Annotated in this window: 51 protein-coding genes, 4 tRNA genes and 1 riboswitch (1 of these 56 running past the window's edge); of the genes, 8 read left to right on the top strand and 47 right to left on the bottom strand. The window is 40.1% G+C overall.

Annotated elements, in window-relative coordinates:
* The 7 genes from WJP93_RS08890 to WJP93_RS08860 form a co-directional block, all read right to left on the bottom strand.
* Positions 1-283, bottom strand: partial view of a 2-isopropylmalate synthase gene (locus WJP93_RS08890; protein WP_118616085.1) — the beginning only. Its footprint begins 1,706 nt before the window's first position; only the first 283 of its 1,989 coding nucleotides appear in the window; its start codon is at positions 281-283; its stop codon lies off the left edge, out of view.
* A gap of 219 nt (positions 284-502) precedes the next feature.
* Complete coding sequence (locus WJP93_RS08885; protein WP_337547842.1) at positions 503-2,023, bottom strand: ABC transporter substrate-binding protein; 1,521 nt, start codon at positions 2,021-2,023, stop codon at positions 503-505.
* Between the two features lie 102 nt (positions 2,024-2,125).
* A complete protein-coding gene (locus tag WJP93_RS08880; protein WP_118616089.1) occupies positions 2,126-3,052 on the bottom strand; it encodes a carbohydrate ABC transporter permease in 927 nt (308 codons plus the stop codon).
* 18 nt (positions 3,053-3,070) lie between these two features.
* Positions 3,071-3,976: an ABC transporter permease subunit gene (locus WJP93_RS08875; protein WP_308732486.1), complete on the bottom strand. Its 906-nt coding sequence runs from the start codon at positions 3,974-3,976 to the stop codon at positions 3,071-3,073.
* A gap of 296 nt (positions 3,977-4,272) precedes the next feature.
* Positions 4,273-5,292 (bottom strand): LacI family DNA-binding transcriptional regulator, encoded by a 1,020-nt coding sequence (locus tag WJP93_RS08870; protein WP_227102509.1) that lies wholly within the window; start codon positions 5,290-5,292, stop codon positions 4,273-4,275.
* A 158-nt stretch (positions 5,293-5,450) separates the two neighbouring features.
* Positions 5,451-6,086, bottom strand: a complete 636-nt coding sequence (locus WJP93_RS08865) for a metallophosphoesterase (RefSeq protein ID WP_227102510.1) — start codon at positions 6,084-6,086, stop codon at positions 5,451-5,453.
* Between the two features lie 62 nt (positions 6,087-6,148).
* A complete protein-coding gene (locus tag WJP93_RS08860) occupies positions 6,149-7,051 on the bottom strand; it encodes an AraC family transcriptional regulator (RefSeq protein WP_337547839.1) in 903 nt (300 codons plus the stop codon).
* A 128-nt stretch (positions 7,052-7,179) separates the two neighbouring features.
* Here WJP93_RS08860 and kduD point away from each other — a divergent pair, with 128 nt between their 5' ends.
* Positions 7,180-7,941, top strand: coding sequence for a 2-dehydro-3-deoxy-D-gluconate 5-dehydrogenase KduD (gene kduD / locus WJP93_RS08855; protein ID WP_227102512.1), 762 nt, complete (start codon positions 7,180-7,182; stop codon positions 7,939-7,941).
* A 9-nt stretch (positions 7,942-7,950) separates the two neighbouring features.
* Here kduD and WJP93_RS08850 read toward each other — a convergent pair whose 3' ends face one another.
* The 23 genes from WJP93_RS08850 to tnpA all read right to left on the bottom strand — a co-directional run bounded on the left by WJP93_RS08850 (position 7,951) and on the right by tnpA (position 34,341).
* Positions 7,951-9,300: an amidohydrolase gene (locus WJP93_RS08850; RefSeq protein WP_262538291.1), complete on the bottom strand. Its 1,350-nt coding sequence runs from the start codon at positions 9,298-9,300 to the stop codon at positions 7,951-7,953.
* 18 nt (positions 9,301-9,318) lie between these two features.
* Positions 9,319-10,194, bottom strand: a complete 876-nt coding sequence (locus WJP93_RS08845) for a MetQ/NlpA family ABC transporter substrate-binding protein (RefSeq protein WP_262538293.1) — start codon at positions 10,192-10,194, stop codon at positions 9,319-9,321.
* A gap of 24 nt (positions 10,195-10,218) precedes the next feature.
* Complete coding sequence (locus WJP93_RS08840; RefSeq protein ID WP_262538294.1) at positions 10,219-10,887, bottom strand: methionine ABC transporter permease; 669 nt, start codon at positions 10,885-10,887, stop codon at positions 10,219-10,221.
* A gap of 22 nt (positions 10,888-10,909) precedes the next feature.
* Positions 10,910-11,932 (bottom strand): ATP-binding cassette domain-containing protein, encoded by a 1,023-nt coding sequence (locus WJP93_RS08835; RefSeq protein WP_337547837.1) that lies wholly within the window; start codon positions 11,930-11,932, stop codon positions 10,910-10,912.
* Positions 11,933-12,238: 306 nt separating this feature from the next.
* Complete coding sequence (locus tag WJP93_RS08830; RefSeq protein WP_337547835.1) at positions 12,239-13,075, bottom strand: ABC transporter ATP-binding protein; 837 nt, start codon at positions 13,073-13,075, stop codon at positions 12,239-12,241.
* A 101-nt stretch (positions 13,076-13,176) separates the two neighbouring features.
* Complete coding sequence (locus WJP93_RS08825) at positions 13,177-14,211, bottom strand: iron ABC transporter permease (RefSeq protein ID WP_337547833.1); 1,035 nt, start codon at positions 14,209-14,211, stop codon at positions 13,177-13,179.
* Complete coding sequence (locus WJP93_RS08820) at positions 14,211-15,551, bottom strand: ABC transporter substrate-binding protein (protein ID WP_227102528.1); 1,341 nt, start codon at positions 15,549-15,551, stop codon at positions 14,211-14,213. Before WJP93_RS08820 ends, WJP93_RS08825 begins: the two co-directional genes overlap by 1 nt.
* Positions 15,552-15,736: 185 nt before the next feature.
* Positions 15,737-17,029 (bottom strand): right-handed parallel beta-helix repeat-containing protein, encoded by a 1,293-nt coding sequence (locus WJP93_RS08815; protein WP_337547831.1) that lies wholly within the window; start codon positions 17,027-17,029, stop codon positions 15,737-15,739.
* Between the two features lie 19 nt (positions 17,030-17,048).
* A complete protein-coding gene (locus tag WJP93_RS08810; protein WP_262538303.1) occupies positions 17,049-18,851 on the bottom strand; it encodes a hypothetical protein in 1,803 nt (600 codons plus the stop codon).
* On the bottom strand, positions 18,848-20,668 hold the full coding sequence (locus WJP93_RS08805) for a hypothetical protein (RefSeq protein ID WP_337547829.1): 1,821 nt from the start codon (positions 20,666-20,668) through the stop codon (positions 18,848-18,850). The genes WJP93_RS08810 and WJP93_RS08805 overlap by 4 nt, the downstream gene beginning before the upstream one ends.
* 51 nt (positions 20,669-20,719) lie before the next feature.
* Positions 20,720-22,312: a response regulator gene (locus tag WJP93_RS08800; protein ID WP_337547827.1), complete on the bottom strand. Its 1,593-nt coding sequence runs from the start codon at positions 22,310-22,312 to the stop codon at positions 20,720-20,722.
* Positions 22,313-22,341: 29 nt separating this feature from the next.
* Positions 22,342-24,072, bottom strand: a complete 1,731-nt coding sequence (locus WJP93_RS08795; RefSeq protein WP_337547825.1) for a sensor histidine kinase — start codon at positions 24,070-24,072, stop codon at positions 22,342-22,344.
* 11 nt (positions 24,073-24,083) lie between these two features.
* Positions 24,084-24,986, bottom strand: a complete 903-nt coding sequence (locus WJP93_RS08790; RefSeq protein ID WP_066558192.1) for a carbohydrate ABC transporter permease — start codon at positions 24,984-24,986, stop codon at positions 24,084-24,086.
* Between the two features lie 17 nt (positions 24,987-25,003).
* Positions 25,004-25,924, bottom strand: coding sequence for an ABC transporter permease subunit (locus WJP93_RS08785; RefSeq protein ID WP_118615156.1), 921 nt, complete (start codon positions 25,922-25,924; stop codon positions 25,004-25,006).
* A gap of 90 nt (positions 25,925-26,014) precedes the next feature.
* On the bottom strand, positions 26,015-27,664 hold the full coding sequence (locus WJP93_RS08780; protein WP_118615159.1) for an extracellular solute-binding protein: 1,650 nt from the start codon (positions 27,662-27,664) through the stop codon (positions 26,015-26,017).
* 341 nt (positions 27,665-28,005) lie between these two features.
* A complete protein-coding gene (locus WJP93_RS08775) occupies positions 28,006-28,311 on the bottom strand; it encodes an AzlD domain-containing protein (RefSeq protein WP_118615162.1) in 306 nt (101 codons plus the stop codon).
* Positions 28,301-29,032 (bottom strand): AzlC family ABC transporter permease, encoded by a 732-nt coding sequence (locus tag WJP93_RS08770; RefSeq protein ID WP_227102269.1) that lies wholly within the window; start codon positions 29,030-29,032, stop codon positions 28,301-28,303. Before WJP93_RS08770 ends, WJP93_RS08775 begins: the two co-directional genes overlap by 11 nt.
* An 8-nt stretch (positions 29,033-29,040) precedes the next feature.
* A complete protein-coding gene (locus WJP93_RS08765; RefSeq protein ID WP_337547821.1) occupies positions 29,041-30,006 on the bottom strand; it encodes a glycoside hydrolase family 43 protein in 966 nt (321 codons plus the stop codon).
* Positions 30,007-30,230: 224 nt separating this feature from the next.
* Positions 30,231-30,776 carry a biotin transporter BioY gene (locus WJP93_RS08760; protein WP_227102267.1) on the bottom strand — a complete coding sequence of 182 codons (546 nt, stop codon included), beginning with the start codon at positions 30,774-30,776 and terminating at the stop codon, positions 30,231-30,233.
* 18 nt (positions 30,777-30,794) lie between these two features.
* Entirely contained in the window at positions 30,795-31,790 is a 996-nt protein-coding gene (bioB, locus tag WJP93_RS08755; RefSeq protein ID WP_066558214.1) for a biotin synthase BioB, read from the bottom strand.
* Between the two features lie 157 nt (positions 31,791-31,947).
* Positions 31,948-33,327, bottom strand: a complete 1,380-nt coding sequence (locus WJP93_RS08750; RefSeq protein WP_308732263.1) for an aldehyde dehydrogenase — start codon at positions 33,325-33,327, stop codon at positions 31,948-31,950.
* A gap of 45 nt (positions 33,328-33,372) precedes the next feature.
* Entirely contained in the window at positions 33,373-33,639 is a 267-nt protein-coding gene (locus tag WJP93_RS08745) for a hypothetical protein (protein WP_337547819.1), read from the bottom strand.
* Between the two features lie 183 nt (positions 33,640-33,822).
* Positions 33,823-34,341, bottom strand: coding sequence for an IS200/IS605 family transposase (gene tnpA / locus WJP93_RS08740; RefSeq protein WP_337547817.1), 519 nt, complete (start codon positions 34,339-34,341; stop codon positions 33,823-33,825).
* A gap of 130 nt (positions 34,342-34,471) precedes the next feature.
* Between tnpA and WJP93_RS08735 the strand changes: the two genes are divergently transcribed.
* Positions 34,472-34,762, top strand: coding sequence for a hypothetical protein (locus WJP93_RS08735; protein ID WP_337547815.1), 291 nt, complete (start codon positions 34,472-34,474; stop codon positions 34,760-34,762).
* Positions 34,763-35,171: 409 nt separating this feature from the next.
* Here WJP93_RS08735 and WJP93_RS08730 read toward each other — a convergent pair whose 3' ends face one another.
* Positions 35,172-36,089, bottom strand: coding sequence for a radical SAM protein (locus WJP93_RS08730; protein WP_337547814.1), 918 nt, complete (start codon positions 36,087-36,089; stop codon positions 35,172-35,174).
* A gap of 142 nt (positions 36,090-36,231) precedes the next feature.
* Here WJP93_RS08730 and WJP93_RS08725 point away from each other — a divergent pair, with 142 nt between their 5' ends.
* A complete protein-coding gene (locus WJP93_RS08725; protein WP_337547813.1) occupies positions 36,232-37,713 on the top strand; it encodes a cellulase family glycosylhydrolase in 1,482 nt (493 codons plus the stop codon).
* A 16-nt stretch (positions 37,714-37,729) separates the two neighbouring features.
* Positions 37,730-37,969, top strand: coding sequence for a hypothetical protein (locus WJP93_RS08720; protein WP_308732260.1), 240 nt, complete (start codon positions 37,730-37,732; stop codon positions 37,967-37,969).
* Here WJP93_RS08720 and WJP93_RS08715 read toward each other — a convergent pair.
* Positions 37,955-38,620 carry a metallophosphoesterase gene (locus tag WJP93_RS08715; RefSeq protein WP_262538324.1) on the bottom strand — a complete coding sequence of 222 codons (666 nt, stop codon included), beginning with the start codon at positions 38,618-38,620 and terminating at the stop codon, positions 37,955-37,957. The two genes, WJP93_RS08720 and WJP93_RS08715, sit on opposite strands and share 15 nt — an antisense overlap.
* Positions 38,621-38,686: 66 nt before the next feature.
* On the bottom strand, positions 38,687-40,603 hold the full coding sequence (locus tag WJP93_RS08710; RefSeq protein ID WP_227102261.1) for a BMP family ABC transporter substrate-binding protein: 1,917 nt from the start codon (positions 40,601-40,603) through the stop codon (positions 38,687-38,689).
* Positions 40,604-40,789: 186 nt separating this feature from the next.
* Between WJP93_RS08710 and WJP93_RS08705 the strand changes: the two genes are divergently transcribed.
* The 3 genes from WJP93_RS08705 (at position 40,790) to WJP93_RS08695 (ending at position 43,576) form a co-directional block, all read left to right on the top strand.
* The gene (locus WJP93_RS08705; protein WP_227102260.1) at positions 40,790-41,974 is read left to right on the top strand and encodes an N-acetylmuramoyl-L-alanine amidase; all 1,185 of its coding nucleotides are present in this window, start codon (positions 40,790-40,792) and stop codon (positions 41,972-41,974) included.
* A 6-nt stretch (positions 41,975-41,980) separates the two neighbouring features.
* The gene (locus WJP93_RS08700) at positions 41,981-42,583 is read left to right on the top strand and encodes a 4'-phosphopantetheinyl transferase superfamily protein (protein ID WP_227102259.1); all 603 of its coding nucleotides are present in this window, start codon (positions 41,981-41,983) and stop codon (positions 42,581-42,583) included.
* A 93-nt stretch (positions 42,584-42,676) separates the two neighbouring features.
* Positions 42,677-43,576, top strand: a complete 900-nt coding sequence (locus WJP93_RS08695) for a hypothetical protein (RefSeq protein ID WP_337547807.1) — start codon at positions 42,677-42,679, stop codon at positions 43,574-43,576.
* A 73-nt stretch (positions 43,577-43,649) separates the two neighbouring features.
* Here WJP93_RS08695 and WJP93_RS08690 read toward each other — a convergent pair whose 3' ends face one another.
* On the bottom strand, positions 43,650-46,115 hold the full coding sequence (locus tag WJP93_RS08690) for a transglutaminase domain-containing protein (protein WP_337547806.1): 2,466 nt from the start codon (positions 46,113-46,115) through the stop codon (positions 43,650-43,652).
* A gap of 81 nt (positions 46,116-46,196) precedes the next feature.
* Positions 46,197-46,272, bottom strand: a riboswitch (cyclic di-GMP riboswitch).
* Between the two features lie 265 nt (positions 46,273-46,537).
* Here WJP93_RS08690 and WJP93_RS08685 point away from each other — a divergent pair.
* Entirely contained in the window at positions 46,538-47,917 is a 1,380-nt protein-coding gene (locus WJP93_RS08685; protein WP_227102256.1) for an FAD-dependent protein, read from the top strand.
* A gap of 45 nt (positions 47,918-47,962) precedes the next feature.
* On the opposite strand, the gene rsmI is transcribed toward WJP93_RS08685, so the two are convergent.
* The 13 genes from rsmI to WJP93_RS08620 form a co-directional block, all read right to left on the bottom strand.
* Positions 47,963-48,811 carry a 16S rRNA (cytidine(1402)-2'-O)-methyltransferase gene (gene rsmI, locus WJP93_RS08680; protein ID WP_227102255.1) on the bottom strand — a complete coding sequence of 283 codons (849 nt, stop codon included), beginning with the start codon at positions 48,809-48,811 and terminating at the stop codon, positions 47,963-47,965.
* Positions 48,812-48,846: 35 nt separating this feature from the next.
* Positions 48,847-49,587, bottom strand: a complete 741-nt coding sequence (locus tag WJP93_RS08675) for a tRNA1(Val) (adenine(37)-N6)-methyltransferase (RefSeq protein ID WP_227102254.1) — start codon at positions 49,585-49,587, stop codon at positions 48,847-48,849.
* The gene (locus WJP93_RS08670; RefSeq protein WP_227102253.1) at positions 49,577-50,497 is read right to left on the bottom strand and encodes a stage 0 sporulation family protein; all 921 of its coding nucleotides are present in this window, start codon (positions 50,495-50,497) and stop codon (positions 49,577-49,579) included. Before WJP93_RS08670 ends, WJP93_RS08675 begins: the two co-directional genes overlap by 11 nt.
* 18 nt (positions 50,498-50,515) lie before the next feature.
* Positions 50,516-51,517, bottom strand: a complete 1,002-nt coding sequence (locus WJP93_RS08665) for an AAA family ATPase (protein ID WP_118615222.1) — start codon at positions 51,515-51,517, stop codon at positions 50,516-50,518.
* Between the two features lie 89 nt (positions 51,518-51,606).
* Positions 51,607-52,188 carry a guanylate kinase gene (locus WJP93_RS08660; protein ID WP_227102251.1) on the bottom strand — a complete coding sequence of 194 codons (582 nt, stop codon included), beginning with the start codon at positions 52,186-52,188 and terminating at the stop codon, positions 51,607-51,609.
* A 52-nt stretch (positions 52,189-52,240) separates the two neighbouring features.
* Entirely contained in the window at positions 52,241-53,707 is a 1,467-nt protein-coding gene (locus WJP93_RS08655) for an aminotransferase class I/II-fold pyridoxal phosphate-dependent enzyme (protein WP_337547803.1), read from the bottom strand.
* Entirely contained in the window at positions 53,685-54,698 is a 1,014-nt protein-coding gene (locus tag WJP93_RS08650; protein ID WP_337547801.1) for a D-2-hydroxyacid dehydrogenase, read from the bottom strand. The genes WJP93_RS08655 and WJP93_RS08650 overlap by 23 nt, the downstream gene beginning before the upstream one ends.
* Before the next feature lie 35 nt (positions 54,699-54,733).
* On the bottom strand, positions 54,734-55,882 hold the full coding sequence (locus tag WJP93_RS08645) for an LCP family protein (protein WP_337547800.1): 1,149 nt from the start codon (positions 55,880-55,882) through the stop codon (positions 54,734-54,736).
* Positions 55,883-56,006: 124 nt separating this feature from the next.
* On the bottom strand, positions 56,007-57,101 hold the full coding sequence (mnmA, locus tag WJP93_RS08640; RefSeq protein WP_227102247.1) for a tRNA 2-thiouridine(34) synthase MnmA: 1,095 nt from the start codon (positions 57,099-57,101) through the stop codon (positions 56,007-56,009).
* A gap of 116 nt (positions 57,102-57,217) precedes the next feature.
* Positions 57,218-57,291, bottom strand: a tRNA-Met gene (locus tag WJP93_RS08635).
* A gap of 34 nt (positions 57,292-57,325) precedes the next feature.
* Positions 57,326-57,407: transfer RNA gene (locus tag WJP93_RS08630), tRNA-Tyr, on the bottom strand.
* Between the two features lie 7 nt (positions 57,408-57,414).
* Positions 57,415-57,487: transfer RNA gene (locus WJP93_RS08625), tRNA-Val, on the bottom strand.
* Positions 57,488-57,522: 35 nt separating this feature from the next.
* Positions 57,523-57,596 (bottom strand) — tRNA-Asp (locus WJP93_RS08620).
* Positions 57,597-57,671: the final 75 nt, after the last annotated feature.

The raw sequence follows: 57,671 nt of genomic DNA, 5'->3' as shown, positions 1-57,671 counted from the left end.
CCGGAATCAAATTCTGCTCAATTAAGGTACGGCAAAACTGGTACTCGGTTTCTGAAGCAGCCGGAAATCCGATTTCAATTTCCTTAAAGCCAATCTCTACCAGCATCTTAAAAAATTCAATCTTCTCATCCAGACTCATTGGCTCTACAAGCGCCTGATTTCCGTCTCTTAAGTCAACAGAGCACCAGATCGGTGCATGATCGATATCATCCTTCTTGACCCAGTCATAGGTCACGACCGGCGGCATAAAATACTGTTTTTCATACTTTTCGCTTGGATTCATATTATTATCAACCTTTCTTGCTATATTCTATTCTGTTCAAAAAAATTTTATCAATTTCATTGTCGTTTTTTATCTTAACACATTTACAATGCAAATGGTAGTGACTGTTTTAATCATTCGTATTGATCATTTTTAACCAAAAAAAGATGGGGCGCACCGTTTGGTACACCCCATCTTCTGCGAAAGAAAAAGTTTATGAGAAAAAGATTCTAGCAATAATTATTCTGCTACAGAAGAAGACTCTTCTTCAACAGACTCATCAGTAGTCTCAGAACCATTCTCTGCCTTCCATTCATCATACTGTGCCTGGAATGCTGCTAAAACGTCCTGATAACCAGCCTCATCGAGAGCTGCCTGATACTGAGCGATTGTATCTTCAATCTGATCAACGCCATAACCACCATTCTCAAGTGCGAAGCCATACTCATTAAATACATTCTGGCAAGCTGCATACTTATCAGCTACTTCATTCTTATCGAAACGGAAACCAGCTGCGCAAGAAGTATTTGCACCACCGTTGAATTCCTTATACAGTTCAGCCTTATCATCTGGCTCTGTTGTCAGTGGTGTTACGATAGTTGCAGATGCAGATTCCCACATGGAGTGGTTGTACTTACCAGCATCAGTCTGCTCTACCTTACCGTCAACATAGTTGAAATCCTCACCCTCAATACCAAAGGTGTAAAGATCTGCTAACTTACTATCAGTATACAGAAGTCCTAAGAAATCAACACAAGCCTGTGCTTCTTCTGGTGTGCTGTTTGCTGTTACTGTATAGCAGGAACCAAGTGCAGATGTGGAGTGTGCCCATCTGTCAGTGATTGGTGTCATTACAACTTCCTGATTATAACGGCTGTTTGCCTCTGCATTAACAGGAATATCTGTCCACCAGGAAATACCCCAATCCTGAGTCTGTGTTGTAGTATCAGTTGTAGTCTTTGTTACTTCGTCCTCAGAGATATATCCAGCCTCTGCCCACTTAGCCATTAAGGTACAGAACTCCTTGTACTGATCGGTCAGAACGGTATCAACTACTTCATTTGTGGAACGATCTACTGCTACCCAGTTGGACTGTGAATCAGCGGTAAAGAAATCAAAATCATTGATATAATATCTGTAGAACATAGCTGTCTTCTGTGACAGATATGGATACTTAAGTCCTTCTGCCTCAAGATCTGCTAACATCGGCTCAAGGTCAGCCAAAGTCTTAACTGAACTGATATCCCAGCCATACTTGTCGACAAGATCCTTACGGAACATTACATCATAGCCTTCTACATTATCCTTATAAACTGGTACAAAGTAGTTCTTGCCGTCATATTTAGTAGCTTCCCACTGTCCTTCATCCATAGACTCATACAGAGGTGTTCCCGGAAGCAGATCGGTAATATCATAAACTGCATTTGCAGGTACTAAATCATTTGTTCCAATGGTAGATTCCCATGAAGCTGTCCAAAGCAGGTTAATCTCATTGTTTGCAAGTGCCAGATTTGCCTTTTCGGTATATTCACCTGAACCAATATCGGTCAGTTCGATCTGAACATTGATCTTATCCTTAATATACTCATTGATAGCATCCTGAACCTTCTTTACCTGCTCAGAATCTGGATTTGCCAGATTGAAGCATGCTCTTGTAACTTTGATTGTTACTGGCTCACTATCGCTTGCAAAAGCGGTGCCTGCGAAACAACTGGTTGCCATAGCTGCTGCCATTGATACTGCAAAAAGCTTTCTTTTCATAATAAGTGTCCTCCTTAATAATGTTTGATTTTATTTGGTTTTTATTTGTTTTCATCCACATAATAGATATCTGTGGAAAATGCCCTTTACTTATTGACTTTGTCAGCCCTTTACAGAACCAACTGTAAGTCCCTTTACAAAATACTTCTGGAAGAATGGATAAATTACCATAATCGGTCCGATTACGACAATAACTGTTGCCATCGTTGCAGAGTACTGTGGAATTGTTCCTCCCATAGCTGCCTTAACAGAAGCCGGAACATTGGAGTTATTTAACAAAAACTCGATACTCTTCTGAATATTGATCAGAAGTAACTGCAATGGCTTCTTGCGATCACTTGTAATATACAAAAGTGCATTCTGCCAGTCATTCCAGTAAACAGTTGCCATCATAAATCCAACTGCTGCCATAGACGGCTTTAACAGCGGAAGTGTGATCTGGAAGAAAGTTCGATACTCACCGGCACCGTCAATCTTAGCCGCCTCCATAAGCTCACCAGGAATACTGTTTGCGATGTATGTTCGAAGAATAATAACATTCATCGTTGATACACAAAGCGGTAAAATCAGAAGTGCGATGTTATCCTTTAATCCGTACATAGATGTATAAATTATATAGCAGGATAACTGTCCGCCTGAAAACAGCATTGGAATCAGCAGGTATACAGATAAGAACTTACCAAGCATGAAATCCTTACGGCTAATTGAGTAAGCAAACATTGCCATGATCAAAAGTCCAACTAATGTTCCTACAACCGTGATAAAAATCGTTACACCATAAGAGGTTGCCAGCTGCTTGCCATATCTAAGTACGGCATTGATACCATCAAGTGACCACTTCTTCGGAATAAACGAGAAACCATTCTGTACGATTGTCTTCTCATCTGAAAATGCTGCTACAAATACAAGTACGATCGGCAGTGCACAGAACAAAGTGTACAATACCAAGAAGAATAATAATATGTACTGACCGAGTGTTTTACGCTCTCTTCTGGAAGGAGCAAGGTCAAGATCTTTTTTCTTTTTCATCTACATTTCCTCCCTTCATTAGAACAGTGCATTTTCCGGTGCAATCTTACGAACAGCACCATTTGCAAGCAGCATCATCAGCAAACCAACTACTGACTGGAAGAATGTAGTTGCTGCAACGAATCCGAAGTTCGAGTTTTTAAAGATCGCATTCAGTACATAAGAATCAATAACCTGTGTTGTAGAATACAGCTGTCCGCTGTTTCTTGTTACCTGATAGAAAAGACCTGTATCAGATCTCATGATGTTTCCTACTGAAAGAAGAAGCATAACCGTAATCATTGGAACAAGACTTGGAATCGTGATGTTCACGATCTGCTGCCAACGATTTGCACCATCAATCTCTGCTGCCTCATATAATGAGGAATCAATACCTGCAAGTACTGACATATAAAGTACTGAGCCGTAACCTACGCTGTTCCACATTTTAACGATGGTTAAAATCACCGGCCAATAACTTGCTGTTGTGTAGTAACGAACACGTGCATTAAACAGATTGTTTAAGATACCTGTATCAGTACTGATAAATGCATATACGATAAACTGTACAGCTGCATAAGAAATGAATACTGGAATAATCATAACAGTCTGCATTGTCTTTGCACACTTTTTAAATACACACTGGTCAATCGCAATTGCAAGAACTACATTTAGTACTGTTCCAAGTCCTGTGAAGATCACATAATAGAATAATGTATTCTTCGTCATCGACAGAAATGTTGACTTTGATGCAATCAGGAACTTGAAGTTGTCGAGGCCATTCCACGGGCTGCCCCAGATTCCCTTAGTGTAATCATACGACTTGAATGCCATTACAAGACCGCCCATCGGGATATAGGCAAAGAACAGCAATACAAGAAATGCTGGCAGAGCCATCACGACATGGGCTCTGTGTTTCCATGTGTTATGAAGAAAATTTTTCATCCCTTTCTCACTCCTTTTCCGTAATCTCCGTATCTTTCCCTCTCGCAAATTACTTAATCGTTTTCATACTTGAACTATACAACACTTTTAACCAAAATGCAATACCTTTTTTAAAATTTTTATATATTTTTTTCTACTTTTTCTGCCTCGTTTCGCTGTGAGTTGTGTCAGTATTGTATAAATTGTTGCTTTTGCATACAAAAAAAGAGTTCTTTCAGCAAACGCTTTCCGAACTCTTTTCGTTTTTCGAAACAAACCAGCTTGTTTTCTCAACGCTTTTCGTTTATTTCCTCTAATTATTCATTTTCGTTAAGGCAACGAACCGATGCTCCCGGCATTACTGCTCCTGCCTTTACAATCAACTCAACAAGCGCACTCTTTGGCCGTTCGATCTGATCTACAATTGCCTGTGCTGCTGCCTTTCCTATACCAGACATATCTTGTGCATATGTCGTAAGCTTTGGCTGAAACTGCTGAATCAGCGAAATTCCATCATAACCTGCCACTGAAATATCTGATGGTATGGACAATCCTGCCTCACGAATCACCGCAATTCCTCCGATTGCCGTATAATCATCTGGATACAGAATACAGGTAGGTGGATTTTTAAGTGCAAGAAGCTTCTTTGTCACCTCTGCACTTGCCTCTGCTTCAAGATATGGTGCCTCTGGCACATATTCATCCGGCACTGACAGTTCATGTTCCTCCATGGTGCGGTAAAAGCTTGCCAGTCTCACCTTGGTAACACTGTTTTGCTGACCATGTATGTACGCAATTTTTTTATGTCCCATACTGATTACATATTCCGTCAGTTCTCTAATACCCTTTATATTATCTGACACAACTGCCGGGCAATTATTAAAAACGTGGTCAATTGTTACTACCGGAATATCACTTTCTACAAGCTCAACCACTTCTTCTTTTGTAAAATCTACATTTGCAATCACAACACCGTCAACGTTGCGGTAACGGCAATGCTCCAGATATGACATTTCTCGTCCGCCTACATTCTTATTGATAAAAGTAATGTCATATCCAAGATTTTCCACCTCCGTCTTTAAGCTCTCCAAAACCGGTGCAAAATACGGATGTGTCAGACCACTATGATAGTCGTCAATAAACAAGACGCCTATATTGTGAGTCATTTTTGTTTTCAATGCACGGGCTGCCATATTCGGCAAATAGCCCATTTCATTCGCTTTCTGGCGGATCATCGCTTTTCTTTTTTCGCTGATGTCATCCAGATCGTTGAGTGCTTTGCTGACCGTTGATGCTGACACGCCGCAGGCCGCTGCAATATCTTTTAACGAAACCATCGTCACTTCACCCGCCTTTTCTCAATCGTTTAAGTATTTTCAATATAACCTCATTTTTCTTCATTGTCAATCATACAACATATTTCTTTCTCACATTTTGTTACATTTTCCCATTTATTCCTCCACTTTATTGTATAATAATTACATGTGTTCTTGTCTTAGGCTGGAAACTCTTCCGATAGATATTTTCTGCGCATCTGATCATTTTCTATCCATTCATCTAATGTAAGCGGCGCATAATCTGAAAAAACACAAAAACAGTTAATCATGCAGCACTGAATCGTTTTTTCTTTTCCTTCAAAATCAAGAAAAGATGTTTGTTTTGTTATTCGGATAAAACGATCTATAAGAAGCTCATCTCTTGTGTCATGTACATGTCCATATAACATATATGTCTTTGGCTCCCCATTCTCATTTAGCCGATACTGACCATTATAGCACATAATAGGATAATGACTCAATATAACTTTTCGCCCATTATCATGAATTTCTTTATATGGCTCTATCCATTCAAACAAATTTTTATCAAATCGACGGTATTTCAGATAGCGATCATGATTTCCTTCAATCAAATACTTCTTTCCGTTTAACTGTTTAAGTAATGAATTTGTCTGCATCGCATCACCAAATGAAAAATCACCTAGAATCACCGTCTCATCGCAGTTTCTCACTTTTTCATTCCAGCGCTGTATCATATACTCATTCATCTGCTCTGCTGATGCAAATCCTCTCTTGTCCATCTTTGTATTCAGTGCCTCATGATAAAAGTGGCAGTCTGCTATATAAAAACGCATAGTTATATCCTTTCCTAATTATATTTCATTTTTTAATACAAGCCATACACCTCAGAGCTATATTAACGTTTTCTCCCTCGGTACTGTCTGGGCGTGCATCCAAATTCTTTTAAAAAGAAACGTCCTAAATGTGACGGACTGTCAAATCCGGTCTCAAGCGCGATCTGAGTCACGCTTTTATCAGTTGATAACAGCTGACGACTAGCTTCCTCTAGGCGAAACTGAATCAGATATTCCATTGGGCTGACCTTTAAGACACGCCTAAAGCAGCGGCACAGCTCACTTTTGCTTATAGCAACCACCTGTGCTACATCTTCAAGGCTGACTTTGCATGAAAAATTTTGCTGCATATATGTCATTGCATCCTTAATTCGTGCCAAGTCTCGTTCCTCTTTTGGCTGTATCTGCCGCGCCGCGCTTATTCCCTTCTCTACGAGACTTGCCCACAAGAGACAGAGGCAGCCTTTCACCGCCATTTCATATCCAGTTTCTTTTTTTCTGTACTGCTCTGCCATTTTTCTTAAAAGCTGTGATTCTTCTTTGCTTAGTACAAGTCCGTCAGTCTTTGCCAAAAGCAGCGGTGCCACGCACTCCCTATATGCACGCGAAAGCCGATCAGATTCTGCTAATTTCCATGAACAGACAAAGGAATCAATCACATGAGTGTCTGACTCGCTATTTATCAATTCACGTCTTTTTTCATCTACTGGAACAAGGCGGTGAAGCATTCCCGTATTAATAAAAATACTCTCCCCTGGTTTTAACAAAAATTCGCTAGTTCCTACCTGCACGAGAATCGTTCCTTTTATAATGTAATCAAACTGAATCTCATCATGCCAGTGCCATGCAATTTGTCCATGCTCAAACTCTGAAAAGTCATCCCTGTAAATTCCAATTGGAAAATCGTCACTTCCGTGACGGCGAAGCTCACGAAGACTTGTATCCACTACCGTTTTTTGCTCCATGTAATTTTCGTTCCTCCTTCATTTAGCTCCGATTATGCTATTTCTTGAGCTTATTATACTATATTTTCCTTTTAAAAAGCAATATAGTAATAACAATCAAAAATACAAAAAGGAAAGGAAAAAAAGATATGATTTTAGATTTGTTTCGTTTGAATGGAAAAGTTGCTGTTGTTACTGGCGCAAACACTGGATTAGGACAGGGCTTTTGTGTAGCCTTTGCCGAAGCCGGAGCAACAGTCATCGGAGTTGCACGAAGAAGCTGCGCCGAGACTGCTGCAAAGGTGGAGGCTGTTGGCGGTACTTTCTTTGAAGTACTTACAGATCTTTCTGCACCAGATGCATCAAAGACAGTTGCAAATGCCTGCAAAAAACTGACAGGCCGCGTTGATATTCTTGTAAACAATGCTGGAATCATTCACCGCGAGGATGCCGTAAATGTCACAGAAGCAAACTGGGATCTTGTCACCAATTTAAATGAAAAGCTTGTCTTTTTCCTGTCTCAGGCCATGACGAATGAGTTCTTCATCCCACAGGGCGGTGGTAAAATTATCAATATTGCTTCTATGTTAAGCTTTCAGGGCGGCATCCGCGTTCCTTCCTACACAGCAAGCAAAAGCGCCGTGATGGGTCTCACCAAGGCGCTTGCAAATGAATGGGCTTCTCTTAATATTAATGTAAACGCAATCGCGCCGGGCTACATGGCGACAAACAACACGACTGCACTTCGTCAGGACAGTGACAGGAATGATGCTATTCTTTGCCGCATTCCGGCGGGACGCTGGGGAACCTCCGATGATTTAATGGGGGCTGCTGTTTTTCTTGCCAGCGATGCTTCATCTTACGTAAATGGTTTTACACTTGCTGTTGATGGCGGCTGGCTGGCTAGATAAGCTTCTATATTATTCTTCCTCGAAGACCGGTGCACCGCCGGTCTTTTTGCTTATCATAGATTCCATAAAGTCAATATATTCCTGTTTTGTAAATATAGGTTTGTAGTCATCCACAAGCTTTTTTGCAGCTACAGCACCGCCCTTTAACAATCTATAGGCTGTAAGTGCAAATATTTTTGCCGTAACAATATAGGCAAGTTCCTCATCATTCACATCAAAATCAACACTATGAAGACCGCTTCCTACTGCACCGCCTGTGTTAAAGGTAAATACTGGCTGAAGATGCTGTACATCTCCTACATCTGTTGAACCGCCGCTCGGTGTGCTTGTCGCATCAACTACATTCACATTATACTTGTCACCTGCTGCAAGCTTTGCCGCCTCAACCAGTTCCTCTGGTGCATCAACTGGAATTGTTGGCAGATATCCAGGCATAGTCTCAATTTCAACCTTAGCCCCCACTGCAACTGCACCTGCCAAAAATGCACGATCAGTTTTCTCTGATGCATCAAGAATTGCCTTTGTATTATTTGCTCTTACAAGTGTCTCAATAATGGCCTCATTTGGAATTACATTGACAAGATCACCGCCCTTTGTCATAATCGGATGAACTCTCACTGTATCCTTATCCTGAAATGTTTCTCTTTGATATTGAAGTGCTGTAAGACCAAGCGCTGCTGCATTTAATGCATTTACGCCAAGATGAGGACTTCCTGCTGCGTGAGCAGCCTTTCCCTTATAGCGAATCACCTTGCTTACAAAGCCATTTCCGCTGCCTTTTCTTATCACAACTTCATTTCCTATTGTTGTATGATGAGCCAGATTCAAATCAATATCATCGAAAGCACCGATTCTTATCAGCTCACATTTTCCACCGCCATAACGTATTTTTCCTTCATTCTTTAACTGATTTTTAAACTCAATTTCACCATATTCCTCTGCCGGAACTGCAAAAAATACAACCTGACCGTCTAATGATGATGCCACTTCATGATCTGCCAGTGCAATTGCTGCTCCTACCACACCGGCAAGCTGACTGTGATGACCACAGCAATGAGCTCCCTGTGTCTGTGCGTTTGCATATTTATGCTCTGGAATGCGAAGTGCATCAAGCTCTCCGATTAATGCCAGACTCACATTTTCTTTTTTGTCCTGATTCAGATAGCCCTTTACGCCAGTTACTGCAAGACCTTCCTTCGTCTCTAACCCAAGCGCCTTAAGCTCATCCGAAAACTTTGATGCAGTTCTAAATTCCTTATATCCAAGCTCTGCATGTGTGTAGATATCTCTTGCAAACGCAATCAGTTTTTCTTTATTGTCATCTATGATTTTTATGATTTTTTCTTCGATCTTATCCATAATGCAAGTCTCCCTTTTTTAATATTCCGGAATTGCCCAGAGATTCTTATATTCACTCTCGTTGTTTGCCTTAAGCCAATCTGTAAATTCATCGGACTGATATGCTGCTACAATATCCTTTGCCCACTGCGTATCCTTATCTTCATCCTTTACTACAACCTGCAGCCAGAAATTCTCGGACAAGTTTTCGCTAAACAATGCAGTCGACGGATCAATTCCTGCATTATAGACAATGCTTCCAGTGATGATACCATAATCATAATCAGAAAGTGTAGTTGCTATGATGCTGGTACTTACATCCAAAAACTCCAGATTATATGGATTTTCTGCAACGTCCTCAGAGCTTGCAGTCGCATAGTCTGTGCCTTCCTTTAATTTAATCCATCCAATATCCTGAAGCATTACAAATGCTCTTGCCATGTTTCCCTCATCCTGCGGAACTGCAACCTTCATACCATCAGCAACCTCATCAAGTGAGCTGTGTGTTTCAGAAAAAATAGATGCCGGAACTGTAGGAATTGGTGTCAGTGCCACCAAATTGGAATTATAATTTTTATTGAATGCATCCATATATGCAATGTGCTGTTCAACAGAGAAATCTACATCACCATCTGCAATCGCTTCATCTGCATACTGAAGTGTCAGCTCAGTTGCCTCAAATGTATAGCCCTGCTTTTCAAGAATTGGCATTACATGCTGCTCAAAAAGCTCTGTATATGGTCCTGTTCCTTTCGCATATGTTAATTTCTTTTTTTCTGTAACAGCTGACTCTGCTGCGCTTTCTTTTTTTGTTTCATTTGTTGTCTTTGCATCTTTTTTTCCGCAGCCTGCTGCAATTACTGCCGCTGCTGCTAATACTCCAATTGCCAATACACCTTTTTTAAACTTTTTCATAATCATTTTCTCCTTTTATCTGTCTTATTTTCTGCGAGCCTTTCCTGCGAAGAAATTTCCAAGGCTTTGTATGCACTGTGTAATAATAATAAGTACAACTACAAGTGAATACATAAGTGTAAAGTTAAAGCGGTTGTAACCATAATTAAGAACAAGCGCTCCGATACCACCGCCTCCTACATATCCTGCCATTGCACTTGCACCAATCAATCCAACAATACCAGTTGTAAGTGAAAGAATAACAGATCCAAGTGACTCAGGCAAAATAAATTTTGTAACAAGCTGCAGCGGTGTTGCCCCCATTGCCAGTGCAGCTTCTAAAATGCCATTTCCTGTATCGAGAAGGGAATTTTCAAATAAGCGTGTCAAAAGCGGTATCGCGTTTACTGTAAGAGGTACAATTGCTGCTGTTGCTCCAATTCTCGTTCCTATTAAAAACTTTGTAACTGGCATAATTGCAACCAGAAGAACAACAAATGGTGTACTTCTCACAATATTAATTATCACATTGATGATATTATAAATCACTACATTCTGATATAACCCGCCCTTTCTTGTAAAGATCAGCACGATTGCCAGAACAAATGCGACAATTGTTGCAATAATTAAAGCTATTCCAACCATGTATAATGTCTCTGCAAATGATGTTAACAGCTTATCATTTGATATTCCAAGAAATTCTTCAAGTGCCATATTTTTCTCCTTTTCGTCTTTTTTATATATAAATCTCTTTATAACCAACGCCGTGCTCTGAAAAATACTTTTGTGCTCCTTCAATTTCATTCTTTACACCAATGATCTGTACAATAATGATTCCTAAGACTCGTTCCTGTATTTCACTGATATTGGCAAATAAAATATTTGTTTCTACATCAAATTTCTTATTTACACCAGATAACACAGATTCTGTACTGTCACTGTCAAGAAACTTTAACTTCAAAAGCTTATTATTCTTTTTCTCAGAACGTATACTTTCTATCAAAAGTTCTGGAACACTGTCATTAATTACCGTTTTTACAAAATTCTTTGTGATCTCCTGCTGTGGTTCACTGAATACATCAAGCACATTTCCTTTCTCGACAACTCTTCCACTCTCCATCACAGCTACATGATGACAAATGCTTTGGATAACGTTCATCTCATGTGTGATCAGCACAATCGTAATGCCAAGTTCCTTATTGATTCTTTTTAACAGCTTAAGGATCGCTTTTGTCGTTTTGGGATCAAGTGCACTAGTTGATTCATCGCTAAGCAAAATAGATGGATCTGTTGCCAAGGCTCTTGCTATTCCTACTCTTTGCTTCTGGCCTCCAGAAAGCTTAGATGGATACACGTCTTTCTTTTCCGTAAGCTCGACATATTCTAAAACTTCCTGTACCTTCTTTTTTATCTGATCCTTCGGAACGTGATTTAAAACAAGCGGCAATGCTATATTTTCATACACTGTTTTTGTTTCAAGAAGATTAAATTGCTGAAAGATCATTCCTATTTTTTTCCTCTTTTGACGAAGCTTTGATTGTTTCAGTGCATTTATATCTTCTCCATCCACTAAAACCTTTCCTGATGTCGGAACCTCAAGTGCATTGATTGTTCGAATCAAAGTAGATTTGCCGGCTCCTGAGAAACCAATAATTCCATATATATCGCCATCCTCTATTGTCAGACTTACATTTTCAAGTGCTTTTACTTCACACTCTTTTGTTTTAAAGATTTTGCTTACGTTTTGAAACTCAATCATGAAGCCGTCTCCTCCTGCTCTTTTCTGAACAGAAAAGTTTAACATTGTTTTATGTTTATTTTCTTTTCTGTTGGTTGAAAGTATAGCAAATTCTGAAAGGAAGTGTTAATACGTTGATTTTATGTTTCGTTATAAGTGTTTCCTATAGCAAATACTTTTTACATGGTTCCACCATATAGCAAAAGCCCACGATTTTCATCGTGAGCTTTTATTTTAACTATTTATATGATACCAGGGTCAAAAGGTCAGAAAGCCGATGCAAGCTTGCTTGCAAGAGGTTTTTTGAACTCTTGACCCTGGTATCATTTATATTTCAGCGTAATAATATCGATGTCCTTTTTTTGTATCCATATGAAAAAATGATATATCATAAAGTTTCTTTAAATTTTCTTCACATAGACATTCATTTGTATTTCCTGCTGCAATTACCTGCCCGTCTTTTAGCATAATCAGACGATCACAATAAATTCCAGCCAGATTGATATCATGAAGCACCATAAGCACAGATACGCCTTCCTGTCTGTTTAATTCCGAAAGCGTCTGCATGATTTCAATCTGGTTTTTAATGTCAAGGCTTGCAATCGGTTCATCAAGAAGCATCCAAGGTGTGGTTTGTGCTACCGCGCGTGCAATCACAATCTTTTGTTTTTCGCCGCCGCTTAAGATAGCAAATTTTTTATCCTTAAGCTTATCTGCTTTTGTGAGCGAAAAAGCGCGATAAACTGCTTCTTTATCACCGATTGAGGTTCCCTCAAATCGTCCCTGATATGGTGTACGTCCTGTCATCACGATCTCCTCTGCCGTAAAGTCTGTCTCAATATCTGTCTTCTGCGGCACAAATGAGAGCAGTCTTGCAAGCTTTTTTCGCGGATAATCGTCAGCCGGCACATCACCAATTTTCATGCTTTCTTTACTCTCTGTTTTTAAAAATGCGAGTACATGACGCAGAAAGCTCGATTTCCCGGCTCCGTTTGGCCCAATAATTCCATAGATGTGACCTGGCTCAAGAGTAAGCGTGATATCTTTTAAAATTGGATGATCCATCCCCTCTGGTGTCCAGGTCAGATGATTGCTTACAATATCTACTGATTTGAGCAAATCCATTCCCGATACCGATTCTTTTTTATTTCCTTGTCGACTCACGATTGTTTTCTCCTTTTTTGATTTTACGCTGTTCACGAGGGTATTCTACGAAAGCGGCTCGCCGCTAATCTGAGTTGTAAATCATAAACGTTATAAATTTCTCACGCCAACTTCTTCTTAATTAGCAGAATCAGATATGGTGACCCGACAATTGCTGTCAGCACACCAACTGGCAGTTCTCCCGGTGCAGTCACTGTGCGCGCTAACGTATCGCAAATCATCAAGAAAAATCCGCCTCCAAGAATCGCCCCAGGCAAAATTCTTCGATAATCATCACCAAGCAAAAATCGTACAATATGAGGAATCACTAGTCCGACAAAACCAATCACACCGCTGACGGAAACACATGCGGCAACCATCACCGATACTACTAAAATCAAAATTCGGCGTATACGCGCTGTCTCGATACCAAGACTCTGTGCCGTCTCCTCACCCATCGCCATCAAATTCAGATCCTTTGACAAGACAATGCAGACACAAAGGCAAATCATTTCACAGATAGCAACATAACAAACCTTCACCCACACTGCAGATGAAAAGCTTCCCATTGTCCACAGATAGACTTGTTCGATCTTATCATGATTAAGGGACATAAGAAGTGACATCACAGCTGAAAAAAGTGTACTGATTGCCGTTCCTGTAAGAAGGATACCTATTGTATTTGCTCCCTTTTTCATGCCTCCAATCAAATATACTAGCATAATTGTTAAAATTGCACCAATAAAAGCACACACACCAATAGTTCCAATCCCCAAAACACTCACCTGTACACCAAAAAGAATAGCAATCGTTGCGCCAAGTGCGGCACCTGATGATACACCTAAAATATGCGGATCAGCAAGCGGATTTTGAAAAATCCCCTGAAACACGCCTCCCGCTGCCGAAAGTCCTGCACCAACAAGCGCGGCAAGCAAAACTCGAGGCAGGCGAACCTGCAAAATTATATAGCGCTGCATCGTGCTATACGCTGATATATCCACAAATTGGCCTATTCCTGGAATACCAGACAGCGCAAGCTTAATGCTCCCTATTATGCCAATCTCTGCAGATCCAACACTTAGGGAAATGGCAGCTCCCACAAAAAGAAGAGCTGCCATGCAAACATAAATATACAAATATGTTTTTTTCTTTTCCATTACTTTTCTAATGCTGCCTTTACGTAAGCAACCTCATCGGCCTTTGCGTTACAGTTAAATATCTGACCAAGTGTGATTACAGTCTCATCATCTTCTGCATCAACATAGATAACAGGAATATTGGCATCGTCAAACTTTGCCTTTTCCTCAGCAGAATACTCTGCATCTGCAACAACAACTGCCGGAGCCTCTAAAACAACGTCCTCAACACTTTTTTGTTCATACTCGGCATCCTCACTAACTACACCGATTTCCTTTAACAGATCGAAAACTTCCTCGCTTGCAGCGTAAACGCTCTCTGGGCAAGATTCGATATTGTACTCTACAACACCACTTTTTACATTAACCGGATACTCAGTCTCTGATGGGAAGCACTCTGGATGAAGCATCTGTGCTAACTCTACAACAGCATCTGCATTTCTCGGTCCCTGACGATCAAGCATGTTAGTATCAATAGTCTCTACAAAACCATTCTTTACTGCACTCAGCTCAGTATACGGATCTGTTGTGCAGAAACCTTCCTCATTATAAGCATTTAAGATAACATACTGCGGATCCTTCTCCAGAAGTGTCTCTGTGGAATATGACCATCCCTCCACATCTGATGCAATGTTGTCACCGCCTGCCGCTGTCAGAATACCATTTACGAAAGTATCTCCTCCAGCTGTATAATCGCCGTACTCACCGTATCCAACTACATAATAAACTGTCGGATTCTCATCAACATTTGCCAGACGATCAGAAACATAGTCCATCTTTGTTTGCATTTCATCAACGGTCTTTTCTGCTGCTTCTTCACAGTTTACAGCCTCGCCCACCAAGCTGATCATATCATAAACGCCTTCCATATCGCCCTCATCATAGAGATACAAAACAGGAACACCAGCATCATCAAGCTGCTTTACTGCATCATCTGAAAAATGAGTAGAGGCAAGAACCAGATCTGGCTCCAGGCTTAAAATTTTCTCAATATCTGCATTTGAAATACTGCCAACAGACTCAACCTCGCTGACTGCTGCCGGATAATCGCAGTAATCGGTTCTTCCGACTAATTTATCACCTGCACCGATTGCATACAGAATCTCTGTCATATTGGGTCCCATGGATACAATCTTTTCAGGCTCCTCATTAATTGTAATTTCAGTGCCGTCTGTTCCGGTTAATGTAAGCGGATAGCTAACCTCGCCAGACTCCTCAGATTCGCCTGCCTCAGATACTGCTTCTGTCGCTGATTCAGACTTAGCTTCGCTGCTTGCCTCTTTTGCTGCCAATACAGATGTACTTGACGCCACAAGTGCTCCACACATAATAATTGCCTGCATCTTCTGATACTTTCTCATAAAACTCCTAACTGCAGATTTTTCTGCATCACATATTCTTTTGCGCTCTATATTATAACGAACTATAGCATGTATTTCAAGCAAATTATTTTGACTCCCAGTTTTGACAAAACCTTATCTTATTTCATATGGCATGATTAACATATCACAAATGGAATGAAGCGGCAGCATTGACAATTACAAAACTATCTTTTTACGCCAACTAATTTGCAAAGCTTTTCCATTACGACGTCTCTCCAATTCGAATTTCTTATTTCATCCTGCAACAGTTCCCTCCACTTCTCATCATTCACAATATTATCTTCATATCGTGCTTTCTGCCACTCTGTCTCTTTAGGAACACAGAATACATTATTAGCAAAATGAAAATTTTCTCCTTCATCAAAGCAGCAAATTTGTATCGGATTTTCATTATAAAACAGATTTCCATACCATTCTGCTAAAATTCCCTGATCATATACGGCAATGCCTCTTCCATCTCTCATACTGATATTGTAGCGCAGAATGGTCTTTTCACAGTCTCTATTGTGATTAAGCTTCATACAGTCCAGCCAAAATCCACCTTCATTGTCATGCGAATAGTTATACTGAAATACTGTAGTCCCCGCAGTTCCCCAATCCGTATCAAATGCTGTTCCATCATTTTCAAACATTCTGGTTCGTGCCACTTCATTTCGCTGAATAAGCGCATCCCGTGTCGCGCAAACCCAGATACCAGCTATCAGCTGGGTATCTTCAAGTGTACCAAGTGCTCCTGCATCAAAACAAACATTACTATCAATCAGCGGTGATATGCAATTTGCCACAATAACTCCATCTGATCCAGTTCGTTCAATCCTATTTCCACGCACAACTACATGTGTATGATGAATATCATTTATAAAATCTTCCTGCTGATTTACACGTATACCACTTGTTCTAACATCGTGAATGTAGTTATTACTAATAACGATGTCATGAAGATGATCTTGAGCTGATGTACGACCTGGAAAGGTAACATACACAGCCCCATTCCAATACATGCTCTGGTATGCTGGCATTGCCCGTCGATTTTCACCGTCTACCTCAAAGATTTCACAATCTGAAATTTCGATTCCTGCTGTAATTCCCTCTGGCTTTGCACTAATGCAAATTCCCTGACGCACACGTCTTTCGCTGCTATGGTTACAAATACGAAGTCCCTTTACTTTCCAATAGCTCACTCCATCCAGTAATATTGCTGCATATGCACCATTTCCATCAATCAAAGGTGCTTCTCCGTCCCCATAAACACCCACCTGCGCAAAATTAAAACGATCTCCATCTCCATGAAGGCAAAGCATTCCCTTCCACACACATCCACATTTCAAAAGCAGTTTGTCTCCTTCTCCAAACACAATCCGATTTGCAGCTTCAAGACTTTTTAACGCTTCGTCTGGCGTAATTCCATTATTTTTATCATTTCCATTAGCAGCATCCAAATAAAATATTCTTCCCATATTTCGCATCCTCTTCTATTTACTCAATTTTCGCACCAACTTTTCTTACGATATCCATTCGAAAAGCTCCAGGCCATGCAACTAGCCAGTTTGACGCACTTCCCATTACCGATTGGCGTGACAATTCAAAACTTTCATCCTGACTTCCCTTTGGTCTTACATGGCCATCTATAATCATCGTTCCATCTGATACATGCTGGCAGCCATTTCTCCATATTGCTTTTGCCCTTTCAATCCATCTTGTCTGACCAGTTTGTTCTCCCAACTCATATAACTCTGGCACATAAGATAATGCAAATGAATCCATTCCTTCATGCACAGTCGATACAAGAGTACCACCAAATGAATCATATCCAGTTTTTCCAAGTGTTGTTTCTTTAGAAAATTTTTCGGTACAGGAATACTGCCATGTTGAAAGGTACCACGCAGCATTTTCAGCAAGTACTAGCCATTCCTCTGATTTATCTTCACGATACATACTTACTGCACCTTTTAACAGTGGAATTGCTGATTCCTTATCAATTGAGAAAATATCAAGTGCTCCTGCTGTCGTAAAGCCCTGCTCAGTCAATTCTTTTCCATACCAGCGTAGTGCTTTTTTCGCTGCCTTTAAATAGACCTGATTTTTGCTTCTTCGATAGCCTTCCACTAACGGAAGTGCAAGAAATGCTCCAACTGACCCTTCTTCAATTGCCACACTTCCGTCTTCATGCCAACACTTTGCAAATGCCCCGCTTTCTTTCTGGACACGAACCGCAAAGTCGCAAATTGCAAATGCAGCATCCAGATATAATTTTCGTTCTTCTTTTAGCTTTACAGATAAATCATATGCATCAAAAAATTCAACTCCTGCTGTTCCAAGATTACATGCCTCCAGGTAGCGCACTTGTCCTGGATCATAATAGCTGTGGACAACACCAATAGGAAGAGATGCATATTTTATCCACGAATCCAATACGGCAAATCCCATACGACGAGCTTCCATATCTTCCGGATGTTTAATTGCTTCGCATAGTAATTCATTTGCCAATAATGCATTCTGTCCACACCACCCAATTTCATATTTATTATATCTACGCTTTTCCCAGTTTTCATTTTCCCATGCCAATCCGATGTTAAATCCGCAAAAGCCATCGGCTTCTTCTGTATAAAGCGATTTTGCATAATCAATTCCGTATGACCATACCTCTGCTAATGAAAGTGGATTTTTTGATATCGCATAATTTTGTTTCCATGAAAAGTCAAGTACACGATGATATCCGGCTCTTTGCTGTGGATGCTCCTCAAAAACAATCCATACGCAAAATTCCGTTCTTGGCTCCATCTTTGTCTGGAATGCATCTGCATACCGATACAAACGAAGCTGTTTGGGTGACTCTTCTTCTGGCCATAAAATACGATGTACCATTTGCTTAGAATTTTTTTTGTAAAACAGACTACAGGATTCTCCATCATTTGCTTTTCCAATAAGTGATACACTTATTTTTTCATCCTGTGACATTGTCATCGCTGGAATAGCTGCGCGGTGCCAGCCATATACCCATGGTACTCCATTATATCGATCTCCTTCATACTCGCAAAATGTACCAAATCCATTTCCATTATAATTAATTCCTGGAATCAAATAAAATTCACTTGAATAACAAGTTTCCAATTCCATGCACATTTTCTTGACTGGCTTACACTGACGCCTCCACTCAAAAATTCCATCTTCAAGTATTGTTAATGTATCCTCTGCATCACTGCATCCTATTAACCTTGCAATCTGTATCTCACCAGAAAAAAATAATATATCCTGTCCTTTTTTCATATATCGTATCATAACCAAGCCTCCTGTTCTTCCCCATTAAGCCAATTCCAATTATCCAATTTTCTTAACACTTCCAAACGAAACGCGCACGGCCATGCAACTAGCCATTGACTTACACCAAAATAATTACCATTGTTTCCCCATCTCGTATGTAAAATTCCTTCATCACAGCTTCCTCTTGGACGCACACCAGTCTCACCGATCATCAACGTACCATCAGAAATTCCTTGAGATGCATTGTACCAGATTGCAAACGCTCTGCTCTCCCACTGTGTATTCTTAGTAAATATTGCAAGCTTTTTTAAATCCTCCACATAACACAATGCAAATGGATCAATATGATGATGCGAGGTTGAAACTGCTGTTCCACCAAATGTGTCATAACCCATCTTTCCAAGAATAGAATCACTCGGATATACAACACTCTGATGCCACTGCCATGTTGATAAATACCATGCTGCCTTCTGTGCCATTTTCAGATAGCGCTCAAATCCCGTGGCTTCATATAGCATAATTCCACCTTTCAACAAAGGTATTACTGATTCCTTGTCAATGCAACACGTATCCAATGCACCAGATGTGCCATATCCACAATTTTTAAATTCTCTAAAATAATATGAATATGCTCTCACAGCAGCTATGTTATATTTTTCTTTATGTGTTTTTTCAAAAGCCTTTACAAGTGGCAAAATAAGAAATGCGCCTGCTGTTCCTTCTAGTGTATGGACCGAACCGTCACGATTCCAGCTCATTGCAATTCCACCATCCAGTCGCTGATGTGCCATCGCAAAATCGCAGATTTCAAGAGCTGCTGTCAGATATTGCGTTCTTCTGACACCAATTCGTTCACACTGTTCATATGCTTCTATCAGTTGGCAACCTGCAGTTCCCAAATTGCAAGCATCAATTAAACTATCTTCCGGATCATATCTGGTCAAAAGCAGTCCCTCTTTACTACGTGCTTTTTGGGTCCACCAATCCAAAACGGCCAGACCTTTTTTCAATGAATCCTTATTTCCATTCATCTGATAATCATATAAAAAAGAAACCGCAAGAGATGCATTCTGACCACACCATCCGATCTCATATTTCATCTCTTCCCGTTTTACCCATTCATTTCCATCCCAACGAAAACCAATATTAAAAGCATTAATTTCACCATCATGTGTATACAGTTTTTTCGCATATTCCACAGACCAGTCCCAAATTGTCTGAGCACTTTGTTTTGGATGTAGTCTTTTTATATTTTGTTTCCAAATATATAACATCATTTTTTCATCTGCATCACACTGATCACTGAAGAAAATCCATCCCTTAAATTCACATCTTGGCTTGATTTTACCTATGTATTCTGGCATAAAACAGTCCGCCATCAAATATTGTGGACTCTCCGTTTCTGGCCAAATTAGACGATGCACTGCTTTTTTATTCTGTATAAACATGCTGCCAGATGCAGTATCTGACGAGCATACTGCCAGACTTACCCGATTGCCTTTGCTTACAGTAGCTCCTGGCACTGCTGTTCTATGATAAGCAAAACTATAAGGAATTCCATCCTTCTCAAGACCTTTGTATTCATGATCCTTTCCCCACGGATTCTGGTCATAGGAAACAGCCGGTACCACAATATGTTTTGCCTCAAAACAATCCTCCAATTCCATACACATATGATCTGTTTCTTTAGCAGTTTTACAAGTCCACTCTACTACATCACCTTCGTGAAACACAAATGAATCAAACCGATCTGTTTGCTTTTTTATCCTTGCTGCAGGCTCATTATTAACAAAAAACAAAAATTCGGTCGCTGTTTCTTTCATTTCTAACTTCATATTTCTGCCCTGCCTTTCAATTATTTTCCCACTTTTCAGTATCCATCATCCTTACTGATTTCGATATTCCTGTGGACTAATTCCCACATATTTCTTAAAATAATGAGTAAAGTATGATGCTGTTCTCATTCCTGTCATCTCAGCAATTTTCTGTATTTTTATTGTTGGGTCTTTTAATAGTTTCTTTGCTAATACAGTTCGCTGATCACTAATATAACTATTGATTGACTGTCCTGCTGTCTCTTTATAAATTCTTGACAAATAGGCTGGATTAAGTCCAACATAATCTCCTAACACAACCATTGACAAATCCTTTGATAAATTCTCTTTTATATAAGAATTTACAACATGTACAATTCGGCTTCGTGAATCCATATGCAATGATCTCCTCGCTTGGAAATACACATGAGCCATCTCATAAATTTCCTTTATTGCCTTGGAAAAATCTGCATAGATTCGAAAATTGCTCAGTTTTTGTGCATCAATCTCATCAAACGACTGGTTATCCTGTGGCAAAAAGTTAGCAATCGCATTTAACAGTTGACTGCTAAGGGTACAAAAAAGAGCATGTTCTTCTAACACAGACAGTTGACCACAATTTTCTTTTAATTCACCATATGCCTTTATGTACGCTTCCTCATTTCCAGCCGCTAAACTCTCCGACATCTGATTTGCTGCCAGTTCTGCCACATGATACCCACTATCAGTCTTTCTCCATAAAATCCCACTAAACTGATTATTTGGCATATACATTGTTACCGCATGCGTTTCCCCATCAATCTCCAGATGCCTGCAATTTAAAAGCATGTATGCCTTATCTGCTGCTTCAAGTCCAATTTTTTCTCCATAAACATACACATCAGGAATAATTCCATAGCTTTTGTCACATATATTCAAACCAATTTCTAAAAAACCGCGCAGCCTATCTGCGTCATTTTCCTCTGATTGTGCCAAAATAATGCAGTTTTCATCCGTGACAGAGCTAATAGTTCGAAATGCTCCCCTTAAACTTTCTTCCAAAATATCAATGATATTTTCAATAAACAGCCGTTGATCAGAAGAACCATTTACCCAACAAACTACAATTAAAAATTTCTCCTTAAAATCAAATTGTGTACTTCCAAATGCCAACGCATTCGTTATGGCATCTACATTTTTTGAGGTAATTTCACCATGCACGATTTTTCGTACACAGCCGCTTTTCACTAGTGGAAGCGCACTATTTAACTGTTGATTCAGCCGTACTACACGACTTTTCTCATTATAATACGCTTCTATCTTTTTATAACCTTTATCAATAGCTGCTAATATCGCTTCATCTCCTTCTACCTTAAGCACAAAAGAAACAGTATGTGCATCTACCGCCTCTTTCGCATATTCAAATTCCTCCTGACCAGTTAAAAATATCGTAAAACATTCTGGCCAATTTTCTTGAATCTTATCACGCAATTTCAGTCCATTGGTCTCTGGAAGACAAATATCTGTCATAAGCAGATCAATCCTATGTTCTCTGAAGATTTTTAAAGATTCCAATGCAGAACCAGCCTTAAATACCATAAACTGCCGATCTCGTTTTTTACTGATCATCTGATACAATGATTCTAAAATCAATGGCTCATCGTCAACAATAAGCAGATTATACATAAAAAGTACCCTACCTTTCTATCAATCTTTTATCCATTTTCTGGAACAGCAATCCTCAGTTTTACACAAAATCCGCCTTCAGTCCCATCATTTACAGTCAAGCCGCTTTCTGATCCGTATAATAGCGAAATTCTTGCCTGAACGTTCGTTAATCCGTGAATCTCTTCTTTATTTATTTCTCCCCTTTCCAAGCGTTGCTTAAGTTCAGAAAGCTGCTTCGGTGAAATTCCATCTCCATTATCCTCCACTTGAAACCATAAATATCCGTTTTCATATCCAGCTGATATGTGTATGATTCCGCCTGATGCTATATTTTTCAGGCCATGCTGATATGCATTCTCAGCCAAAGGCTGTAAAATCATAGGTGCGATTTTTATTTGCATGATTGACTCTGGTATCTCATCCATAATAATTTCAATCCTATCCTCAAAGCGAATATTCTGAATATACAGGTAATCTTTTACCTGCTCTAATTCCTGATTAAACGTCACTTCTCTGTCACTAGACTTTGTAATATACTGATAATACTTTCCAAGATGCTTCGCATACTCAGCAATCTCATCATTATCATCAAGTTGTGCCATTCTCGATATCGTAAACAAACTATTATAAAGGAAATGTGGCTGGATCTGGTACTGCAGCTGACGAAGCTGTGAAAGCTTACTCTGATACTCCGCATCCATCTTTTCTTTCATCAGCCTGTTTGTATCCATAATCATTTGATTATATTGTTCGTAAATCTGCGCAAACTCATCATTTTCATTCATGTTCAATAAAGGCGGCATTTTTTGTTTTGCCATCGCTTCCATAATTCGATTTAGTGGGTGCGCAATGATATGCGTTGCATAAGATCGGAATGCAAAATACAGTATCAGAACCAGCAGTATCATAATAACGTCCATCACAACAGTTTTCTTCAATGGATCTTGAATCACATTCTTAGGATATCCATATAAAATCCAAAGCCCTGATTTTTTACTGTAAGAGCCACTTATCATAATATCCGATTTTATTCGTAACTCATCTACATTATCATTATACTTCAATGCCTCAGTTAATTCATAGCTGATTTGATTTTCCCAATTTTCTTCCTGCGGTGTCGTTTTGTCCCGATACACAGCCACTAATCTACCATATTGATCTGCTACCGCAGCAAAACCAGTTTCATCAATTTGAATGTTCTGCTCAAGAAATGTTTTTAAACGCGAAGCAGTTATAACAGAACGAATATAATATACACACTTGTTTTCTTTTCCACTTATCGCTAATGGATAATATGTTGTTAGCAAAAGATCCCCTGAATCTGATAACAAACACTGCCTGTTATCATAAAATTCATCTACCTCATAAGACTCAAGAATCGGCGCATTTCCACTTACAACCTTATGGTGCTGTGGAAAATAAATACCAACCTTGTCAATTAGTGTGTATAAAATACGAATTTCTTTAAGCTTATCTGACAAGTTCACACAATCTGTCATGCGTTCATATGACGAGCGATAATCCCAGTACATATTTATCTTGGCAACACCCTGACTATAAAGCAGGTTGCTCTGTGCCATTTGAAGATTATCTAGCTGTCTGTCAAAGCTGTCCTTCCATTTTACTACTCTCACATCAATATCTTCCATAAGCCGTTCTTCCAGAACTGTTTTATAATATTTGTTAATGCACAGCCCAGTACACAAAAAAGCAACACATGTAATCAAGACCGCAATATTCAACTTATGAAACGCATTTCCCTTTACTGGTTTTTTCATTCATTTATTCCTTATCCCTTTACTGATCCAAGTACCATTCCTTTTACAAAATATTTCTGAAGATACGGATATGCAGCAATAATTGGAAGCGTTGAAAGGAAAATCTGCGCACATTTTACTGTACGGTCGGAGACAAGCGACATCGTCTGCCAATCCAGTGCTCCACTAGTCGTCGACTGTGTATCCACAAGAATAGTATTCAAATAACTTTGAAGTGGATACTGCTCTGGTTTATTCATATAAATAATTCCGTCAAACCATGCATTCCAGTGATACACAAGCGCAAATAGAAAAATCGTTGCAATTGATGCTTTTGACAGTGGCACATAAATTTTCATCATGATCTGCCATTGATTCGCACCATCGACAATTGCAGCTTCCTCTAACTCATCTGGAAGCGCCCTAAAGAAATTAAGCATAAGTACAACGCTAAAGACTGGAACTGCTCCAGGCAATACTAATGCCCATATAGTTCCTAAAAGATTCAGACTTTTTACAGTCATAAAATTCGGAATTAAGCCACCGTTAATTAACATTGTCAGAAAGAAAAACCATGTATACGCTGTACGGCTATGAAATCTCGAATTTTTCTTTGACAGTGGATATGCCGTCATGATACACAAAAGCACATTTAACGCTACACCCAATAGACACCTCTCCAGTGTAATACCCATTGCTCTCCAAAACGCTTCTCTTTTTGCTACGTATTCATATGATTTTAAAGTAAAATCCACTGGTAAAAACATAACTTTTCCTGCAGTAACAGCTGTATTACTACTTAACGAAATTGCCAGTACATTCACTAATGGAAGTATACATAGTAAAGCCAACAATGTCAAAACAATTCCATTAATCAGAGAAAAAAGCTTTGATCTCCATGAACTTTTGATACGATTTTTATTTTTACCTGTCATATTCATTGCTCCTCTCTCTAAAAAATACGATAATCAAAAAACTTGTACGCGATATAATAAGATACCGAAATAAAAAAGCATGATACTACTGATTTAAACATACTCATTGCCGTAGCCGGACCAAACTGTGCATCCAACATAGCAATACGATAAATAAACGTATCCAGAATATCTCCAGTCGCATATACTTGAGGACTTATTAAATTCTGTATTTGATCAAATCCTGCATTTAGCACATTTCCAAGCGAAAGTACGGTCATCAGAATTACAATCATGCGAATTCCTGGAAGCGTCACGTGCCACATTTTCTGAAGTCGCCCTGCCCCATCCATTGTTGCTGCCTCATACAAGCTCATATCAATACCAGTGATTGCCGCCAGATACACAATCGTTCCGTATCCAAAATTTTTCCATACATCTGTCCATATGATAGTTTGCTGAAAATACTTGTTACTTCCCAAGAAAAACGGTGCTTGAATTCCAAACATATTCAAAATACGTCCAATCATACCACTTGAAGGTGATAAAATATCAATTAACACCCCCGCAAAGATAACCCAAGATAAAAAATACGGAAGATAAATTGCAGTCTGAACAGATCTTCTAAATTTATTTGATTTTACTTCATTTAGCATAAGTGCAACTAGTACTGGTATTACAAGATTTAACACAATTTTCCACAGTGCGATTACAATTGTATTTCTTAACGCCGCCATTGCTCCTGGCATATTTATTAAATACGTGAAATTATCAAATCCAATCCATTTTTGATCACCAAAAAATCCTTTTGCCGGAATAAACTTCTGAAACGCAATCTTCATTCCAACCATGGGGACATAACAAAAAATAATCGTAAATATCACACCTGGGAGCAGCATTAGATGAAATGGCAGCTCTTTTCTCAAATTTGTTTTCTTTTTCTGTCTCATCTTTTCCATACAAATCCTCTTTCTGAAAAAGGGCAAGCCATCGCCTGCCCCTTCCCTCTTTATAAAATCATATAACCTAATACCATCTTTAAAAAACGATTACTGAACAGACGCATACCACTCATTTACTTCGTTAGTGATCTGCTCTCCACCAAGAGAATTGAAGTCTTCCACAAACTTATCAAATTCATCCACAGATGCCTCACCAATGATAATCTTGTTAAACATCTCATCGCGCATCTTCTCAAGTGTAGACATCTTTTCAGTCATAGTCTCTGTCGGCGCGCCTACAAAACGATTAATCAGAATTCTTCCATCTGACTGCATCTCGTCAATGGATGCGTAAGAGCTTGGTGCCGGTCCATAAATTCGCTCCCAGCCCCATACAGACTTTCCATCTTCACTTCCTGAATAATAACGCTCAAGCTTATCCCAAATAGATTTTGCTTCACCCGTAAGCTGATCTGTTGTATCATTTGCCATTGCTTCTTGAATATCTCTGTATGCATAAATGTTCTTTAATGGCATAGAGCATTGTACTGGTGATAATTTCCATACACCCTCAGCTACTGGCGGTGCATAATAAACAGAATTATCTCCTGTCTCACCCCAACATTTTTCAATAAACAAATTTGCCATTTTAATTAATGCCTCTGGATGCTCGAAATCCTTTCTAACAACAAGCCATCTCGTGGTTCCAAGATCCGCCTGAGCTGATGCCTTTTCATCTCCAGCAGTCGGAATTGGGCACGCCGACCATACTGCATCATTGTCCAGATTATAATTTGTCTGGAACTGTACGAGTGACAGCCACTGCTGACCAAATGTTAATCCACATTTTCCTGATGCTCCAGCCTCACCTGCCTTACCAGAATCCATAACACCAAACTCAGGATCAATCATACCCTTCTGATACAAATCTGCCAAAGTCGCAAGTGCTTCCTTACACTCTGGCTGTGTTGCTCCATAAACAAGCTGTCCATCTTTCTCTACCCAGATCGTTGGATATGCACCATATGCATTGAAGAATCCCTTCAATCCACCATAACCACCGCCAAATACATTTGGAGAACCTGCAACACCGATTCCATAGGTATTGTTCTCACCATCACCGTCTGGATCTTCATTTGTAAATTTATCAATAACGGTTAACAGTTCATCCATTGTCTGCGGAATTTCAAGATCAAACTTGTCTAGCCAGTCCTGACGAATCCACATCAAATCCACAGAATCAACTGATCCACCTGTCACTGGAAGACCATACATTTTTCCATCAATTGATGCTGCTAAAAACGGATCATCGCCTTCCTGTGTCAATGTTTCCTTTGTAAAATCTGCTGCATATGCTTCATATACATCCGATATATCTGCAATCAAATCTGCCTCTGCTAACTGTACCATCTGTGTTGCCGTAACCGACATAATATCTGGCAACTCACCTGTTGCAATTGTGATATTGATTTTCTGGCTATATTCATCATCACCTTTTACAATCCAATCATATACAACATTAATTCCCAACTCATCACGATAAGTATCAAGCCAAAAATTGTCCTCTAATGTCTGTCCAGGAAGATTTCCCAATGCATAGGTTTCAATTGTATCATCAGTTGCTCTCACGAAATGTACATCTAGGGTCTCTTCATATTTTCCAAACGGATCTGCCTCAGCTTCGCCTGCATATGCTGGTATTCCACTAATTGCAAAAACGACTGATACTGATAGCGCTGCTAAACTTCTACTCTTCATAAATTTCCAGTCCTCCTATTCTCATGCTTTGAATTTGGGCCCGACATCAGTTTTAATTTACTGTGCAATTCAGCATTGATTTTGATAGTTTTATTATATGTCGCACATGCACAAAAATTCAATTGTATTTTTCTGACTTTTGTTGTGTTTTTTGTATCTTTTCATTTTAAATTCGTATCATATTGTTATTATATAGTTTCTATCTCTGTTTTTATTTAGTTATTTGTTTTTATTTACTAACTATATCTTTATTGTAGATTGGCTACCCAGACTAAATTTACAACTATACATACAAAAATTCCCTCTTCACTGAACTTTCTGGTTCAATAAAGAGGGGGTTCTCAAATTAACATCTCTGCCGCAAACACAATCACGCAGCATATTACTGCCACTAGAAACATACTTACACCCTTTCTAGCAGCAATGATTCCTGCTATAAGTGCCAGTACTCCTGCAATCGGCACAGCAGTCGTTTCTACAATCGCTGGAAAAGTCATGACAGATAACGTTACATACGGTACATAGAATAAAAATGACTTTAAAAATGGATTTTCAATTTTCTTTCGGATCAGTGTAAGCGGCACCGCGCGCACGGCAAAGGATACAAGCGCAGACACCATGATATACAGATAAATATTATGCTGCATCGTTTTTATCTCCTTCCTGCGTTTCGTCCTTCACTGGAAACAATACTGCGGCTGCTCCTGCGATTACAATTGTCAAGATTATAGTTCTCATACTTGCAGACAAAGTTTTTGTAACTGGAAGCCATGTAAACAGGCCACTGAATACAAAACTAATCAAAACAACACCGCCTAAAACCTTGTTTTTCTTTGTAGGCGGAATGACAATTGCTAAAAACATGCCATACAATGCAACACTAAGCGCACTTACGGCAGAAGCCGGCAGGATATTTCCTGCAACAATTCCTATTGCCGTTGCAGATGACCATGCCGGCAGTGCGAGCGCCATTGCTCCATAAGTATAAAAAGGATTCACATTTCCAGGTCTTGCAATGGAGATTCCAAAGATCTCATCGGTAATGCCAAATCCGACTAATACACGGTGGATAAGCGGTGCATCTGGTGCAAAACGCTGACTTAATGCACAGCTCATCAAAAGATATCTTGCGTTTGTTATAAGGATGACGAGTGCCATCTCAATGTAAGGCGCACCTGCCTCTATTACAGTAAATTCTGCATACTCACCTGCTGATGCATGGTTGAGCATACTTGATAGAAAACCCTGAAACGGGGTTAGTCCTGCTTTTCTTGCCATAATTCCAAGTGAAAATGCAACTGCGAAATAGGCAAGTGCAATGGGGATGCTGTCATACATCCCCTTGCTGAATGCTCTCTTGTTACTCATTGTACTGCTTACTGCCAGCCCTTATCTGACCAGTCATGGTCTTTAATACGCTGATACTCCTCCATGGAAATTTTAAGAATGGTTCCGTGTTTAAAACCATATGGGAACGAAAATGCGGCATCACTTTTTATGAAGTTTCCACTTGCTAAACTATCTGCGACAAATGGCACATACCCTTGTCCTGCACCCGGCACGCCATAGTAATCTAAGAAAAGACACCATCTGCCATCCTCTAACTTAACAGCTGTTGCTGCCTCATATTTGCCTTCCTCGATGGTCTCCATACTCTTATCAAACGCTTCAATTCTCGTATATGGTCCAGTGATTTCATCTGAACGAAGCAACAGTATACGCGCTGGATTTTGACCACACTTAACAAACAGATAGTAGCTTCCATCTTCCTCATAAAGTGCGGAATCTATTATATCATGTTCTTTCCACTCATATAAAATTTCCGGCTTTGAAAATTCTTTAAAATCCTTTGTGCGGCTATAAAAAATTGCTTTTTCACCGTAATTATTTCTTGCATGAGAAGAAGACCAGTGCACAACATAATCTTCTGCCTTTTTATCATAAATAACATCTGGTGCCCACAAACAGCCAAACTGTTCGTCTCCAATCTTTGCAAGACGCTGCTCCGTCCAGTTTACAAGATCATCTGACTCCCATATTGCAAGGCTTTTACTTCCGTTACGACCGATCTCATCCCACGAATGATGATACTGTCCGCGCATTCCATAAGACAAGCTTAAATCTGTTGCCAGAATAACAAATTTTTCCTTTCCAGTCTGTGGATTTTTGCAGCGCACTACAGTAAAATCACGCACTCCCTTATCACCATAATAAGCCCAAAGCACTGGCGCACCGCCGTTTACCTCTTCCCAGTTAAAGCCATCCTTGCTTACGCCAAAATAGACCTGCTCTCCATCCGGCGTTGTCTTCTCTCTAAAATGTACAAATAAATATGCCTGCATCTTTTCATTATCTCCTTGTTTTCACGGGGACAGGGACAGTGGCTTTTTTACTGGGTACACTGGCCCTATTCTTATCCCCATTATTTTCCCATTTCTCCTATCATAGCACAGCAAAAATAGAAAAACAATGATGAAAAACTCCCTCGTGGCTTATTTAAAAGTCATGAGGGAGTGTACTTCACTATTTTTATTTTTTTTATTTTTAATTATCTCGATTCTACTAGTTACGCTGGAAGCAGGCTGCTTCTCTTTAATGCTATAAAAACAACCTTACCTAATGCAATTGCAATTACCATCTTGAGTAAATCAAATGGGATAAATGGCATTACACATACGCTTAATGCATAGCCTACTGTACACTGTGCCTGGATTACAAACCAAACTGTTCCAAACAGATAAGCAATTGCTGTTCCGGCTACCATACCAACAAAGCTCCAAACAATGTTTCTGTTTGTCTTTTCCAGAACAATTCCGCTGATTAAGGCAAGCAGAATAAATCCTACAAGATAACCGCCTGTCGGGCCTGCCAGCTTTGCAATACCGCCTGTGTAACCAGAAAATACAGGAAGTCCAACTACACCAAGAAGCATATAAATCAGATAGCTGATACAGCCTTTCTTTGCGCCAAGCAGGTAAACAGTCAGGTAAATTACCAGATTCGTAAAAGAGATCGGAACTGCTCCGATCGGGATGGACATTGGTCCCAAAATACACATAAGTGCCGCCATAATCGCACACATTGTCATTGTCTTGACAGATTCATTTCTCATGATTATTTATTTCCTCTCTTACTTTGCTGTTTTTTGAGTCTTCTCATACTCTGGTGTCACATTTCTTCCGATTCCCTCAAGCATTTTTTTATCGCTTCTAATTGTTGCACAGGCAACTGTTGTCAACATATTTCCTGTGATCGTTGCTGATACACCAGATTCAAATGCTAACTCTCCATCATTTGTCAAAAGAGCACGTCCAGCGCCAAGGCGAATATCTGCCGTTGGATTAATATAGCGAAACAAAGCAACAGTACGCAAAATATCAGGTTCCGAGATTCGTTCAAGATTCTCAAGTGGTGTGCCTTTAATTGGCATCAGTGAGTTTATCGGAATTGAGTCGACACCGCACTCAAAAAGACTTACCGCCATATCAATACGATCCTCCCAGGTCTCACCCATACCGATAATTCCACCTGAACAGACATACATGCCCTCTTCCTTTACCATCTTTAATGTGGCAATCTTTTGCTCATATGTATGTGTCGTGCAGATCTGCGGAAAATAACGTTTTGAAGTCTCAATATTGTGATGATAGCTTGACACACCTGCCTCATGCAGTCTGTGAAGCTGCTCTCTTGTCAGAAAACCCATTGAAGCACAAAGATCAATGCGACATTCCTTCTTCATCGTCTCATACGCGTGAATAGCCTTTTCAAACTCCTCACCTGTAAGTGCCTTTCCTGCCGTAACGATTGAAAAACGATCTACGCCTTCTCTCTCATTCATCTTACAGGCTTCTATAATCTGCTCCTCTGGTAAAAAGCCATATACCTCACAATCTGTGTGATGATGCGCCGACTGCGCACAATACTTACAGTCCTCAGGGCAGCGTCCGCTTCTTCCATTAATGATTGAACAAAGATCTACCTTATCTCCTACAAAATGCTCACGAATTTTATCCGCGCCTTTGCACAGGTCATCTAAATCACAGTCCAGAAAAAAAGACAGATCATCTTTTCTTGTCAGTCTCTTTCCTTCAATAATCTCCTCTGCCAGCTTTTGCATATCCATGTTTTTTCCTCCTCCCGGCAAATTCGAATTGATTGTACTCTTTTTTGTTTTGATTGTCAACCTATTTTTATTTTATAGTTAACATTTCTTTCATAAATAAAGCTACAGTTCACACGTCATGTTACGAAAGCCCGAAGGTACAATGGCTTTCACGTAACTATTTTAAAAATAAGCAAAGCAGCTTCCTCTTCCAATTGTGATATGGACGATATCTAATCGGCAGATCTATCCACGTTTTCTTGTCTACAATACTTTTGTAATGAGTAAAGGTGTCAAAGCCTGTTTTTCCATGATAGCTTCCCATACCACTCTCACCAAAGCCGCCAAACGGCATCTCACTTGTTGCCAGATGAATCAGCGTGTCATTTATACAGCCGCCGCCAAATCCGATTTTTTCTATTACACTTTTGGCTGCGCACTTATCCTGTGTAAAAATATAAAGTGCCAGTGGGTGTGCCATACTGCGAATTGTATCAACTGCCTCATCAATAAAGTCATATGTCAAAACTGGAAGAATCGGTCCAAAGATTTCTTCCTGCATAACTAAATCTGAAAATGTTACATTATCCATTATGGTCGGCTCAATTTGCAAAGTACTTCGATTTGCAGTTCCGCCAACAACAACCTTTTTGTAATCAATCAGTCCAAGAAGCCTGTCAAAATGTTTCTCGTTAATGATCTTTCCATATTGTTTTCGCTTTAATGGCTGCCTTCCATATTGCTTTTGTATCTGTTTTTTTAATTCATTCACCAGCTCATCTTTTACTGCACTGTCACAGTAAATATAATCTGGTGCAACACATGTCTGTCCGCAATTTAAAAATTTTCCAAATACAATTCGTTTCGCTGCAAGCTTGATGTTGGCTGATTTATGAACGATACATGGACTCTTTCCGCCAAGCTCAAGTGTAATTGGCGTTAGATGAGCTGAAGCGCAGCGCATTACTTCTTTTCCGACAGACTGACTGCCTGTAAAGAAAATATAATCAAAATTCTCATTTAACAGACATGTATTTTCTTCCCGTCCGCCTGTGACAACTGCCACATATTTTTCATCAAAGCATTCTCTTAACATGTGGCTGATAAGCTCACTTGTATTTGCAGAATAAGCACTCGGTTTTACTATAGCCGTATTGCCTGCTGCTAGCGCATCAACTAATGGTTCAAACGTCAGCATAAGAGGATAATTCCAAGGACTCATAATCAGCACCACACCATATGGAGATGGCTTTTGATAGCTTCTTGAATGAAACTGTGCAAGCGGTGTATGTACTGTCCGCTCTTTTGCAAATTTGCGCGTATGCTTTATCATATATGTCAGCTCACTTAAAACAAGTCCTGTTTCACACATATAGCTCTCAAAAGCGGATTTTCCTAAATCTGCACAAATTGCCTGATTGATCTTTTTTTCATATTTTATAATGCATGCTCTCAGTTTTTCTAGTGCGCTTATACGAAACGATACATTCAAAGTCTCACCAGAATTAAAAAAGTCCCGCTGCTTTTTGACTAACTTTTCAATTTCTGTCTGTGTCATGATTATATCCCTCCCCCAAATTTTCCCCTTTTAGAAAGATAAGACTTACGCCATATACATGATAACAACAAACAATAAATTATTATTTGTTGTTCTTACATTCTCTAGCATCTCCATCAGCTTTGTAAATGGGCCGATATTTCCGCCTATAACGATCTCTATTTTTAATGGCTTGTCCCATGCTTGTAAAATACCATGAAGCTCCTCAAGCTCACTATTATAATCTGCCGGCATTCCTTTAAGACGTCCGAAACGCTTCAGCGCATCCTCCTCTGTCTTTAATCTTATCAGATCAATTCGTATTTTTTCCATAATCACTTCCTCCAACATTATCCACATTTGAATACAAAACAGCAATCGTGTTTTGTTTATATTGATCTATTATAGCTGTTTTGTGTGTATTTTTCAACTATTATAATGTTTCAGCGCAGAAAACCCCGGCCGTTCGTAAGAACGTCCGCGGGATGAATGCACCGGTTGTATACAAAATATGCATCATTCCAACAGATTTTTCTTCTGGAATTTGGAACTTCTTTTGGTCTGATGTTCTTTAGAGCGCTGAGATTCAATGTACTGCTTTACTGTTTCAAGAGAAACGCTTCCAGTAGTGGCGATAAAGTAGCTGCGGCTCCAGAATGAGGTATCATCCCCATAGATGTACTGTTTGATCTGTTCCGGGAATCGCTTACGCATCTCTCTTGACAACTGAGTCTTGATACTTCTGACAAAGACGGATACGTTCGTATTCGGTGGCAGCGATACCAGCAGGTGGATATGGTCTCTGTCTGTCTCTGCTGACAGGATTTTTCCGCGGAACTGTTCCACCATATGATTTGAAAACTCCTTCATGGCAGAACTCATTTCTTCGTTAATTACCGGTTTTCGGTAATGCGTGACGAAAATCATATGATAGGTAAGGCAATAGATACAATGCTGCCCCCGGTTGTATCCATCTTTCTTTACCCTGTCTTTTTTGTCTTTGATATCATCAGCATTTCCGGATATACGTTTCATAATAATATCTCTCTCGTTTACAGCTAAAATGATTTAAAATTTTGTATATAGCCTGATTTTACCTAAATTTTATCGTATAATATATCTGTAGTCAACTATATTCTCACGTTTTTGAAAAGGAGGGTTCTGTATGCATACCATATCAATATTTGTGGATAAAAACCGGATGCCAAAGCCTGCATCGTATTTCGAGTGCCAGACTCGCCTTGCAAAAAATTTGCGAAACGCAGCAAACTTTATCATTCGTAACCTGCGTACCGGACTGAAAAAAGCTCCGGATACACGCACCGCCAATGAGAATGAGGTTCTGGAGACCGTACGTATCGGTATTGAGATGGCAAAGGAAAAGATGCAGAGTATCGGTTTTCCGGGAAACGAATCTCACGTGGACAATACGAGTCAAAGAACGGTACGATTTTAAATGCAGATGTCAACGGTGCAGGAAATATCATTCGCAAGATCTATCCGAATGCATTTGATGAAGTAAAAGATTTCTCCTACACGAATAAGACGGTCATCCGGGTCACCAGAGAAGCACTCTGCCTTGTAAAACCCAAAGAAAAGCACGCCAGACCACGAAGAAAAAGTGGTATGAACCGATGGCTGCATCATCGCAGACAGGAACAGATGCTTGTCTATTTTGAGCTATTCAAAGCAAGCAGTGCCAGGGATAAGACCAGGTATATCGAGGAGTCAAAACAAAAAGCCGCCCAAAAGACGGCTTAAAGGTAAACCCGTAACAGGGTGTAGAGGGCTTGTGAAGGTCCTTTGAGGCGTTCCACCATGTCTCAAGAAGCCCCGCCCGTTCGTGAGAACGTGCGCCGGGAGCATCACAATCCTGTATCATCAAACTGCGGAATAAAGCTTTCCTTTGCCGTCTCACCTTCTTGTATAAATCCATTTTCCACACCCAAATCAATTGCATAGTCCACAACCTCATCATATTCCTTCTGCGTGATCGTGCGGCCAAGATTTTTAAAGCGCTTCTCAATTCCCGGCATCGGTGTGTATTGGTTCATAATACTTATATAGACCTGATCACCGTATGTCTCATATAGATAACGAATGGCTTCTTTTGACTCTTTTATATGGCCTGGCAAAATCAAATGACGCACAATCACACCTCGCTTCATCATATCTCTCTCATCAAATTTTGCACCTCCAGTTTGCTTTACCATCTGTGCCAGAGCACGCTTTGCTACCTCTGGATAATCTGGTGCATTAGAATAGCGCGCAGCCATCTCACTGCTTATATACTTAAAATCTGGCAAAAAAATATCCACAATTCCATCAAGTGCCTCAATTGCCTCAACCTTTTCATATCCGCTCGAGTTATAGACAATTGGAATTGTCAATCCACTCTTCCTTGCTCGCTTTATGCTCTCAATGACAATTGGCAGATAATGGCCTGCCGTCACGAGATTGATATTATTTGCCTTTTTTTCCTGAAGCTCCATGTAAATCTCGCAAAGCCTATCTTGTGTAATTGTCCTGCCAGAATGACCAAGCGCAATTTCTCTATTCTGACAATATACACAGCCTAAATTACAGCCTGAAAAAAATACAGCTCCTGATCCCTCATCACCAGAGATACATGGCTCCTCCCACATATGAAGGGCAGCTCTTGCTGCCGTTATTGTGTTTCCAACTTTACAGGCGCCAAAACCACGCGTACGGTCAGCACCACACTCACGCGGACACAGCCTGCAATTAGTCCAGTCTATTGTAAAATGCTTATTTTCTTCCATTTTTTTGTCTCCATATTTAACTTTTTCTTACAATTCCCAAAAAGCAGTTGTGTTTCTCCCAAAAAGCTATATGATAGAATTGATTGTAATGATTTTACTTTATTACCACTTACCCATTATAATTTATCATGGAGGTGCTATCATGTATTTTGATGCACATTTTATTTTTAACACCTTCCGATCTCGTGGGGTTTTTATGTTTGTGCTTTGTCTTATGATCCTTTGCTCTGTGCGTCCCTCTTTTGCAGCAGAAGCCGAAGCTACGCTGCAGGCGGAAACTACAGACGCTTCTGCTATTGAGGCAGCTGGTATTGTCAGCGAACATGGTCAGTTAAGTGTCTCATCATCTGGATTTGTAGTGGACAAAAATCAATCTGTCTTCCAAATTCAGGGTATAAGTACACACAATTTGGCTTGGTATCCGGAGTATGTAAATGTCGATACATTTCGCAAACTTCGTGATGAGTTCAATATCAACACAATCCGCCTTGCCATGTACACAGCAGAAGATGGCGGCTATTGCGTCAGTGATGACACTGCAAGACAGCAAATGCTTGCCTGTCTGACTTCTGGTATTGAAGCTGCCATACAGTTGGATATGTATGTGATCGTAGACTGGCATATTCTTTCAGATTCCAATCCAAATCTCTACAAGGAAACTGCCCTTTCTTTCTTCGAAAGGATTGCTTCCACTTATGGTGACAAACCAAATATTTTGTATGAGATCTGCAATGAGCCAAACGGTGACACCTCATGGGACGAAATCAAAAGCTACTCTGTTGACGTGATTGACCGCATTCGTATGTATGCACCGCAAAGCATTGTAATTGTTGGTACCCCAACCTGGAGTCAGGATGTGGATATTGCTTCTTCATCTCCAATTGAGCGCACCAATCTCCTTTATAGTCTTCATTTTTATGCGGCAACCCACAAGGAAGATCTGCAAAGCAAGCTGCAGACTGCACTCACAAATGGTCTTCCTGTCTTTGTATCAGAATTTGGCATTACTGAGGCTTCCGGAAGCGGAATCGTTGATACCACAAGCGCTGATACCTGGATGAAACTGTTAAATGAAAACGGCATTGGCTACATTTACTGGAATCTTTCAAACAAAGACGAAGCCTGTGCCCTTCTTCGTTCCTCGTGCACATCATTATCCGACTGGACTTTTGATGATTACTCGCCTGCCGGACAATGGTTTTTACAGAATCAGCAAAATAATGCTTCAATTTATGACAAAGCAGCCGCCGCTCCAACAGCGGCTGTCGACACTCCTACTACACTTTACGCAAGTGATGATTATTGGAGCTTTAGCAATGGCTGCAATGTTTCTGTAAGCCTTACTGATACCTGGGCTGATACATCCATGCAGTATGCCTCTTATGATGTAACTGTTTCAAATACATCTTCTTCTGATGTAACAAACTGGCGTTTTCGCATCACCTGGAATGAGGAAATTTCACCAAAGGAATACTGGTCATGTGAAATCGGCGGCTCTGGAAATAATTGTCTTTTCATTCCCGTAGACTATAACACGACCATCCCGGCAGGCTCTTATATCACCTTTGGAATGATCGTGTATGGTGTTCAGTCACCTGAACTGACAAATATCACCTTTGAATAAAACTAGGAGCTTTTTGATGAAATCAAAATATACAAAAAAACAACGTGTTCTTGCCATTTTAGGCATCATACTTTTAGTCGGACTTTATCTCGCAGCGCTTATCGCTTCGTTCTTTAACAGCCCGACTTCACAGGGATTTTTATGCAGTGCTTTATTCTGTACATTCTTTATCCCAATCGTTATCTATCTTCTTCAGTTTTTTGCAAAGAAAAATTCTTCGTCACCAGATGACGACGATAAATCATTTAGGAAATAAATTTCCGATTAAAGGGGTCTTCGGACCTCTTTTTTTTCGATTTTCCTCAATCACTTCATCATCAATATCAATATAATAACGCTCATATGCATTCACTACACGTGTTTCATTATACTTACATTCTCTTTTATAACGTCCTCCGTAATTGGCATGCACATGACCATGTACAAACAAAAGTGGCTTATAACAGTCCATTAAGTCCCTAAATACCTGAAATCCCTTGTGAGGAATGTCATCACCGTCATTTAACTGATATGCCGGCGCATGCGTAACAAGAATGTCAAAGCCATCTTTCTTTCGCAGCTTAAAACGCATCTTATTCACACGCTTTTTCATCTCATTTTCCGTGAACATGTTACTTCCCTCTTTGTAGCGCATTGATCCCCCAAGACCAAGCAAACGTACACCATGAAACTCAAAAATATCGTCTTCAATGCAGATACAGCCATCAGGAGGTGTCATCTCATAGTTTGCATCATGATTTCCCCTCACATAAATCACAGGTGCCTTTGTAAATGTTGCCAGAAAGGACAGATATTTGGGATTTAAGTCTCCGCACGAAACAATCAGATCCACATTTTCAAGCATCGACTTATCAAAATAGTCCCACAGCGCCTTCGACTCGATATCTGCAATTACCAGTATTCTCATTCCTACCTCTACCTCTGCCATAATCCAGCGCAGCTATACTTCGCTGCGCCTTCATAACCGCTTTTTCTACTCTTCTATATTATCTACACCCTGAACCTCAACTACAGCCTTTGCATCCTCATTTAATTTGTTCCAATGCGGCAGACTGCCATTCACATTATCGGCCAGCCATCTCATGTTAATAATTTCCTCTGGTGTCAGTGAACGATTGTCATCGCTTTGTACAATACCATCCTGTGAATACAGCTCTCCTGAAAACGGACTAAAGCCACCTTCCATAATTTGATGCTGCATAAACTCAACCAGCTGCCTTGTTTTTACCGGAACCTTCGGTGAGCAGATGAAATCAACAACACCTGCTGACATTCCCCACCAGTAATTAAGTGCAACACCGTCTGAGCCTGCACTGTCCCATGCACCATTTTGCACAGTCTCGACAAGCTTTTTATAAAGCGCACCCCAGTTCCATATCACAGCTGTCAGATTTTCCGGCTCATCCTTTTCTATATTGACCAGTCCAAAATAGCGTGACGGTGAATTAGGTACAATCATCTCAAGACATGATACAAGATTTACTTCATTTGCCTTAAAGTCTTCAAGAATTTCCTGTTTGCTGCGCACTGTCGTCCACTCCAGCTGAATCGTTGCATTTGGATTAACCATCTTCACGCCAATCGCAAATGCATTGATATTAGCAATCATTCCACAGATCGGATAATCAGCCATATAGCCAATCTTTCCATTTTTACACAATGCTCCTGCTACAAGTCCTGATAAAAATTTTGCCTCAAACAAGCGCGCATAGTAGGTACGAATACACTGATGATTCGTGTCAACAGAACAATTTAAAATCTTGACAGATGGATTTTTTATCGCTGTCTTTATACTGCCTTCAAGAAACTGCGGCGTTGTTGTAAATATAATGTTGCATTTTTTTTCAATTGCATCATCAAGTGTATTTTCAAGTTCTGCTCCCTGTGAAACATCATTATAAGAGATTGTTTCAACCTTTCCCTTAAATTGTTCCTCAAGATACATTCTTCCAAGTTCATGACCATATATCCATGCAGAATCCTGTGGATTTTTATCATGTACAAATGCAATCTTTAAATACTTTGTTCCTGGAGACAACAGATAATCAAACAGATTTTTCTTTGGTGCCTCCTGTGGCTCTGTCTTAATCTCAGAAGGATTTCCCTTTGCCTGAAGCAAAATCTCATCCCACATCTTTACAAGCTCTGATTTGATCTGAGATGGGAGCTTTTCCTCCTGATGAGGATCACATGGATATAGCTCCAAATACATCAAAAAGGCATCTGCTGTCGGAATCGGCGGTCGTTCTCCTCCCTTTTCCTTATACACCTTTTCAAAGCGCACATACAAAGAACGAACCTCCATACGGTCATCATCTGTCCATTTATAATCTACTTCAAATCCAAGCTTTTCCAATAAAGTCCTATAACTTCCAAGCTTACTTAACACAATGTAATTAACCTTAGAGCACTTATAAAATGCCAGAAACTCAAAGTACAGGCGGTTCTCTGGCTCATCTGTCCTCTTTGGAATAATACGAGTTACATTACCCTGCACACTAGGTGCACCGCAAAACTTTAATACACTGACACGCTTATTACCCTCTAATACATAGTAGCGGTTCATAAACTCATAACACTTAATCGGATCATGTATTCCCTCTTCCAAATGGGCATTATAAAGAGTCTGCCACTTGGCTGCAAACTCCGATTCATCATCGAGCAGCGGCATAAAGTTCGGTGCAAATGCAGTACGTCTTCCTGCCGTAAATGTTCCCACAATCATTTCCGATGGAATGGAACAAATTCCCAGATCTTCCTCTGCCACCACATCCGTATGAGACAAAAGCTCCTCAAGCACCTGCAAATACGGATATTTTCCTTCCGACAGATATCTTGCATAGCTTCTCTCACCCTTTTTCAGCGCCTTCTGATAATCCTCTCTTGCCATATTCAGCCACACACCTTTCTGTTCTCTAAGTCTCTTGCTCTTTGCAACTTTATTTTACATCATTTTATCTGCTGTTACAAGTATTCTTAAGAAAACCTTTCAATCCTTATGAATCCGTGTTTTTTCTTGCTTTTTTTTAAGAAACAAAGTACAATAAAATTAACTTATGCATCAGGAGGACTTATTATGAAAAAATCTCATTTCATTCCTGCTTTTTTACTTTCTGCAGCACTTTTATCTGGACTTGCAGGATGTAAAAAAGAAACTGAATATTATAATCCAAACGCACAGACCTCATCTGTGACAGAAACACAAACTGAACTGCAAACAGAACATTCCACACAAGCTTCTACAGAAGAATCTACTGAGGCATCCACTGAGGCTTCTACTGAAGAAAGCACCGAAGCTTCCACTGAAGAATCCACTGCTGCCCATGTTGTTTCCAAAGAACTTGCTGTAGGTGACATTTGGTATGTAAATACCGATTCCCTTAATATCCGCGATTACCCTTCTACTGAAGGCAATAAAATTGGGGAGCTTTATCGCGGTGAGGAAGTTCGAATCCTTGCTCTTGCAGAAAATGGATGGGTTCAGATTCACAGTGCAACAATGGACGGCTATGTAAAAGCAGATTTTCTTGTATCTTCTCCAGATCAGGTAGATGGTGCAGCGGCAGATGCCGCTGCATCTGCTGCGCCAGCCTCAAACGAAACATCAAATGCAAACACATCTTCTTCAAACGGACATATTGTGTGCATTGATGCAGGTCATCAGCAGGCAGGCATCAGCGAACAGGAACCAAACGGTCCAGGCTCTTCTGTAATGAAGGCTAAGCTTACTACTGGAACGAGCGGCGTAGCTACTGGTCTTGCCGAGTATCAATTAAACTTAGATGTCTCTCAAATGCTTCAACAGGAGCTTTTAAACCGTGGCTATCAGGTTGTGATGATTCGTACAACAAATGACTGCGCTATGAGCAATGCTGAGCGTGCTGTATACGCAAATGAAAGCGGTGCTGAAATCTTTGTCCGCATCCATGCAAACAGCTCCAATGATCCTTCTGTAAATGGCGCTATGTTCTATGCTCCATCATCAGCAAATTCTTATCTGTCTGCTGATGTAATATCTGCAAGCAACACACTTGCTTCTACGATGCTTTCTTTTTATTGCTCCACAACAGGTCTTGCAAACAAAGGAGTTCTTCAGGATGATAATATGACAGGTATCAACTGGTGTACTATTCCTGTCACAATCGTAGAAATGGGATTTATGTCTAACCCTGAGGAAGACCAAAAGATGGCAAATCCTGAGTTTCAGGCTGTAATTGCACAGGGTCTTGCAAACGGTATTGACGCTTACTTTGGGAGATAATTGATTATGGCTGTTCAGATCTATTACCAACTGATCCGTGACATCGTAATTGACGAACAGCTGCTTTCCATGCTGCAGCCGCAGCGCAGAAAGCAGCTGTTTTCTTTTCGTTTGGAATCTGATCAAAAACGCTGCGCAGCAGCCGGGCTTCTTCTTTGGAAACATATTTATCATAAGCACCCAGAGCACTTCACCGTCTCTTACAATGCATCCGGAAAGCCCAGTGTAGCAAATGCGCCTTTTTTTAATCTCTCACACAGCAATGATTTTGTCATGCTTGCCGTGAGTGACACCCCTGTTGGATGTGACATTGAAAAGCTTCATAAAACTGTCCTTTCACACCATGTTTTTCATCCAAATGAGCTTGATGCACTTTCTAATCTTCCTTCAGGAGATATACAAAACCATGAGTTTCTTCGCCTGTGGACAGCAAAAGAAGCCTTCTTAAAAGCCATAGGCACAGGTATTGATGCAAAAGCTTCCTCATACGATTTTAGTAAAAGCAATACCATCTCTCTTGATGATGGTTCATTTTGGAAACTCGAACATCATACAGTTTGCGATTTTCCTGACTATCTTTCATGTGTTTGCTATAAATGCTTGCAATAAAAAGAAATATCATTTACACTTTAAGCATTACAAGTCAGGCGTTCACATTACACCTGCCCTATGTTTTATTATTCAGAAACGAGGATTGTTTTTATGACTGCTTATGCTCATCTGTTACTGTATTTCTTTTTCTACAGCTTTGTCGGCTGGATTTGGGAATCCAGCTATGTATCTATTCTCACAAAACGGCTGACGAACCGAGGTTTTTTAACTGGTCCAATGCTTCCGATCTATGGAAGCGGCGCTGTAGTCATGCTCTGTGCCACCTACCCGGTGCAATCGTCCGACATTGGTATTTTTCTGCTTGGACTTATTGTTGCCACAATACTTGAATACGTTACCGGTGTCGTTATGGAAACACTTTTTCAGGTGCGTTACTGGGATTACAGTGACAAAAAGTTTAATATACAGGGACATATCTGCCTAAGCTCCTCGCTTGCATGGGGTGTTTTTACACTTCTTTTGATACGCGTCGTTCATCCACGCATATCAGCTTTGTTGGAAAAGATTCCTCAAAACGTATGCTTTAGTGCTCTTGTTGTAATCACGATAGTATTTGCCATCGACTTTGCTTCCTCCTTCCATGCTGCTATGGATCTGCGTCAGATTCTTGAATCTATTACTAATCTAAAATCAGATGCAGAAAAGCTTCGTGAACGCTTTATTGTACTTACTGATTCCGTAAGCGAGACGCTTCGCGATAAGATTGGCACTATAAAAAAGCCGGAGAGTTCTCGTATTGAGGAATTTCAGACTTCTGTTTCTGAATGCCTCGAAAAGCTTTACTCTCTTGTTCCAAAGGAAAAAACAGCCGATGTTATTCGACTCAAAGAACGCTTTGCCTATTTAGGTGAACTGAAAAATGCTATCTCAAAGCGTATGGATTTTCGTAAGATTATCCTTTTAAAAGGAAACCCAATGCTTACTTCAAAAAAATATGCCGATGCCCTTAATTCCTTAAAAGAGCAGATTGGACTTAATAAAAATAAATAAGAAAAAGGCCACAAAAAAACGATGACGCATATCTTAAAAAGCGTCATCGTTTTTCTATAAGCTTACTAAATCTTTATAAAGTAATTCCAATATAAGCTGCTGCAAGTTTTACAATATAAGTTATAAACTTGATCAAATACTCTTCAATACGCTCTAACAAGCTATATTGAACTGTCGATTCTTCTTGTACAGCAACCTCTGTCTGTGAAACACTTTCTTCTGTCTGTTCTTGTGTCTGTTCTTCAGTTTCAAATGTCTCAGTCTCATTTAATTCCTCTGCTTCATGAGATTCCTGTTCTTCAGTCTGTGTACTTTCTGGCTCTGTATCAGCTGAATAAATATTTGTTTCATCAACAGTTACTTCCTCAGCCTGATACTGACTAAGAGCTACATTCATCAAGTCTGCTGTATAGCTTGCACTGCTGTAAACTGCAGTTGAATTATATTTCCAATTCAATACGCCTTTTTCAACATAATAAGATTTACCATTGTAAATGCAGCTTCCAGTATAATTCCAGTTGACCTGTCCCTTTGTAATGTAATACCATACGCCGCTGTGCTGACAAAGACCTGTATAGTTCCAGTCTAACGCACCATTTTTTATGTAAAACCAAATCGTATCATACTGACAAAGGCCAGTATACTCCCAATCAACTGAACCTTGTCTTACATAATACCATACTCCATTATACTGAGCTAACCCAGTATAACTCCAATCTGCTGTTCCACCCTTCACATAATACCAGCTGCCATTATAAACTGACAAACCTGAATATGCAGTATTACGTACACCTTTTTGAACATAGTACCAGTTTCCACCATTATAAATAAGACCTGAATAGCTTGTATTCTGCACACCATTGATTAAATACACCTGATCACTTCCAGATGCTGCAAAACCAGTATAGCTTGTGTCAACCTGATTATTAGTATAATAGCGCCATACCCCATCCGAATCCTTTAAAAGACCATTTTTACTGGTAACAGTATTTTGTCCTGCATATGCAGTCTGACTAAAGACTGGATACAAGAATACACAATCTGCACTAGTCGTCCATTTTCCACTTGGAATATGAGTATTTCCAAATTTCTTTGTTCCAAATGCTGCTGATGAGTATGTTTCTGAACCTACTAAGAAAAAGTCGTACATAGTGGTAGATTGATCATCCCACGTAGCGTCTACTGCATACCATACGCCATTTTCCATTTGAATATAATTCCACATATGATATTCTCCACTGTCTGTTACACCAGTAACAAGCACACATGGAATACCATATTTATTGCACTGGAGCTTCATCATCTTTGCATATCCAGCACAAACGGTTTCAATCTTTCCATCACCATCTGCGTCATAATATAGACTATATGGCGTTTGATAATACGGATTTCCAATATTTTGCGTACTATTTTCATAGCTGACCATACTGCAAATCTTGTCATGAACTGCCTTTACTTTATCATATGTAGTTGCATTTGCTGGAAGCATAGCATCAATCTGTGATTTTGTTCCATCAAACAATGGATTCACGTTACTTGCTGTAAGTGCCCCAGTATCCTTAGTAGGTGTTATAGTAAATGTACTTCCTGCAAGCTCAAGATCTGTTATAATACTTGTTTCGCCTTCCTCAAACCACGGTGTATATACACTATAACCAATAGTATATTTTGCACCTGAAAGCCATACTAACTCTGGATGATCATATGTCAATGCTAAATATGCTGGAGTTACATAACTGCCAAGCCATGCAAAAATTGCCTGCTTTGTTTCTTCTGAATATACTGCCTTACCATTTGTCCCCTTTGTTACCTTCTGATTTTCAAAAATTTTTGTCAGGTTCAGCTTCATCTTTGCTGTACTGGCACTACTTTTATTTGCTTCGTAAATCGCATTATAGATACGCTTAGATGTTGCATCAAGCTGATCATAATAGTTTCCAGTTGCTGTACTGATTCCTGCCATTCCTAAATAAATTGGATTTCTGTCTACTATCATATCAAATGAAAATGTCTTTACAAACTCATCTCCAATTTCATAAATATCAGAATCCATATCTTCATCAGTTGAATCTACAAATGCATCCGTTGAGCACTCAGTTGTCTCATCCTCACTATTAGATTCCTGTACCAGTTCTGGCAAATTCTCATTTACTGTTTCCTGAGTCTGCTCTTCTATACTTTCACTTGCCGTTTCCTGAGTTTGTTCTTGTGTACTTTCGCTTTCTACTTCCTGAGTCTGTTCTTGTGTACTTTCGCTTTCTACTTCCTGAGTCTGTTCTTGTGTACTTTCGCTTTCTGCTTCCTGAGTCTGTTCTTCTATACTTTCAGTTATCGTTTCTGACGTCAGTTCTAATATTTCGGGATCAGTACCATTAACTAGTTCCTCTGATAACTCAGAAGATGATTCTGACAACATTTCCTGACTTAGTACTTCCTGCGATGTCTGTTCTTCTTGTGCATAAGTTGCCGATCCTGCCAACATAACCAAAGCAGTAAACAATGATGCGGCTCGTTTCAATAATGCCTTATTTTTTCTCATCCAGTACTCCCTCTTTCTATTGTATCTCTAGACAATTACTTCTTAATACTAAAAAATCACAGAGTTTCCCCTGCAATTTTTAACTGCAGCTGGCTGACATTTTACAGTCCCTATAGCTTTGCGTCACTGCCTTTCGACAGCTTTGCCAAACTTTTTTTGTGAAAAATCATCAAATGACTCTCCATTGTAACCTATCTCCATTTTTATTAGTATCACGCATCGCCTTTTCTGTCAATAACTTTCTTCCAGATTCTTAACAATATGACTCTTTTCAGTGCTTGACAGGCAATTTAAGCTTGTCTTATAATAAATTATAATACAAGCGCACACTTCACTATGGGGCAAAAAGTTTCACCCTATTTTTCATTATATCATTTTTCCCCTGTGAAAAAAAGTCTTATTTGCGCGGAAATGAGGTTTTTATGAAACATTACGATATTATTATTATCGGCGCCGGTCCTGGCGGTATTTTCTCCGCATACGAACTGGCAACCAAACGCCCTGATTTAAAAATCGCTGTATTTGAGGCTGGAAATCGTCTTGAGAAAAGAAAGTGCCCAATTGACGGCAAGCGCGTAACAAAATGTATACACTGCAAAACCTGTGCTATCATGAATGGCTTTGGCGGTGCCGGTGCTTTCTCTGATGGAAAATATAATATTACGAATGAATTTGGCGGCACACTTTACGAGTACATCGGAAAAAACAAAGCAACGGAACTTATGGAATATGTTGATGAAATCAATATGGCCTACGGTGGCGAGGGCACACGCCTATACTCTTCTGCAAATTCCAGCTTTAAACGTGTCTGTCTGCAGAACAACCTTCACCTTCTTGAGGCATCTGTCCGTCATCTCGGAACAGACAAAAACTATGAAGTTCTCAGTAACCTTTATAATTTGTTAAAAGACAAGGTTAGTTTCTATTTCATGACACCAGTTCAGAATGTTGCAATCATGGATAATGGTGACTATGAGATTATTACAGAGAATGAGACATATACATGTGAGAAATGTATTATCTCCGTTGGTCGAAGTGGAAGCAAATGGATGGAGCAAATCTGCCATAACCTTGAAATTCCAACAAATTCAAGCCGTGTTGACATTGGTGTTCGCGTAGAGCTTCCTGCTGAGGTATTTGCCCCGATCACAGATGAGCTCTATGAAAGTAAGATTGTATACCAGACTGAAAAATATCAGGATCGTGTGCGTACCTTCTGCATGAATCCAAAGGGCGCTGTAGTTACAGAAAATACAAATGGTATTATCACAGTAAACGGGCACAGCTATGAAAATCCTGCCCTTCACACAAAGAATACAAACTTTGCTCTGCTTGTTTCCAAACACTTTACTGAACCGTTTAAGGACAGCAATGAATACGGTGAGAGTATAGCTCGTCTGTCTAACATGCTTGGAGGCGGCGTTATGGTTCAGCGCTTTGGTGATTTGATCCGCGGTCAGAGAAGTAACCCTAAGCGTATCGCAGAGTCTTTCCTTACACCAACTCTTGATGCTACACCAGGCGATTTAAGCCTTGTAATGCCAAAGCGTATTCTCGATGGCATCATTGAGATGATTTATGCGCTTGACAATATTGCTCCTGGTACTGCAAACGATGACACACTTCTCTATGGTGTCGAAGTTAAATTTTACAACATGGAGGTTCAGATCGACAATCATCTTGAGACTCGCCACAAAAATCTCTTTGTAATCGGTGACGGCAGCGGTGTTACTCACTCTCTGTCCCATGCATCTGCAAGCGGCATCTATGTTGCACGCCATCTGCTCGGTGAAATTGAATAATTAAAGAAAAGAGCCTCTGGGGACATGTACTGTCCCCGATGGCTCTTAGTTACTTTCTGACTTTAACAATGCCTGATAAATATCTCTTTTGCTGACACCGCGATCCTTCGCAACCTGCTTCATCGCATCCTTGCGGTTCATATCTTCATACAGCGCCATGTGCTCTTCAATTGTCATTTCTTCCCATGACTGCTGTTTTTGCTTATTTAAATCTTCTCTGTCAGCTCCCTCAATGATAATTACGCACTCACCTCTCGGCTCCTCTATGTCTCGATAATGAGCTAATGCACCATCTAACGTATCTGCATAGACAGTCTCATGTTTTTTAGTAAGCTCTCTGCATATACGAACCTTTCTTGATCCGAGTGTCTTAAAAAGCTCCTCAAGCGTCTTTACGAGGTGATGAGGTGCTTCATAAAGAATAATAGTTCTTGTCTCATCCTGTAATTCCTCAAGAATTTGCGCACGCTGCTTTTTATCTGCTGGAAGAAATGCCTCAAATGCAAATCTTCTTGTAGATAAACCAGACATAGTAAGTGCGGTTATACATGCAGCAGGGCCGGGAAGAGATGTCACCTTAATCCCTGCCTCATAACATTTTTGAACCAGAACCTCACCTGGATCAGAAATGCCTGGCGTTCCTGCATCTGTAATGCAGGCAATATTTTTGCCATCCAGCATCAAACCAACCAGATATTCAGCCTTATCATATTTATTGTATTCATGATAGCTTGTCATTGGCGTATGAATATCAAAATGATTCAGAAGCTTTTGACTATTTCTTGTATCCTCTGCTGCAATAAGATCTACTTCCTTTAGCGTGCGCAGCACGCGAAATGTGATATCCTCAAGATTTCCAATCGGAGTTGCACACAGATAAAGCATTCCTGCCATAACTTTCTTCCTTCCATTTTCATGTTTGTATCTTTTCAGAGCCTTCCGTGAATCATTTTGATCTGTTTGCTCTCTTGTCCATCTTCATCAAACAATACAAGAGGCGCTTCGACACGAATCTGCGTATTGCCGCCACGGATTCCTTCTATCAACACCAGATTAGCCTCCTGCGATGCCTTTGGATGCACCATACAAAGGCGCCTAGGTGACATTTTATATTGCTTCATCAGACATATGATATCTCCAAGACGATATGGTCGGTGCACCATATACATACGTCCTCCGGCCACCAATACATTCGCACTCTCACGAATCACATCCTCTAAGCTGCATAAAATTTCATGACGCGATACTGCCTTACTGTAATCAGCACCTACAAGGCCGCTTCCACCTGCCATATACGGTGGGTTGACTGTAACTACGTTAAAAACACCTTTTCCAAAAAGAGTCTTTGTATTTTTCAAATCACCACAGATAATTGATACCTTATCCCCTAGATGATTTAACACCACACTTCGAGATGCCATTTTTGCAACTTCCTCTTGGATCTCTAGACCAGTAAAATGCGATGCCGCTGTCTTTGCCGTCATTAAAATAGGAACCACACCTGTCCCCGTACAAAAATCCAGCACACGCTCTCCCTCAGAAGCCTTTGCAAACCACGATAAGAGCACTGCATCCACGCCATAGCAGAAACGTCCCGGATGCTGAATCAGCATTAACCCATTGCGCTCTAAATCGTCTAATCTCTCACCTGGCTTAAGCTCACTTATCATTAAGCTTAGACCTTCCTTCCCTCTTGTCAAGCCTGTCTAAATCTTCAAGCTCCTTTAATTCCTTATCGGACAGCTGCGTTTTTTCCCTTCTCTTATGAGGACGGAATTTCAGCTGAGAAACCTTGTATTCACGAATTTCCTTCTCATCCTTATTTACGGTAACGATGACTTTTACTTCCTGGCGAAGCACACTTACACTGGAAACCTCTCCCTTTAGTCCGTCATCTGTCGTCACATAATCACCTACACTTGGAAGCTTACTGTTTAAATACTCGTATGTCTCCTCCTCGTTCTTTAAACAACACATCAATCGTCCGCAGACACCGGAAATTTTCACAGGATTTAAAGACAAATTTTGTTCCTTTGCCATCTTGATAGAAACTGGCGCAAATTCTGATAAATATGAATTACAGCACAATGGTCTTCCGCAGCTGCCAATTCCACCAATAATCTTTGCCTCATCACGCACACCAATCTGACGAAGTTCAATACGAGTACGAAATACCGATGCCAGATCCTTTACAAGCTCACGAAAATCAACTCTTCCATCTGCCGTAAAGTAAAAAAGAACCTTATTATTGTCAAACGTATACTCTGCATCAATAAGCTTCATATCAAGACCATGCTTTGCGATTTTTTCCTTACAGATCTTAAATGCATCCTTTTCCTTCTGTCTGTTTTCATCTGCAACTGCATCGTCTTGTGGTGTAGCAATACGAATTACTGGCTTTAATGGCTGAAACACCTTTTCTTCATCCATATCTTTCACGCCAAGCACAACATAGCCATACTCAACGCCTCTTGCTGTCTCTACAATAACATGCATTCCCGTTGTAATATCCATATCAAGCGGATTAAAATAATACACCTTTCCGGCTCTGCGGAAACGCACACCGATGACCTTTATCATAATTTTTCCAAACCTTTCCTATTTCTGGCACTCTCTGATCGTCAGCCACAAAAGCTCCAGCGTAAGCTGGAAATTTACATTTGCGTCCAGTCTGGCTGACGCGGTATTTATAGCCTCCAGAATGCGGTTTATTTCATTATAACCACATGTCTGAGCAACCTTATTGATTGCGCTGTACTCCTCTGCAAAGATCAGAAGATTCGGATCTCTTGTTGCCTTAAAGATCAGAATATCCCGATACCACATCTGCATAAAACCAAAGCAGTCCTTAATGCTCAGTTTATATTCCTCAAGCTTTGCAATACTTTCAAGTAGCTCTGAAAATGGCATCTTAGAGGCTGTCTTTAATAATAGCATAATCGTCTGAATCATTGAAATAAAATCATCCGACTGTGCCAACTTCAATCCCTTTCCGATATTTCCCTGTGAGAATTTTTCAAGTGTTGGAATCTTATCCTCATCCACACCTTTTTCTCTCATGTACGAAGTAAATGCTTCTGACTCAACTGGCTTCATATTCAGTACAATGCTTCTTGAAAGAATTGTTTCAAGCATTGATGCTGCATTTGTTGTAAGCAATAAAATAATACCATAAGCCGGAGGCTCCTCTATTGTCTTTAAAAGAGCATTCTGTGCCTGAACAGACAGCTTTTGCGCCTCGTCTACAATATAAATCTTATACGGACTGCAATATGGCTTAATCTGGATATCTCCGATAATCTGAGTTCTGACGTCATCTACACCGATTACCGTTGGCTTCTCATGACCTGGAAAAATTACATCAGGATGATTACCGCTCAAAAATTGTGTGCATGAATGGCACACGCCGCACGGTCTGTTGGCAGGTTCTGCCTGACACTCCAATGTCTGTGCAAATGCCTTCGCCGCCGTCATCTTTCCAAGACCATCCTCTCCGCTTATGACATAGCAGTGTGATACCTTCCCTGAAGAGATCGCATGTAAAAAATGTTCCTTTATCTGTTCATTTCCGATTAATTCTGAAAAACCGCCTGCATGCATATCAAAATCGCCTCCCATCTTATCGTAACGATCCATTTTTCTGTTTATGAACTGCATTTATCATAGCACAACTTTAATAAATAGTCTAGTTACAGTTCATGTTCAATGTATGATAAAACTTCTTTAAGACAGCACTCTCTATCCTCATTCTTAAAGCGTTTTATAATATTTGCAGCCTTTAGCTTTTCTTCAGAAAAATCGGCCTGATCAGCCAAAAAGCGTCTGCACATCTCCTCATATTTTGCAGTTTTTTGCGTGCGCTCTCTTGCAATAGCCCGCTCTAAGCGGAGCCCATCCTCTACCTCAAGATACACAGGAATCATAGTTTCTGCTCCAAAATGCGCACGAATCGGCACATACGATTCAAGTGTTCCAATTGTCATATAAACAGAATTATCATCAAACTGTCCATCGTCTGCTGTTGCATAAATCCAATCACCGTATACGGTATGGTAAACACGCTTTTCTATAATTTTTCCTTCGTTTTCCATTTGGGCAATCTCACTGTCTGTCACAAAGAAATATTCTCTTCCATTTTCTTCGTGATCGCGTATCGGTCTCGTCGTATACAATATGATTTCCTTTGGTGAAGGATTAAGTTTTTCCTTTACTTTTCTGTAGATAGTATCTTTTCCAGATGCACTCTTTCCCATAAAATAGATAATTTTCATATCTTCTTTTCCTTTTTGTTGTTTGTACCATTTAACTTCTGTTTTTATGTTATTAATTTTCAATGACAAGGATCGTTTCTCCAGTTTCATCCTCCATGCCGTACAGTTCCATGCCACTTGTCCTATAGTAACGAACAATTTCAAGCAATTCCTCGCTGATTTTTTCTCCTGGCATCAAGAACGGACAACCCGGTGGATAAACATAGACAGTCTCGGCACTGATTTTTCCAACAGATTCAAAAAATGGTACCGGAATTACAGGCGCCTCTGCTGCTTCTAGCGGCAGCATAACCAGTTCAAGCGGCACAAATGCAGAAGGATACGCACTCGTTGTTCTCTCCCATACTAGAGAGCCGCATTCCAACTCATCATTAATTTCGCTAAGTGCCGCCTCAAGACGCAAAAAGCCTTCTTCTGTATCTGTCAGCATTGTCATAAGAATTACATAATCGGGCGCTGACATTTCCGGCTGAAGATGATAGCGGTCGCGCAAAATTTCATGCAGCTTTCTTCCTGCATTCTTGTATCCTTTTGCGCCAAACACAATTTTTGTATAATCTGCAATCGGAATACCAATCATGTCTGCGCTTTTTATTTTCGGATAAAGAAACCACAGTTGTTTCCATGACTCGCTTCGTTCATAGAAAAGCTGCAGTCTGTCAGTCAGCATTTGTAGCTTTTTTTTGCCTTCGCCTTGCATATAGCGCACACAAAGATCCATTCCTGCCATCAAAACATAAGATGGACTAGATGTCTCAAATATATGAAGGGCACGCTCAATTTTTTTTACCGAAACTCTGTCGCTGCATATATGAAATGCTGCACTCTGTGTCAGACACGGAAGTGTTTTGTGAAGGCTCTGAATGACAATATCTGCGCCCTCACGCACTGCACTATATGGAAGATACGTCTCTTCCTGATTAGCACCATGATTAGCATATGGAAGATGTGCGCCATGTGCTTCATCCACAATCAAAACTCCGCCATGTACATGTACCACATCTGCGATTTGCCGTATATTTGATACAATTCCTTCATACGTCGGCGATGTCAGGATCACTGCCGCAATTTCTGGGGATTGCTCATAAGCTTTTTCCACATCTTTGGGGATAATTTGACCACTTATACACAAGTTATCCACATTTTGGGGATAAATATATGTTGGTTTTAGTCCTCTGAGCATTATTGCATGGGCAACACTCTTATGAGTGTTTCTTGCTACCGCAACTGTAGCTCCCTGTGGACACGCCGCATAAATAGCTGCTAATATTCCACATGTTGAACCATTAACTATGTAATATGACTTCTTTGCCCCTACTGCATTAGCCATGCGCGCCATACCTTCTTCAAGAATACCATCTGCATGATGCAGATCATCAAATCCGTCAATCTCAGTAATGTCAATATCATACACATCCGAAATCCAATCCACTTTACGTTTATGCCCCGGCATATGAAATGGGTATGCATCACTCTTTGCATACTCTCTTAGTTTTTCATAGATTGATTGATCCTGCATATTTTTCTCCTTTTCTGTAACCGCTTTCCCAATCCACTACATTCATCATCTCTGTATGATTCAAAAAAGCCTTCAGATTATGAGCACAGATTTTTGCAACACGCTCCTCTACCTGTGGTGTATGACCAAAGCTAATTCCCGAAACATGTGGTGTTATAAGTACATTCTTCATGCCCCACAGCAAATTATCACTAGGCAGCGGCTCTGGATCTGTCACGTCAAGCACAGCCCCTGAAAGATAGCCTTCTTCGAGCAATTGAATCAAATCTGGCTGAACAATTAAACTTCCTCTTCCGACATTTACAACTAGTCCGCCCTTTTTCATTTTGCGAAGACGTCCTTGATTTAACAAATGTGTCGTCTTAACTGTCTTTGGCAGGCAGCCAATCACGATATCTGCACGGCAAATCTGCTCATCTAATGCATCAAGCGTATACACCTCATCAAACCATTCAGATGCAAATTTTGCAGTTCGTCTGATACCTATCGTATAGACATCAAATGCGCTCAGACGCTTTGCAATATTAGTTCCAATATCGCCTGTGCCTAAAATAAGCGCAGTCTTTCCCATCAGTGCCTGCTCACTTCCTGCATCCTGCCACAGACGTTTTTGCTGATGCTCAATATAACTAGGAAATTTGCGATACATTGTCAATATTCCACCAAGAACATACTCTGAAATAATCCCTCCAAATGCACCTGACATACTACACAGCATAACATTTCTTGGAAATCCTGGCTGCTGCGTATATTTTTCTACGCCTGCATTAGATGACTGAACAAATTTCAGCTTTGGTGCAGAAGCTATCTCTTCAATAGACGGATTTCCAATTATGATATCTGCCTCTTTCAAAAAAGCATGATATAGTTTCTCATCTCTTTTATCATCTATCGTGTACGCATCTTTGAAGAAAAACAAAGCGTCTGGTGCTGCTTTTTTTAGCTCCTCTTGATGTTCTTTTTGAAATGGAACTGTTACTAGTATCTTCACTATGCTTCCTCCTATCTTCTATGAAACTACTGTACCTATTTTTTCACATCTGACATCCACGCGATATCCTCGCTGATTCTTTTGATTTCTTCTGGCAAATGATAGGCATACGCTGCTTCTGGGTAAAGATAGGCATGCAGCTGCACCACATTATCTGCCAATTCTCTTGCCACAACTGCATCTTTTACACCTTTTGTCAAATCATATATCTGCCCCAGATACTCACCTGCCTCATATTGGAATGGAAAAGAAATACTTTCTTCAATTTCAAAATCACCCGCCTGAAATGCGAGATTTCCTAATTCCAGCATTGAAAGATTTGTTGCAATACTATCCATACCGATTGATACGGCTCTAACAACTGTCGTTGGCTTTGTCAAAATCAATTCCTTAACCTTTTTCAGACATCTTTCAATAATCATTCGCTGATTACCAGTTCGCCCAACATCACCTAATCCGGCATAACGTACACGGCAAAATGCCACTGCCTGTGTTCCTGTCAGATTATATGTCCCGCTTCCATCAAGCTGTTCTGACCAGATTCCTGTCTGCTGATTCACTTCCGTCAGATATCCATTCATATAGCGAATTACCTCTGGATTTTCAATTGATACCTCAATACCGCCAAGCGTATCAACTACCTGTGCCGCTGCCAGCCAGTTTAACACAATATAATCCTTAATATTTAAATCAAGGTTTCGATTAATCATGCTGATCATATCTGCAATATCAGTATAACAAAGCTGTGAATTGGCCTTATCATAAAGTCTGCCCTTATGATAGCTTCCAGGATTCTCCAGGCGAAGAAGTGTATCACGAAGAACAGATATCAGACGAATTTTTCCTGTGCTTTCATTGATGCTCACAATCATGATAACATCTGCGTTCGCACCTCTATCGATACGCTTTTGATCCCTCGCATCTACACCAACCAACAAAATATTTCGATAATCTGAAATAAGTTCATCGTAATCAACTACTTCACTTCCCGTTATTGTCCCTTGCGCGTCTGTTACCTCAACAACATTTGTTCCATGATCTGCAACAAATACCTCCTGAAGCAAATCACTCTGCTTCGCACGCGCATAACTTCCTATCACATACGCACCTGCTAAAAGCAGCACGATAAACGCTGCCTCCAGCCAAAACAACGGTTCCCTGTGCTTTCTTTTTCTGTTTCCCATACACAATCTCTTTTCTTATGGGCCAGTTTCCGCATCACTTAGCTGCGGTTTGCGCCATTACTCCTACTATATGCATGAGAAACAGATTTTATACATTTGCCAGTAAGCATGAAATTATCTGAATCTAGCGTTCTAGGCGAACTGTATCACAAATTGTTGCACCTCCAACAACTACATCACCATCATAAAGCACAACAGCCTGTCCTTTTGTAATGGCACGCTGCGGCTCATCAAATATAACGTGAATACGTTTTTCGTCAAGTTGCTCTACTGTTGCTGGCTGCTCAGTATGGCGATAACGCACTTTCGCTTTCACACGCATTTTTCCTTCAATTTTAGGAACAGAAATCAAATTTAAGTCATCTGCAATCAGTTCACTTGAAAACAAATCAGCCTCATCTGTCAAAATCACCTGATTTTTTTCCTTATCTATTCCATAAACATACATAGGCTTTGCAAGCGCCAGTCCTAATCCCTTACGCTGTCCAATAGTATAATTGATTATTCCCTTATGACGGCCAAGAACATTGCCTTTTCGATCTACAAAATCACCTTCTGGATATTCCTTTCCCGTATACTGACGAATAAAATCTGTATAGCTTCCAGAAGTTACAAAGCAGATATCCTGACTGTCATGTTTACGAGCATTTATTAAACCCTGCGCCTCAGCAATCTCCCTTACCTTAGGCTTTGGCAGCTCTCCTAGCGGAAACTGCGTGTGCATAAGCTGCTCCTGTGTAAGACTGTAAAGCACATAGCTTTGATCCTTATTGGCATCTAATCCCTTCTTTAAAAGATAACGACCTGTTGCCTCATTGTATTCCACGCGTGCATAATGACCTGTTACAACGATATCATAACCCATAAGCTTAGCACGCTCATATAATTCCTGAAACTTAATATAGCGATTACAATCAATACAAGGATTTGGTGTACATCCATTCTCGTAAGCATCCACAAATCGCTTCATGACATGCTCCTCAAACTGACCTGTAAAATTATAAAGAAAGTGGCGAATCCCAAGCGTACAAGCTACACTTCTCGCATCGCTCACATCATCAAGTGAACAACATGTATTTTCTCGTTTTATTCCATCACCAGTTTCATTAAAGGTTTTGATCGTAATTCCAATACACTCATATCCTTTTTCCTTCATCAAATATGCCGCAACGGAGCTGTCTACACCGCCGCTCATCGCTATGACCGCCTTCTGATTCATTGCTTTCCTTCCTTTCTTCATCTATACACTTATTGTCCTATTATACCGCAAAAGTTTATTTTGAGTTCATTTTGTGTAAAAAAAAATAACCAACGTTATCCGTTGATTATTTGAAGTTGCGGGGGCCGGATTTGAACCAACGACCTTCGGGTTATGAGCCCGACGAGCTTCCAGACTGCTCCACCCCGCGATATTATAGAGTGTTGTTCTTTTTCAAGAACCAATGGATGGAGGTGGATTCGAACCACCGAAGCAAGTTGCAGCAGATTTACAGTCTGTCCCCTTTGGCCACTCGGGAATCCATCCATTTAAATGGGGCCTATAGGGCTCGAACCTATGACCCTCTGCTTGTAAGGCAGATGCTCTCCCAGCTGAGCTAAGACCCCAAATATTTAATTGTAGCTGAAAGTTATTCAGCAAACGACCCGAAAGGGGTTCGAACCCTTGACCTCCGCCGTGACAGGGCGGCGCTCTAACCAACTGAGCCACCGGGCCTAACTTTTTACATGTACCTAAAAAACTGCACACAAACTTTTCATCTCAAACCTATTACCATTTCCTACCCTGACC

The organism is Anthropogastromicrobium sp. (assembly GCF_037349415.1).
Lineage (GTDB): Bacteria > Bacillota > Clostridia > Lachnospirales > Lachnospiraceae > Anthropogastromicrobium > Anthropogastromicrobium aceti.
Note: the sequence above shows the minus strand (reverse complement) of the source record. Positions and strands in the feature narration are given on the sequence as shown.

What these genes read in the sequence shown, in the direction of transcription:
- WJP93_RS08885 (WP_337547842.1), bottom strand. Translation starts at nt 2,023, where the DNA reads ATGAAAAGAAAGCTTTTTGCAGTATCAATGGCAGCAGCTATGGCAACC.
- WJP93_RS08880 (WP_118616089.1), bottom strand. Translation starts at nt 3,052, where the DNA reads ATGAAAAAGAAAAAAGATCTTGACCTTGCTCCTTCCAGAAGAGAGCGT.
- WJP93_RS08875 (WP_308732486.1), bottom strand. Translation starts at nt 3,976, where the DNA reads ATGAAAAATTTTCTTCATAACACATGGAAACACAGAGCCCATGTCGTG.
- WJP93_RS08870 (WP_227102509.1), bottom strand. Translation starts at nt 5,292, where the DNA reads ATGGTTTCGTTAAAAGATATTGCAGCGGCCTGCGGCGTGTCAGCATCA.
- WJP93_RS08865 (WP_227102510.1), bottom strand. Translation starts at nt 6,086, where the DNA reads ATGCGTTTTTATATAGCAGACTGCCACTTTTATCATGAGGCACTGAAT.
- WJP93_RS08860 (WP_337547839.1), bottom strand. Translation starts at nt 7,051, where the DNA reads ATGGAGCAAAAAACGGTAGTGGATACAAGTCTTCGTGAGCTTCGCCGT.
- kduD (WP_227102512.1), top strand. Translation starts at nt 7,180, where the DNA reads ATGATTTTAGATTTGTTTCGTTTGAATGGAAAAGTTGCTGTTGTTACT.
- WJP93_RS08850 (WP_262538291.1), bottom strand. Translation starts at nt 9,300, where the DNA reads ATGGATAAGATCGAAGAAAAAATCATAAAAATCATAGATGACAATAAA.
- WJP93_RS08845 (WP_262538293.1), bottom strand. Translation starts at nt 10,194, where the DNA reads ATGAAAAAGTTTAAAAAAGGTGTATTGGCAATTGGAGTATTAGCAGCA.
- WJP93_RS08840 (WP_262538294.1), bottom strand. Translation starts at nt 10,887, where the DNA reads ATGGCACTTGAAGAATTTCTTGGAATATCAAATGATAAGCTGTTAACA.
- WJP93_RS08835 (WP_337547837.1), bottom strand. Translation starts at nt 11,932, where the DNA reads ATGATTGAGTTTCAAAACGTAAGCAAAATCTTTAAAACAAAAGAGTGT.
- WJP93_RS08825 (WP_337547833.1), bottom strand. Translation starts at nt 14,211, where the DNA reads ATGGAAAAGAAAAAAACATATTTGTATATTTATGTTTGCATGGCAGCT.
- WJP93_RS08820 (WP_227102528.1), bottom strand. Translation starts at nt 15,551, where the DNA reads ATGAGAAAGTATCAGAAGATGCAGGCAATTATTATGTGTGGAGCACTT.
- WJP93_RS08815 (WP_337547831.1), bottom strand. Translation starts at nt 17,029, where the DNA reads ATGGGAAGAATATTTTATTTGGATGCTGCTAATGGAAATGATAAAAAT.
- WJP93_RS08810 (WP_262538303.1), bottom strand. Translation starts at nt 18,851, where the DNA reads ATGATACGATATATGAAAAAAGGACAGGATATATTATTTTTTTCTGGT.
- WJP93_RS08805 (WP_337547829.1), bottom strand. Translation starts at nt 20,668, where the DNA reads ATGAAGTTAGAAATGAAAGAAACAGCGACCGAATTTTTGTTTTTTGTT.
- WJP93_RS08800 (WP_337547827.1), bottom strand. Translation starts at nt 22,312, where the DNA reads ATGTATAATCTGCTTATTGTTGACGATGAGCCATTGATTTTAGAATCA.
- WJP93_RS08795 (WP_337547825.1), bottom strand. Translation starts at nt 24,072, where the DNA reads ATGAAAAAACCAGTAAAGGGAAATGCGTTTCATAAGTTGAATATTGCG.
- WJP93_RS08790 (WP_066558192.1), bottom strand. Translation starts at nt 24,986, where the DNA reads ATGACAGGTAAAAATAAAAATCGTATCAAAAGTTCATGGAGATCAAAG.
- WJP93_RS08785 (WP_118615156.1), bottom strand. Translation starts at nt 25,924, where the DNA reads ATGGAAAAGATGAGACAGAAAAAGAAAACAAATTTGAGAAAAGAGCTG.
- WJP93_RS08780 (WP_118615159.1), bottom strand. Translation starts at nt 27,664, where the DNA reads ATGAAGAGTAGAAGTTTAGCAGCGCTATCAGTATCAGTCGTTTTTGCA.
- WJP93_RS08775 (WP_118615162.1), bottom strand. Translation starts at nt 28,311, where the DNA reads ATGCAGCATAATATTTATCTGTATATCATGGTGTCTGCGCTTGTATCC.
- WJP93_RS08770 (WP_227102269.1), bottom strand. Translation starts at nt 29,032, where the DNA reads ATGAGTAACAAGAGAGCATTCAGCAAGGGGATGTATGACAGCATCCCC.
- WJP93_RS08765 (WP_337547821.1), bottom strand. Translation starts at nt 30,006, where the DNA reads ATGCAGGCATATTTATTTGTACATTTTAGAGAGAAGACAACGCCGGAT.
- WJP93_RS08760 (WP_227102267.1), bottom strand. Translation starts at nt 30,776, where the DNA reads ATGAGAAATGAATCTGTCAAGACAATGACAATGTGTGCGATTATGGCG.
- bioB (WP_066558214.1), bottom strand. Translation starts at nt 31,790, where the DNA reads ATGGATATGCAAAAGCTGGCAGAGGAGATTATTGAAGGAAAGAGACTG.
- WJP93_RS08750 (WP_308732263.1), bottom strand. Translation starts at nt 33,327, where the DNA reads ATGACACAGACAGAAATTGAAAAGTTAGTCAAAAAGCAGCGGGACTTT.
- WJP93_RS08745 (WP_337547819.1), bottom strand. Translation starts at nt 33,639, where the DNA reads ATGGAAAAAATACGAATTGATCTGATAAGATTAAAGACAGAGGAGGAT.
- tnpA (WP_337547817.1), bottom strand. Translation starts at nt 34,341, where the DNA reads ATGAAACGTATATCCGGAAATGCTGATGATATCAAAGACAAAAAAGAC.
- WJP93_RS08735 (WP_337547815.1), top strand. Translation starts at nt 34,472, where the DNA reads ATGCATACCATATCAATATTTGTGGATAAAAACCGGATGCCAAAGCCT.
- WJP93_RS08730 (WP_337547814.1), bottom strand. Translation starts at nt 36,089, where the DNA reads ATGGAAGAAAATAAGCATTTTACAATAGACTGGACTAATTGCAGGCTG.
- WJP93_RS08725 (WP_337547813.1), top strand. Translation starts at nt 36,232, where the DNA reads ATGTATTTTGATGCACATTTTATTTTTAACACCTTCCGATCTCGTGGG.
- WJP93_RS08720 (WP_308732260.1), top strand. Translation starts at nt 37,730, where the DNA reads ATGAAATCAAAATATACAAAAAAACAACGTGTTCTTGCCATTTTAGGC.
- WJP93_RS08715 (WP_262538324.1), bottom strand. Translation starts at nt 38,620, where the DNA reads ATGAGAATACTGGTAATTGCAGATATCGAGTCGAAGGCGCTGTGGGAC.
- WJP93_RS08710 (WP_227102261.1), bottom strand. Translation starts at nt 40,603, where the DNA reads ATGGCAAGAGAGGATTATCAGAAGGCGCTGAAAAAGGGTGAGAGAAGC.
- WJP93_RS08705 (WP_227102260.1), top strand. Translation starts at nt 40,790, where the DNA reads ATGAAAAAATCTCATTTCATTCCTGCTTTTTTACTTTCTGCAGCACTT.
- WJP93_RS08700 (WP_227102259.1), top strand. Translation starts at nt 41,981, where the DNA reads ATGGCTGTTCAGATCTATTACCAACTGATCCGTGACATCGTAATTGAC.
- WJP93_RS08695 (WP_337547807.1), top strand. Translation starts at nt 42,677, where the DNA reads ATGACTGCTTATGCTCATCTGTTACTGTATTTCTTTTTCTACAGCTTT.
- WJP93_RS08690 (WP_337547806.1), bottom strand. Translation starts at nt 46,115, where the DNA reads ATGAGAAAAAATAAGGCATTATTGAAACGAGCCGCATCATTGTTTACT.
- WJP93_RS08685 (WP_227102256.1), top strand. Translation starts at nt 46,538, where the DNA reads ATGAAACATTACGATATTATTATTATCGGCGCCGGTCCTGGCGGTATT.
- rsmI (WP_227102255.1), bottom strand. Translation starts at nt 48,811, where the DNA reads ATGGCAGGAATGCTTTATCTGTGTGCAACTCCGATTGGAAATCTTGAG.
- WJP93_RS08675 (WP_227102254.1), bottom strand. Translation starts at nt 49,587, where the DNA reads ATGATAAGTGAGCTTAAGCCAGGTGAGAGATTAGACGATTTAGAGCGC.
- WJP93_RS08670 (WP_227102253.1), bottom strand. Translation starts at nt 50,497, where the DNA reads ATGATAAAGGTCATCGGTGTGCGTTTCCGCAGAGCCGGAAAGGTGTAT.
- WJP93_RS08665 (WP_118615222.1), bottom strand. Translation starts at nt 51,517, where the DNA reads ATGCATGCAGGCGGTTTTTCAGAATTAATCGGAAATGAACAGATAAAG.
- WJP93_RS08660 (WP_227102251.1), bottom strand. Translation starts at nt 52,188, where the DNA reads ATGAAAATTATCTATTTTATGGGAAAGAGTGCATCTGGAAAAGATACT.
- WJP93_RS08655 (WP_337547803.1), bottom strand. Translation starts at nt 53,707, where the DNA reads ATGCAGGATCAATCAATCTATGAAAAACTAAGAGAGTATGCAAAGAGT.
- WJP93_RS08645 (WP_337547800.1), bottom strand. Translation starts at nt 55,882, where the DNA reads ATGGGAAACAGAAAAAGAAAGCACAGGGAACCGTTGTTTTGGCTGGAG.
- mnmA (WP_227102247.1), bottom strand. Translation starts at nt 57,101, where the DNA reads ATGAATCAGAAGGCGGTCATAGCGATGAGCGGCGGTGTAGACAGCTCC.